We start from the raw sequence: 57671 nt of genomic DNA, 5'->3' as shown, positions 1-57671 counted from the left end.
TTTTTAAATATTATTTCTCCTTTTAGAGTATGATGCACTTCTGGATGGAATTGTATTCCGTAAACATCTTTTTTTGCATGTTTAAAGGATTCGACATCGCATAAGTTTGAACTAGCTAAGACTTTAAATTCATCAGGGATTGTTTTTACTTCATCTTTATGTGAAGACCAAACATCCATTTCAGGGGCAAGTCCTTTAAATAAGTTTTCATCATCATTAATATTAATTTTAACTTGAGCATAACTTTCAGTGTCAGACGTTGTGACTTCGCCACCATATGTTTTTGCAATTAATTGGTGGCCTAAACAAATTCCTAAAATCGGAATGTCAAAATGCTTAATGTATTCCTCACTATTTCCAGCATCTTCAAGAGACGGACCTCCACCTAAAATTAATCCAGTTGGATTTTTAGCTTCAATTTCTTCTATTGAAAGAGTGTTTGAAACTATTTCAGACGGGATATTGAGGTATTGCAAACTTCTCTGAATTCTATGATTATATTGGCCTTTATTATTAATCACTAAAATTGTCATGTTATACTCCATCAAAATATAATGATATTATTTTTGGTGTTTGTATTTATATATAGTTCATTAAAACATGGAACGATAACACTAATAAGAAACATGATGCATCACAAAATTAACCTCTATAAAAATATTACATTTTAATATTTTACTTCATCATATTTATAATTATAGTTTTATTTTCATTTTTTGATGGTTTTTGGGTTTGTCTCTTCCAAAAACTTGTGTGATTTGAATTTCCACTAGTTTTTGAATCACGAAATTTTTTCTTTATTTTAAAAACCTTGTAGAAACCATCCTTTAAAATATTTGTAATGCTCTGTAAATGTTGTATAATACTTTTTTGAGTTTTGTTTCCTTATTTTGGAGTGATGTACTTCTACTATAGTTTCCACCGCCAAATCTTCATTTTATTACAAAAATAACACTTTCTACATTCATTCTTCGTGCGTAAACATCGTGCCAGAAGATTGTAGCGCCGTTTAGTCTGTAATGTCCTGTTTTTGCTCGTGTTTTTAATGGTATTTGGTCATGCTCCTAATTCTTCGTTAATGCATTTTTTTATGGGTTCTGTATCGTATGCTCTGTCTGCTAGGGTGTAGTGTGGTTTGTATGATTTTAATTGTCTTATTGATGCTATTGCGAATTGTGTATCGTATTTTGGACCTCGATTTGCTGCGTAATTTAAGATCATTCTTGTGTCGACATCGATTGCAATATGTTTTTTAATGTAACTTTTTCTGCATTTTCCCCTTATTTTTGCGTAATAATGGTCAGCATAGTCACTTGTGTGGCCAGTTCCATCCATTGTAGCCAATTCACAATCTATTGGATGTATAAATAATATTAAATTGTTAATTCTTTCAATTTTGTATTGACATTCGGACAAAGAATTTCTGGATTGTTGTGTAATGTGTAACTTTGTAAAGTTTTAAAAATTTGGTTATTTTATCAGAAACGTCTAAAAACTCAATTATTTGATATGTTGATTTTAAGTAAGTTTTCATTAATAAAATAGTAAATAATTGTGGTTGATTATAATATGATTGCTATAATCACTAGAATACCTGAAATATCCTCTTGCATAGTTAAATGTTAATTCAACAAAATCAAGCAATTTATTTTGGTTTAACCAATTTTAAATAGTTTTTCCCCATTTGTTTTTCCATTAATCTCAAGTCCAAATGTTTGAATGTCTACAATTAATAGTAATATGGAGAATAGTTTATTTTACTATACATATTAATAATTATTCTCCATTCTACTATTTATAACTTTCCATCATGTTTTTTGATTAATAGCAAGTATTATTTCAAGTAAAAAATTAAAGCAATAAAATCGCTTAAACTCTAAATTTAGCATTCTTGAAAAATTTTTGCGAAGAACAAAATCAAGTGTAAACCAAAGAAGAATAAAATATTAAAATCAAAAATAAAGAGAAAATATGAATTATCTGACAAAATAAGCAAATATTAACGATATTCACTCAAATTTTGACATGGTTTCTACAAGGTTAAAAATTAAAAATCAGTACCAAATCGGACACTTCCAATTTATAAATAGAATCCCCCAAAACTTAACTTTCTAGTAATGCTGAAACAAAGGGGAGATTTAAAAATAACAAAATTATGAAAAAATTTTGCTTTTAAATGCATAGATTCGCCATGGACATTTAATCACAAAAAATTAAAATTCAGTTGACTCTTGAATATTGTCCCAATTTTCACAGAACCACTCATGAGTCCTTTCAAGTCCCTCGTCAAATGAAACTTTAGGAGAGTATCCTAAGATATCTTTTGCTTTATCAATTGAAGATAATAACTTAGTTTTTGCATCCCAATCACGACGGGCAACATAATTAATACCTGCTTCGTTTCCAGTTAATGTATTTACCCTGTTAGCCATGTCGATTACTTTGTGATCTTTACCTGAACCTAAATTGATAGCTTCACCTATAGCTTCTTCTTCAATGCCCATAGCAACCAAACCATTACAGATATCATCGACAAAAGTCCAATCCCTTGTTTCTGAGCCATCTCCAGTAATTGGTAAAGCTTGCCCATTTTTAGACCAGTACATAAAGTTTGGAATAACGTTTCTGTATTTACCTGGAACTTCACCAGGACCAAATACATTAAAGAATCTTGCATTTACAATGTCCATATCATATAAGTTATGGAAATAATTAGTATAAAGTTCTCCTAAGAGTTTTGTTACCTGATAAGGAGTGTGAAGTGAAATTGAAATATCGTGTTCTTGGAATGGCATTTTAGAGTCAAGGCCATAAACACCACATCCAGATGAAGAGTAAACAAACCTATCAACACCAGTAAGTTGTGCATATTGAAGTACTTTTAAAATTCCAATACCGTTAACCATTAAATCTTTTTCAGGATTATCAACACTGTTTTGATTTGCAAAGTGGGCCGCTAAATGATATACGTAATCTGGTTTTTGTTTAAATACTCTTTTTAAAACAGCATCATCTAAAATATCCCCTTGGATAAACTCAATATTATCTCTAGAAGGAATATTCCATTCATATGCAGATGAAAGATTATCCAAAATAATTACTTTTTCAGCACCTAAGTCTGAAAATTTACGGGTTAGATTACTTCCAACACAACCTGCCCCACCAGTTACAAGGATTGTTTTATCTTGATATTCCATATATTCTTTCATAATTATCATTTTAAATTTATTTTTTAGCTCTGCCAACTCTGCGAGCAATAACCATTTCTCCAACGGAAATTAACCCTGCAAAGAATTTTTCAAGTCCTCCTGTTGCCCAAATTGCTTCACCAAATGTAGAACTCATAATATTAGCTTCATATTCTTTAGGGGAAACTTTTTGGCCAGTTGTCTTTTTAGATACTAAAGCAGATGCCAACATTAATTCATCCCAAGTTACTCCCTTGAGTTGGTTTTGCATCGCCTTATATAAACTTTCAACTTTAATGTCATATAAATCTGATAGCAACACCACAATATCACAAGAACGAATCATACCTATTACCTGATTATCATCATTCAATACAGGAACTGTAACAAATTTATTGTTTGCAGTTAAAATTACTGCTTTTCTTGCAGGATCATCTTCATGAACTGTAGAAACTTGATCAGAACTATTCATTACTTCTGAAATTTTTTCATTACCTTCCCTTAGACCTTTTGTAATGTCAAATGCTGTAATCCATCCAATTAATTGTTGTTTATCATTTACAACAGGACAAGTAAACCGTCTAACTTCCTCCATAGCTTTTGAAGATTCAACAACACTATCATTAGCGTTTAAGTATACGAAATTTTTATCCATCAATTCTTTTGCTTTCATAAACAGACACCTTTTTATTCAATTTCAACTCTTTTAAGCGCTCCTACCGGACAATGATTAGTACATTCAACACATCTTATACATTTATCATTGTCTAAAACAACTTTACCATCCACTAATTCAATAGCGCCTGTTGGACAATTCTCTTCACATAAATAACAATTTACACAAGATTCATGATTTACCTCAATGAATCTGGAATGTAAGACTGGTCCGATATATCTGTCTAACTCAATTGCAAAGTCATTTAGTGAGATTTCCCGACAAGCACCACATCCTATACACATTTTTTCATTGATATAGGGATATAATTCATCTTCAATTAACTCAATTCCCCAATCAATATCTAAATTCTCAAAGAATTCTTTAAATTCAAGAGTAAATGCATTTGTAGGACATAAGTTTGCACAATCATCCCAATTATTATCATCGACTGAATAATCAATTGAAATACTGTTCATACGAACTACTCTATGGGCACAACTGACATTTATTAAATCATATTCAATTACTTCCCTTTCATCTTCATGATTATAACTAATCTTATTATCAATCAGTTTAATTGCTGAAACAGGACAAGTTTGAACACAAATTTCACATTTAACACATTTTTCAGTTATTTTAGCCATTCTAAAAATATTAGCTGGTTCGATTGCATTAACTGGACATTCTCCAACACAGGTATTACACCTTACACATCTAGGTGAAACAGCAAATATTTCTTCATCTGCACTAAAATCGTCTAGTGCAAACTGAAAATCATCACCATCATCATCTAACTCAACAGATTTTAAAAGAACTTCACGTTCTAAGTTTTTTACCTGTTTTATAAAAGATACATTCATTTTAATACCAACTAAATAATTTATTCTTATAATTGTATATGATTTTCATTATTTAAAAAATTCCTCTAAATCTTTTAAAGTAGGAAATTTTTCCATTCCAAATCCTTCAATAGATTTACTAGCTACCCAATTTCCGATATTGCATGATTTTTCCAAATCATATCCTTTTAAATATGAATATAAGAATCCGCTGTTGAAACTGTCTCCAGCACCAGTGGTATCGACAACATCGCATTTAAATGATTCAACTTCACATTCTCTTGAATTGTTAATTGCAAATGCTCCTTTTGATCCTCTTTTTACAACAACAGTCTCTATTCCCATGTCTAAAAATCCAATAGCCAATTTTTTTAAAGGATCTTTATTATTATTACATAATAATCGCAATTCTGATTCATTTATCAGTAATATATTAGTTCTCTCAAGTATGGGCTTTAATTCGTCAAACCCTTTTTTAACATACAGCATTCCAGGATCAAAACTTAATATGCATTCATCATTGAGTTTTTCTAATAGATCTATTTGAGCTTTAAATGAATCTCCAACAAAGGAAGTATAATGCATTATTTTACATCTCATAATGTTTAACGGATTAATCTCACCAATTTTTATTTCATCATTAACCCCTGGATCAATGTAGAGACCACGATTACCTTCCCCATCGACAAAACCTAAGCATTTTCCAGTTGATCCTGTTTCTGAGTAGATTAAATTATTAGTGTAAACTCCATTTACAGCTAAATGATACTCCATTAAATCCCCATCCGCATCTTCGGCAATTTTACCGATAATTGAAGTTGAACAACCTAAACGGGCAAGACCAACAATAGTGTTAGTTGCTGATCCCCCCGGAGTGTCAGTTTCACTTTTAATAAAACTTTCCCCATCTTTTGAGACTATATTCTCTACTGAATAGAGCTTATCTACATTTAACGCTCCAAATCCGATAATTTCAGCGTTTAAATCATTGTCAAAAATTTCCATCTTTAAAACCTTACTTTAAAATATCTAATAGATTAATATTTTTATCTCCAAGTTTACCATCAAAGTTGCCTGCAGATATTCCCATTACACCATCAAATTCTAAAGCAGCATCAATACCTGCTTTGACAGCTTCATTCATGGATTTTTCATCAATTGCATTTATTACAACTTCAGGAATATACTTGACACCTTCTGGAACTTTAGATTCATCACCTAAACGTTCTTTTAGAGAAGGACAATAAACATGATTTGTAGTCGGACCGATTTCTGGATAATTGGTTTCTGGTTTTGAAGCGGCAGAACATATATCGAATGGTGTTGTTGCTCCTTCCACATTCATGATAGCTTCAATAATGGCATCACCAGCATCCAAGACTGCTTCTTGAGTTTTGCATAAATACCAGAAATTACCTCCCATAGTTCCATCATTTATTTTAAATTTGTCTTCAATCTGAAAATCCGGTACAGCAATTGGCACATTAATCATTTTTCTTCCATATTCTTCAACAACCCATTCATATCCATCGCCACAGTGCCCTACAATCCCCATCATTTCAATATATCCATCACTTGGCTTATCCGAGTAGTCGAAAATGCGTGTGAATGGTTTAACTAGTACATCTTGTCTCAATTTATAAGATAGTTCAAATGCAAATTTGTCTACATCGTTGCCACCTAACCAGTATTGTACAATTGCTCCAAATCTATTATCTGGAGTCTGTGATTCATCTAAAAATCCTTCTACTCCACCTTCCACTCTTCCAATAACTGCACTTGGAGTTGAAGTTGAGTCATATGCCGCTCTTTTTACAATAGCTTCATTAGGGCCTGTAATTAAGGCTCTTACATATTTTCCTTGAAATGCTTCAAAGAATGTGTCTTGCACGTTATCATAATTCATTTTATACACCTAACCTAATCCACCTATATCTTGACCGCGAATATTATTTCTCATCTCTTTACTGGCTTTTAATAACTCCCCATAGTTTTCGTCAGTTATTATCTGAATTATTGGATAGTTTTTAGTAAATGCCGTGAAAAACTTATTTTTAATATCCGCATTGATATTATAGTCATCGAATAGTTTTTTTAAATCTTTTGAAAAATTATAATCCTTAATAAATTGTAAAACTTTATTTTTATCATATTCTGCATAAATATTTGCAATTACTGCGGTTGTTACAGCACTTGGAGATATTATTGCAATTTCAGCTGCTTTTAAAGGATATTCATTACCATTGAATGATATGCTGATGCCATTGTTTTTGCAAGCGAAATCTAGCGGTTCTACATCGGTAATGCTATCACCAATATAAAGTATTTCATTGGCATTAATGTTGTCTTTTTCAATAATCTTATCAATAGCTAATTTTTTTCCTTGACCGCCAACAACTTCTATATCTTTGATTTTCTCATAAATTCCCATTTTTAGAATTTGATTAAATAAAATATCATCGAATAACTCATAATCTTCCGGATTAGTTAAAATTAAATCTTTAAATTCGATGATTTTTTGAACTTCCTCTTTATTTAATTCCAATCCATCCACATCAACATTTGTATAATATGTATTTTCAAAAGGAACTTCCATATAATCAGAAACTGCTTTAATATATTGACCGTAACTTGTGCTTACAATATATGTATTCATAGCTTCTTTCAAATAATTTAATAGGAATCTTGAGTCGGGAACAGCGCAAATATTATTCTGTGAAAAATCAATGAAATCATCATTAGTAAGATTTTCAACTACAAAGAACGGTAAAATTAACTTCAAAGTGTTGCCCGCTTTATAATTTTCCTTTTTAACTATCTCTACTAAATAATCGTCATATGAACTAAGGATTTTAAATAATTCCCCACCATCCTGAATGAAATTAACTGCCAGTTCATAAGCGTTGTCATTTAAGGTCAGTGGACCTTCACAATCGGTAATAAATGATTTTTCGAACATGATTCACCTAAAGTTAACTATCCTAATTGCATCTAGCGGACAAATTGCTTCGCAAGTTCTACAATAAATACATTTTTCACTGTCAAAATCTATTTTATCATCTTCAGTTAATGATAAAGCCTCGACTGCACAATTTTTAACACAAATTCCACAAGCCTGACATTTATCATCTGCAAGTGAAAAGTCCCCAGTTCTTTGCTTGTATAAATAAGACCTTGCATAGTATAAGTCTTGATCTTTACTGTAAAAGTAATCATCATATGCTCCAATAGCATCAAATTGACATGTTTCAACACATTTTCCACAGTATATGCAATTATTGTTGATTGTAATTGGATTTGGACCATTTAATTCAATTGCATTAACCGGACAAACATTGTAACATTCCCCGCAAGCTATGCATTTTTTATCATAAACCTCAATATTCCTATCCATTAGATAAGATCCAACTAATTTTGTGAATTTATCAATTTCTATACGAGTATCTAAACTAATCTTTAACTCTCGCTCCATCATGTCATTAACTTTACATTCAATGAAATGTTCAAAGCTTTGATCATTGAATTCTAAAGCAGTATCTTTTCCTACTTTTTCTAAAACTTTATTTAAGCTAATTAAATCTAGAGACAATTTTTTAACATCATAGTCTATGATGCTGGATACGATATCATAAGATTTGATTTCACTATACATTCTGTAAGCTTTTTTACGTGAAGAATACTTTATAGCTGTTGAAGGGCAAGAATGCATACATTCCTCACATCTTGCACAATATCCTGGGTTGATATAAGGCAGTTTATTGGTTTTGCCTACATTAATAGCTCCCATTGACGGACATACTCTTGTACAGGTCATACAGCCAATACACTTATTTTGGTCAACAACAATGGCCTTACCTCCTTTAACTGTTTTAGGAAGCAATTCCCCATATTTAATCGCATCAGTGGGACATACTCTAAAACAATATCCGCATCTAACACATGTATCCTTATCAATTTTACTGTGAGGTTCATGTTTTCCGTCGGATACAATATGAATTGAACCATTTTTACATGCCTGAACGCATGCTCCACATGCTTTACAAAGCTTAGTGTTAATGTTTGGAACATTTTCTTTTAAAGGAGGATCCATATTTACATCAAGAGATATTGCATCATAAGGACAAGCATTGCGACACAATACACAACCAAAGCAAGTATTTCTTAATTTAATAAGACCATCGCTTTCATCAAGATAAATTGCATCAATAGGGCATGATTGAAGGCACGGTTTATCAATACATGCCATGCACCTAGTTTGGTCAACAATATAATCCACATCAACATGCCTTAGTGGTCTTGGTGTTTTAGTAAAACTATCAATCATAACACTCACTCCATAAATAGCTCACCATTTAGATTAGATGCCTTTACTGTAACGTGAATATTTTCACCATCATCAAGTGAAAACTTAGCAATGAAGTACTTAATTACTGAAAAGGGACAAGTTTGGTAACAAATACTGCATCTTAAACATCTATCTTTATCTCTCACAATTGTATCATTTTCTCCATCAAATGAAATACATCCAGTCGGACAATCTGGAATGCATAATTGGCATTTTTTACATTTTGATTTATCCCAATCAATAATTCTGACTTTAAGCCTGTTAACAGCATTAGTTATTATTTCTAGAGATATTTCTTCATCAGGAATTATTTTTAATGCCTTATCCAATATAACTGAAAGCGGCACGTCATACTGTAGAAGCCCATCCTTTTCTAAAGAGCGCAAGTCTTCCTCTTTTGAATTAATGTAATCCTCAAGATAATTTACACACAAAAGTATTATATCCTTTTGATCTTGGAGGTTTTCAATAAATACCCCTTTCATTGCACCATTTACAGGACAAACATTAACACACTCCCCGCAAGAGATGCATTTAAGCTGATCAACAACCACTTTTCCATCATCTAGACCAATAGCTTCAACAGGACATTGCTTCATACATTTTTTACATTTAATACATAAATAATCATCAACAATGTATTGCCTTTTTGATGGAATAATATTGAATTCCGGTAAAATTAAATGATTCAAACCACACTCTAATGTTTTTGGATCTGTCGGGCAAACTTCAGCACAAAAACCACAACGAATACATGCTCCTGCCGTGATTACAGGATATGTTAAACCTTCACCATCTTCACTGTCTTCATCACGAACTAATTTAATTGCATTTGGCGAAGGGCAAGATACAGTACATGCTCCACAACCGATACAGTATTCTTTATTTACTTTTGGAAAGTCTCTGAAACGTTCCGGTTTTTCAACAATTTCAGGTTCGGATTTTGCATTGGCAAATGCATCTGCCCAAGCTTTTCTAGCAAAATCGTAAATATACCACATTAATGAGGCCATTTACCTCACCTCATCTAAACGTTTTGTAATCGTTTTTCCAGATTCATTTGTTATGGCTACTCTTTCAGCACATGCAACACAAGGATCACATGACGCATAAGTAGATACGGCATCGGCAACTGTTGGAACATCACGAATCATGTATTTTGCACAAGAATCCATATTTGGAATACTTGGAGTTCTAATAGTTATGTTTTTGATTAAATTACCATTAGTTTCAACCATATAGGTAACTTCACCACGTGGAGCTTCATTTTTACGCATTGCATAACCTGATTTAATTTCAGCAGGAGTACGAACTTCACCATCAGGCATATTTTCAATAGCTTGTCTAATTAAACTAATTGATTCTGGAATTTCATCGAATCTTGTTAATGTTCTTGCATAATTGTCCCCTTCCTTACGTTTTATAACTTTAAAATCAAAATAATCATCATATGTGTAATGTCCTATGCGGTAATCTTCCTTTACATCAGATGCTCTTCCAATAGGTCCCACAGACCTTCCTTTAATAGCCTCTTTTTTAGACATATACCCTATGCCTTTGCACCTTAAACCAAGTGCAGGACCTTCTGCAAATAGTGCTCTGACTATATCAAAACGGTCTTCTATCTTTTTAAGATTTTCAAGAATTGGATTAAAATGGCGCTCATCTGCATCCATCCTAACACCACCAACTACATTCCAACCCATATTAACTCTATTACCCGTTAAAAGTTCAATAGCATCCATTGCATACTCCCTTAATTCTAAAACATGCATGAATAATGTTTCATGATCCATTGATTTGAAAAATGTGGAATTTGCAAGTAAATGACTCTGAATCCTATCAAGTTCATTGGTTATAACTCTTAAAAATTGAGCTCTTGGCGGTACAGAAACATCTGAAATTTGTTCGATAGATTCTGCAAATGTTTGTGTGTGTTCATATGAACAAATACCACATACTCTTTCAGATAGATAAATTCCTTTCTGCCAAGTCTTTCCTTCAATTATTTTTTCAATTCCCCTATGCACATAACCATATTCAAGTTCGGCTTTAACAACTCTTTCACCTTCAGTTTGAAGTTTTAATCTGATAGGTTCTTTTAAAGCCGGGTGAATCGGACCAATTGGTACTATCATTTTTGTTCCCTCCCACGATCAGCAATAGCTTGAGGTCCAACAGCTAAAATAGCTTCTAATATTTCATTAGGTCTTGGTGGACATCCTGGAATTTCTGCTGCAACGGGGATGAAATTAGATGCAGGTGCATTTACGTGACCTCCTTCCTGATTAAATACATCTCCAGATATTGGGCAGTTTCCAACTGCTACGGCAATTTTTGGTTCAGGAGCCTTATCATAAATTCTTTTTAAGTTATCCTTCCATTGTTCGGTTACAGCACCTGTTAACAATAGAACATCAGCTTCGCGAGGATTATTGTGAACATATATACCATACTGCTCTAAATCATATCTTGGAGATAATAATGCAACACACTCTACGTCACACCCATTACATCCACCACAATTTACAATACAGACGTGAATTGAGCTTTTTCTCACAACATCCTTAATAGCGTCTAACATCGTACTCCCTCTTTATTTCAATAATATAATATAAAATAAACATCAATATTTAGCTTCTTTTTTTAATAATTCAAATAATTCTAATTGACCTTCTTTTAAGGCATCTTCATAAGATTTTCCATTTTTAATTTTATTTACCATGCTCATTTTGAGATTTTTAGCATCTTCATGAGTGATTAACTCCAAAGTATCGCTGAACCAGCACAATCTCAAATCAGCATTTAATTTCTGATAAATACAAATATCCTGAGCAGATTCAAATGTTGCATGTAATGCTTGTAAATCCGACATATTTAATGAATTAAATAATATTTCTTCTAATTCTTCAGTAGTGCAGTTAAATTCCTTAGAAAGCGGAACTATAATGTCCCTCTGCCAGGCATAACTTCTTATTATTCTAGTCTGCATTAATTTCAATTTAGCATCGTCGTCCATTTCCATCATCCTATACTACTCATTTTCAATAATGCATATGCAATAATACCTAAAATTAATCCAGCTGCAGTTTCTTTTCTACCATATCCCGGCCTTTCACCCATTACAAATCCTGCAAGGAGAAAACCTACAGCCGATAAAATAATATTGCCTGAATTAAATCCTAAAACCCATCCTACAGTTGAAATTATGGCAAATGGAGTATTGAACCCGGTTACTGCTACAAATGGTTCAGCATGCTTACTATAACTGTAAAGTAAACCAATAATTGATCCTGCTGCAAATGTAAGTAAATAAATCATATAATCAAACATAATATCCCTACATCACCTTATAAAGCAATATAAATGAACAGATTATTGCCATGAATGTTATTGTAAAACATAATTTCTCCATACTTTCTATTTTATGTGAAAAATTGCCTTTTGCTTGGAATAAAAACACAGCCAGAATAATTCCCATAATTACAATAGGAGCAAGGACAGCTGAGTGCAAAAATGTTGCAAGTAAAGCAACGAATATCACGCCAACAGCAACCAATGCGGTCAAATACACAAATACATCTTCACTATTCATACTACCATTCCTGAAAATATCATTACTATAGTTCCAAAGAAGCAAATTGCTCCAATGGTAATTTGAGTCATGACTGAATGATTTGGACTTAATAATGGAGTAGTTGCATTAATAAATCCGGTGACAAATGAAATCACAACCATTCCAATCAAATATCCCACAGCATCCAATGGACCGAAGAATATTGTTAAAAATACCCAAAGCAATACATACCATGCAATTGATTCGGAAAATAACATGAATCCTCTTAAGAATCCAAAGTGCTCAGTTTCAAATCCAGATATTAAAACTTTATCTTTAGTTATTCCAAATGGAGAGTATGGAGATTTTGTAATAATCAACATGAAAAACATTAAGGCCGCAAGTGGAATTGAAAATACTAAAGGGCCATGAACAGATTGGTAAGTAATTATTTCCCCAATATTCATTGAACCTGTCATCAAGTAAACGAATATAATGGCTGCGAATAATGGGAGTTCAGTTGCCGCTGAAAGTACAGCCCTTACACAACTTAATTTACCATATGGCGAACCGGAACTTGACCCGGCGTTATGCTCAACAATTTTGTAAACTGCATAAACGCCAAATAATATTAATAATGAATCATGAGCCACAGGTCCCGCAATAACACCAACAACCCAAATCAAAGCTAATATAAACACAATACCGACATAGAAAACTTTAGATGTAGTTTTTGGAATTGCTGTTTCCTTAAAGAAAAATTTTAATGAATGTATCAATTGCTGGACAATAGGCGGTCCTGGACGTTTCTGTACACGTGCCATTACTTTCCTATGCAAACCTAGAAGCAAACTCCCTGCTAGAAATGCAATAATAACTTGAATTAATATTTCTGCCATTAAATTCATAATACCACTCTAATACCCAGTAAATGGTTCTTTAACCCTTTCATCCGCATCTTCAGGTTTTGGTTTGGCCATAGTTAATAAACCAAGAGATAAAACCCATAATGGAATACCAAATATAGATACAGTATAAACTACCCATGCATCGAAGTTGATTATCAAGCATGAAAGAATAGCTATTGATGATAATGCCAATAATATAATACACACGATTTTTTGATTTATCATACTCTCTACCACAATACCAATAATAATATTTCAACAGCCCTTACAATAATAAACAATGAACTTAAGTGGATAATGACGATGAATGGAGATCCAGCAGTCCTGAACATCTCCGCTTTACTTGCAAAGAACGGTGCCACTCCACTTTCACCCAGAATACCAATCAACATCAATATTGCACCAAATACGACCATCGGACTTGCAGGCATTTGAGATAAAACCGCAAGAGACAATGTTCCAGTTGCAGCAAGAATAATAGCCGCACCACCAAATAACGGTAAACTACACATCATAGCTATTAATCCATAATTAAATGCAGAGTTCAGTACAGTAGTTTGCTTAACCGCCGATACGATACCAATGTTTAAAATACCTACTAACGCCATGAATAATGTGAAGTTAAATAAATCCCCAGTAATCATTGCTCCTGCAGATGCAATACCGCAAATAATTGATAAAAATCTTCTTTGTTTAAATTCTTTAGGACCTACTTTTACCTCAGTATTATTTAAATAATGCATAGTAGCTTCGATTTGAGTTTCGGGTTTACTTAATGCAATTAATAAGGTAAAACCAAGTAAAACTGCAAACAAGAACAAATTAAATGGAGTTAAATATAATACGATATCTCCAAGTGGAATTATTCCAAGTAAATTTCCCCCTAATGTAACGAAATCCATTTTCTCACCTACTCATTATCAATATCTTCCCTCATAAGCAGACCTATTAAACCTACTTTTGAAGCTACTTTTAATAATAATCCGCATGCCGCTAAAAATAAACTTAATATCCAATATTGCGGAGCTACAAAGAATAATAAAAAACCAATTATCCATATACACCATGCAATACCTGAAACTCCAGCAACACCATCCAACACCAAAACAGGAAGACCTCTTGCTTTTTTAGATAATGCATACAATACAATTCCTCCGCCAGCTACTGCTCCTCCAGTAAAACCAGTTAAGAAAATTCCATATCCTATTAAGACCAGTGCTATAAAATTGGGTGCAGTAGTCATAATTTCCATGTCTAAAGAGAATGCCTGTGGAAACATTGAAGAAGATTTAGTTAGATTAGCTCTTGGATCTTGTTCTATCTTACGCATTTCTCTTGTAATCAAAATTTCAGAAATAGCCAAGGTTTCAGCCAACTCCACTACCAAACCTGGCAAGATTAATGCTTCTGCAAGATCGGTTCCAACAGCAGAAACAACAAATATCATAGCAAGACCTACAATGTCAGTTAATATAAGAATGTGCAATTCTTTTCTTTTCATTGCTATAGCCATGGTAGCTATAAAACCAACTATTAAACCAGCATAAATTGCAGGCAAATACATATCAACAAAAACATGAGAAACAAAAAGCATTAATTATCCCTCCTCATTTGTTTTTTTCTTGCTTTATCATCGTTTGCCTTGACTTCATAAGCTACCTGTGCAGAACCATTTACTGCACGAGCAACATCTTTTTTAATCTCTTCAGCATCATTTTTTCTATTCATCGTATAATTAATAGATAACCATGAAGCAATGATAAATGACATCATCAGGATACTAGATTCAAGTATAGTATCGAAACCTCTTGTATAATACAATATTTCATCTATAAGTCCACCTGGAGATGAATATATTGATGTGCCAAAGTAAGGAGATATTGATGATATCCACTCTGCCAGCGGTGACATATACCCAGTAATCATTCCCAAACTAGCTGCATTTTCAGGATATTGAGGATTTATCTCACCTACTTCCTTTAGTGGTTCTCCACCTCTATCATAAGGCGCTAAAGATAATCCATCATCAATTTGCTCTTGTGGAGCAGGCCTAACATATAATTGATCTGGATTTAATGCTAATGGCACAATTAAACCGATTATTAAAATAATTCCAAGGCCAAATGCAAAAAGACGAGGAATATATTTCGGGTCTGCCAATTTATTCCATAAAACTCCAATCCTCATACATCTGCCCCTATTTCTTCTAAACGAATAATAGCTCTAAATAAAATTAAACTAATAATAACAGTAGTTGCAAGTAATGTTAATAAAGCTAAAACATGATTATAACATAATAAAACTAAACAAACACCAATGGATGCCACTTCAGTATTGAATGTCCTAACAATTGGATCATTAACTCCAGGACCCCAAGCAGTTGCAATACTTCCAACAATTGCAAGAAAGATTCCGAAGTAGAAAAATAATGAAACACTAACCATTAACATCACCATTTAAAAGTTTCTTTTCTCTAATCTCCTTAATTTTAACAATAGATAAAATAAATACTACAGTTGATAAAGGGCCTGCCAGTGCTGCAAATAAAGCAACATCCAAATATCTAAATAATACCACAGCCAAAAAAAATCCGGCATCAAGTATTGAAAACATTATGATCTTATCCAATGGTTTTTTCACAAATATTATGCCGAATGCGCCAATAATCATTAAAGCTATTGCAATAATTGATACTACAATCTCCATCTTTTCTCACTCCAATAGTATCTCATCATCTAGTCTTTTTAAAGTATGAGCAATAGCATTAGCACTAATTGTTGAGCAAATAAAGAATGCTGCAGCAACAATAAGGGCAAATGGAGTATTAATTAATAATGCAATAATTGCAGAAACCCCAAAACCTATAACATTTATATATAACAATCTTTCAGCCCTATTTTTTGCTACCAAAGCTCTTAATGCTACAAATATGACTATACCCCCAATAATTTCAACATACATATAATCACTCTCTAGCATGCCTATTGAATTTTTCGGCTATTTTTCCTAAAACTACTGAGATTTTAACTTGACTAATGCCCATTATGGTGAAAATAGAAATAACCATTCCAACAATGAACATTTCCGGAGTTAATCCAATGAAAGATGTTAAAAATATTATTGCAGTAGCAGTTAAACAGCCAGTAGTTCCGGCATAACCCGGATCAGCACATAACCTATTTCCAATAAACACTAAAAATGCCGCCATAATCCCTCCGGGAATTCCTAAAAGCAAATATCCAATAGAAGCCATTAATGTGCCGGCAGATGCATCTGGAGAACATAAAATGTTTCCCTGGAAGAATCCACCAGCAATATCCCCTCCTCTTTTTTCGACATCTTGTCCAACTATTCTAGCTCCTTTAACGCCAGGTTGCTCAGGAAGTCCGAAATATGCATCTACAATTACAAAATTCAACCAACAAAGAATTGCAGCAATTATTATCCCAATTACCTCATTCACCAATATCCTCCCCTGCATCTTCATCTAGAGGTTTTGGAAATACAAAATCAAATAAATATTTCACAAATAAAGCTGATAAAACACCTATAATAATTGCTAAAACTAAACCATTATAGATAAAAGTATAATTTAAAACAAAAAATAATGAAAGAATACCCATAGCAATTATAGGAGTCGGATATATTGCACTTACATCAAAAGAGTACCTATATGGTTTGCTAGGTAGTAATGGTAACTTTAAAATTAAAGCTACAACAATAGAACAAATAATAGCTACAATATATGCTAATATAATGTCCACTGATGACAGGCTTATACTGCTAAACCCATAAACATTACCATATGAAGCAAAATATATGGCATTAAACACAAAATCAAACATATTATTAGACTCCTCTTAATATAATAATATAAATATAAAAATATATAAATATTGTGACTCAAAAATTATATATAATTGCTTTAATGTAACAAAAGTTAATTAAAGGTGGCTTAATGAAAAATAAAAATATTATGATAACAGGTGGACTGGGATTTATTGGCTCACACATCGCAGATGAGCTAATAAAGAATAATAAAGTTTGTATCGTTGATAATCTATCTACTGGAAAAATTAATAATTTAAAATGCAGGGAAAATGAAAATTTAAAAATAGTTAAAAAAAATTTAAATGACGTTAACTTAAATGATTTACTTAATGGAACTGATTATATATTCCATTTAGCTGCCATGGCAAGTGTTCCATTAAGTGTGGACAATCCAATTGAATGTTGTCAAAGCAATGTTAATGCCACCGTTAAACTTTTAGACGCTGCCGCTAAAAATAATGTTAAAAAAGTTATATTTTCCTCATCATCTGCAGTATATGGTCAAAATAGAAATATGCCCCTAAATGAAACAGAAAATCCAATGCCCACCTCCCCATATGCCGCATCTAAAGCAAGTTGTGAATTATTTTTAAAGGCATTTTATGAAAGTTATGGACTTGAATATGTATCTTTAAGATATTTTAATATTTTTGGACCAAGACAAAATAAAAACTCACAATATGCTGCTGTAATCCCCAATTTCATTAGTGCCCTCCTTGAAGGAGGGCAACCTGTAATTTATGGCGATGGAGAACAAACAAGAGATTTTGTTTATGTTAAAAACATTGTTAAGGCAAACATTTCAGCATCAGAATCTGATTTCAATGGAATTGTTAATATTGCTTCTGGTAAAAAGACTACAATAAACCAGTTATATGAAATAATTAAGGAAACACTTAATAGTGACATAGAACCAAAATACCTTCCTGAAAGACAAGGAGATATTAAACACTCATTAGCTGATGTAGGCAATATGGAAAAAATTGGTTTGCAAATTGATACTGATGATTTCGAGTCTCAACTCATAAAAACTATTAATTGGTTTAAAACTATTTTATAAAATGATATTATGGATAGAAGTGTTAGAAATTTTAATGTTCGTTTAAGGACTATTAGAATAAGGGAACTGATTATTGGAATTATAATAACCTTAATCGTAAGTGGAATATTAATATGGATATTCCCAGCAATTTATGAATCTGATGATTTATATTTCATTGTAGTGTTATTGATTGGAGCATTACTATTTGTTTGGGCTTTAAGAGGTTCAACTGGGATTGATAGGAACTTTGAAAATATATTTGAAGATAGCAATAAAAAAGAAATACTTTATGTTTTTGCAATAAATCTTCTCTTTGCATTTTTATTTACATTACTTATATCCTTACTGGACATGTTGATTGGATTCAATAATCCTACATGGACTTCAATTTTAGATATTGAAAGTGCAAAAATGGATTCCAGTGTGATTATTCTTGATGCAATTGCTTCAATAATTTTTGCCCCAGTTATGGAAGAATTAATATTTAGAGGAGTATTATTTAATAGATTAAAAATTAGAACAGGTGTTGTTCCCGCCATGCTGATATCCTCATTCATATTTGGAATTGGACATGATTTTGGAGGGATAACAAGTGCATTTTTATTTGGAATATGCATGTGTATTTTATACTTAAAAACAGATAATATTTTAATTCCAATGAGTGTGCATTTTATCAATAATGTTGTTGCAACATTATTAAATTTAACAAGTTTCGATGTTGTAACCACCCAAATTCCCTGGATTATTCCAACTATAATCGTTTCTCTTATTGGAACATTTTATCTAATAAAATACATTATTAAAGAAACCAGCAAACTGAAAAAGCAATATGCATGAAAAAAAAGAATTAATTAGTGGAATCCGCATCCACTACAACTTTCACATTTTTCTTCTTCTAAAGGATCATATTTTTTATCTTCTTGTAAAGTAGCTGAGATAAAATATTGGTCAGATTCATCTTTATTTTTTAAAACAGGTGAAATTCCTTTAAAATTACATTTTATATCGCCAGTTCCACCAATATCCACTAAAATTGGTTCACCTAATTTAAATCTTTTAAAGTATGCTTCAACCTCATCTTTTAATGCTCCAGGTACTCTGAAATTAAAAGACAACATATTATTTTCCTTCATTTTTAAACCAACATATTTTTGGTCAATTTCATAGTTTAGACCTAACTGTTTTTTAAAAATTACATTAGTACCGATCTCATCAGATGACATTTTATACTCTTTTAAATTATTAATAATAAGAATTATAGTTTGAAGTATATAAAACTTTCCAAAATTATTCAATGTAAAGTACTTTTAAAAAAATTTTGTTTAAGTAATTTTTAATGATTTATCATGATTATTCATAAACTTTATATAATTTTAAAATTAAAAAATAATATATTATAATAATATATATTATAATGAAAAAATCAGTTAGAGAAATAGGTGTTTATAAATGAATGAATACAACAAGGATATTGGAAATCGGATTAGAGAATTAAGAGAATTGTCAGACATTACTATTAAAGAAATTGCTGAAGAATTAAATATCAAAGAAGAAACTTACATCCAATATGAAAACGCTGAAGTAGACATTCCTGCAAGTTTTTTGTATGAACTTGCCCACATTTTCAAAGTTGATTTAGGATTACTATTAACTGGTGAAGAAAGTAGAATGAGTATATTTGACGTTACTCGGGCAAATAAAGGAGTTTCAATAGATAGAAGAAAAGAATATACTCATCAAAACCTATGTTCTAAGTTCATTAACAAAAAAGCCGAAACGTTCCTTGTGGTTGTGGATCCTGAGAAAAATCCGGTGCCTTCACTAAATTCACACCCAGGACAAGAATTCAATTATGTCCTAGAAGGTTCCTTAAAAATCTATATACACAATAATGAAATCGTGCTTAATGAAGGAGATTCAATATTCTTCGATTCCACACATAGACATGCAATGGTTGCACTTAACGACAAACCTGCTAAATTTTTAGCAATTATCATATAACAATTACGGAGTACCTTAAATGACATCATTAATAGGAAATTTTGTAGAAAGAGTTGATTTTAACTCTTACGAGGACTTTTATAAAAATTTTAAACTTACATACAATGAAGATTACAATTTTGGATTTGATGTTGTAGACAAATACGCTGAAATCGATCCAGACAAAATAGCATTAATTTGGACTAATGATAAAGAGGAAACACATACTTTCACATTTAAAGATATGAAAGAATATTCTAACAAAACTGCAAACTTATTTAAGGGTCTAGGCATTGAAAAAGGTGATTGTGTAATGCTTACACTTAAAAATAGGTATGAATTTTGGTTCTGCATGGTTGCATTGCACAAAATTGGAGCAATAGCCATTCCAGGAACACACATGCTGAAACTTCATGATATTGATTTTAGAATAAAAGAAGCTAATGTTAAAATGGTTGTTTCAGTAGAAGAAGATTCGCTACTGCCAGATTATGAAGAAGCAATGAAAGAATTAGAAATTGATTTGCCCAAACTAGTTATAGAAACTGAAAGAGACGGCTGGATTAACTTTAACAAAGCTATTGAAAAAGAAAGTGATGTGTTTGAAAGACCAACTGGTGAAGATAAAACTTATGCAGAAGAAATATTCTTAATTTACTTTACATCCGGAACTAGCGGAATGCCAAAAATGGTTTCACACAAACACACTTACTCATTGGGACATATTCCTACCGCCAAATATTGGCACAATGTTATCGAAGATGGAATCCATCATACCGCAGCAGATACCGGTTGGGGAAAAGCTGTTTGGGGAAATCTTTATGGACAGTGGATTAGCGGAACCGGAATATTCATCTATGATTATGACAGATTTAACGGAATTAAATTACTTGAAAAGATCATTGAAAATAAAGTGGACACATTTTGCGCTCCACCAACAATCTATAGATTTATAATTAAAGAAAACATTAAAGGATACGATTTATCAAACTTAAAATATGTAACAACTGCTGGAGAGCCATTACCTCCGGAAGTATCTGAAAGATTCCATGACCTTTCAGGTTTGAGAATCAAAGAAGGATTCGGTCAAACTGAAACCACTTTATCAATAGGCACATTCATATGGTTAGATGCAAAAGTAGGTTCAATTGGTAAGCCTTCTCCTTTGTTTGACTTGCATTTGCTTGATGAAAATCATGAAAATGTAGACCTTGGAGACGAAGGAGAACTTTGTTTTAAAATAAATGATGGGCCAAATCCTGGTTTATTTAAAGATTATGTTAACGATGAGGAAAAATACAAAAAACAAATCCATGACGGATACTACCACTGCGGAGACACCGCATGGGTGGATGAAGATGGATATGTCCATTTTGTTGGAAGAAATGATGATATTATTAAATCATCAGGTTATCGTATTGGACCTTATGAAGTAGAAAGTGCAGTATTATCTCACAAAGCAGTTTCAAACTGTGCAATTACTGCTTATCCTGATGAAGTCAGAGGTCAAATTGTAAAAGCAACAATAATATTGCAGCCTGGCTTTGAAGCATCAGAAAAACTTACAAAAGACATACAAAATCATGTTAAAAAAGTAACTGCTCCTTATAAATACCCTAGAATGATTGAATATGTTGATGAAATTCCAGAAACAATCAGCGGAAAAATAAGAAGAGTAGACATTAGAGAAAACGATAATAAAAATTAAATTAGATGATATAATGACAGAAGAGATATCATATCCTGTTATCAATAAAGAAATTTGCAAAGGTTGTATGAGGTGTATAGTTGGATGTCCTCAAAATGTAATATTACTTAGTGAAGAGATGAATAATGCAGGATATCAGTTTGCTTACTATAGTGGAAGTGGTTGTACAGGATGTAAAGATTGTTACTTTACATGCCCTGAACCATTAGCATTAGAAGTACATCAAATAAAAAGAATTGTTGATGACAAAATTGGAAAAATGATTAAAGCTAAAGTAGCCAATAAAGGAGGAAAGTAAATGAGTAATCAAATGGTAAAAGGAAACACCGCAGTTATTGTTGGTGCAATGTATGCTGGTTGCGATTGTTTTTTCGGATACCCCATCACTCCTGCAAGTGAAATTTTACATGAGGCATCAAAATACTTCCCAATGGTTGGAAGAAAATTTGTTCAGGCTGAAAGTGAAGAAGCATCAATAAACATGGTTTATGGTGCATCAGGTACTGGACATAGAGTTATGACCGCTTCATCAGGACCGGGCATAAGCTTAATGCAAGAAGGTTTTACTTACCTGGCGGGAGCTGAATTACCTGCTGTTATTGTCGATATTATGAGAGCAGGACCCGGACTTGGAAATATTGGACCTGAACAAGGGGATTACAATCAAATCGTTAAAGGTGGAGGGCACGGAAACTACAAAAATATAGTTTTAGCTCCAAACAGCGTTCAAGAAATGTGTGATTTAACAATGAAGGCATTTGAGTTGGCTGATAAATGGAGAAATCCAGTTGTAGTATTAGCTGATGGTACCCTTGGACAAATGGCAGAACCATTAGTATTCCCAAGTGAAGCCATCAAACCAGAAATTGATGAATCATGGACTGTAAGAGGAAATAAAAACACAATGGAAAACGTAATTACTTCAATTTTCAATGATTTTGACCAACTGGAAGATTTCAACTTTGAGCTTCAAGAAAAATACGCTAAAATCGAAGCTGAAGAAGTTATTATTGACGAATATCAAGTTGATGACGCTGAAATCGTTTTGGTATCTTATGGTATCAGCAGCAGAATTGCAAGATCCGCGGTTGATAAAAGCCGTGAAAAAGGTTTGAAAGTTGGACTTTTAAGACCAATTACATTATCACCTTTCCCTAGTGAAAGAATTAAGGAACTTTCAGACAAGGGAGTTAGTTTCATCTCTGTTGAAATGAGTAATGGGCAATTATTAGCTGATGTTCAATTTGCAGCTTTAAGAAAAGAAGGCACCTGTATCGTCAATAGAATGGGCGGTAACTTACTTGAACTTAAACATGTGCTTGCAAAAATCTATGAAATAGCTGGCGTTGAAGATGAAAGCATAGATACTTCAAAAAGAAGTGATGAAAAGGCCAGTCCAAATATTATTGATTAAGGATGTGGAAGAATGAATGAAAAAGAATTTAATGATAAAGATTACGAATTACAAATACGCAGAAATCCACAATCCCTTTTAGAAGAATATCCTAGAAAAGGAACAAATATTGAATCAACCCATTACTGTGCGGGATGTGGACATGGAATTATCCATAAATTAATTGCTGAGTGTATGGACGAACTTGGAATCCAAGAGAGATGCGTAATGATTTCTCCGGTAGGTTGTTCAGTATATGCATACTTCTACTTTAATTGTGGAAATTTTCAGACAGCTCATGGAAGAGCACCTGCAGTAGCTACTGGCATTTCAAGAGCTGAAGATAATTCAATTGTAATGAGTTACCAAGGGGATGGAGACTTGGCTTCCATTGGTTTAAATGAAACCCTTCAAGCTGCAAATCGAGGGGAAAAGATGGTAGTGTTTTTCGTGAACAACACCGTTTACGGAATGACCGGTGGGCAAATGGCTCCAACAACATTAATAGGTGAAAAAACAGTTACTTGCCAAACTGGAAGAGATCCTAATTATGCAGGACACCCCACTCATATGTGCGAATTAATTAACACTTTAAAGGCACCAGTATTTATTGAAAGAGTTTCTCTTGCTAATCCTTTAAAAATTAGACTTGCCAAATTTGCAATTAAACAAGCATTGACTGTCCAAAAAGAAGGAAAAGGATATTCATTTGTTGAAATTTTATCACCTTGCCCAACTAACTTAAAACAGGATGTAAGCAGTGCGCAGGAATTTATTGAAAAAGAAATGGAAAAAGAATTCCCTGTTAAAAACTTCAGAAATGACCTATACAGAAAAGACCCTATTGAAAGACCTGTAAGTGATTTTAGCACTGAATCATTAGATAAGATATTTAATGTAAATAGAGGTGAGGATTCAGGATATGCAGATGATGACATTAAACCATTAAGCATTAAAGTAAGTGGTTTTGGCGGTCAAGGCGTTTTAAGTGCAGGTTTAACAATATCTCAAGCTGCTTGTGCTGAAGGAAAACATGTTTCATGGTATCCTAGTTACGGACCGGAACAAAGGGGAGGAAAATCCAATTGTTCAGTTGTAATATCTAATGAAACCATTGGAACACCTGTTGTTGATGATATTGATATTCTCATTGCATTAAACAAACCTTCATTAGAACAATTCTCAAAAGATGTTAAAGTAGGGGGAACAATACTTTACGATTCAAAAATCGGAGAGTTTGAAACTGATAAAGACATTAATGTTATTGCAATGCCTTGTGTTGATATAGCTGAAGAACACGGAAATGCAAGAACTGCAAACACAGCACTTTTAGGTGCATTAAGTGAATTAAGCAATGTTTTAAAACGTGAATCTTATGAAAATGCTATTCGTGAAATGTTTGCATCTAAGCCAAAAGTTATTGATGTGAATATTGCTGTGCTCAAAGCAGGTGCAGAATGGATTAAAAATAATTCTTAAGTGTGATTTAATGACATATAAAGAAAATGCAACAGAATATATAGAAAATTACGGTTTAAGTATAGGGGACACCATTAAGGTCAATAAAGAAGATATCACATATACAGGTATTTTACTTGATAGATCCAAAGATGGTGATGACGGATATTTGGTTTTGAAATTATCCAGCGGATACAATATTGGCATAGCTATCAAAGATACTACTGCAGAGCTTGTTGAAAAAGGAGATAAACCTAAGATTGGTTATGATGAAGAGGAAATTCCAAATGATCCATCTAAGCAAAACATTTCAATTATATCAACTGGAGGAACAGTATCATCCATTATTGATTACAGAACTGGAGCAGTACATCCTAAATTTACTGCATCAGATCTTGTAAAAGCAAATCCTGAATTATTAGACTATGCCAATTACAATGTAAAAGCATTATATAATATTTTAAGTGAAAATATGAAACCTGAATACTGGGTTAAAGCTGGAAAAGAAATAGTTAATGATATTTCTAACGGCAGCGATGGCGTTGTAATAGCTCATGGTACTGATACGATGCATTACACTTCAGCTGCATTAAGTTTTATGTTAAAAACCCCAGTTCCCATTATTATCACAGGTGCGCAAAGAAGTTCTGATAGGCCTTCAAGTGATGCCAATATCAACTTAATTGATTCAGTAGTTGCTGCCAAATCAGATATTGCAGAAGTTTGTGTTTGCATGCATGGAAGTTTAAATGATGAGTTCACTTACCTCCACAATGGTACGAAAGTCCGTAAGATGCATACTTCAAGAAGAGACACATTCAGAAGTATTAATGCTCAGCCAATAGCTAAAGTTCAAAATAAACAAGTTAACATTAACCCTGATTATCATTATACAAAACGTGGAGACAATGAACTTGAATTAAATACTGCTATTGAAGAAAAAGTTGGATTTATTAAGAGTTTCCCAGGAATATCTGAAGAATACATTGAATATCACATTGACAGAGGATATAAGGGTTTAGTTATTGAAGGAACCGGTCTTGGACATGTTCCAAATAACTTAGTTAACTCATTTAAAAGAGCGCAAGAGGAAAATATTCCTGTAATTATGACTTCCCAATGTCTTTATGGTCGAGTTAACATGAATGTTTACTCAACAGGACGTGAAATACTTGATGCAGGAGTGATTTCAGCTCTCGATATGACTCCTGAAACCACATACGTCAAATTATGTTGGGCATTAGGTCAAAGTGATGATTACAATAATGTTAAAAAGATAATGCAAACCAATATTGCAGGCGAGTTTTCAGAAAAATCATCAATTAAGGATTTCTTAAATTAAGGTTGTGTTAATATGGATTATGAAAAATTAGGATTGAAAATGGGACTTGAAATTCACCAACAATTAAACAGTCAACATAAATTATTCTGCCATTGTAAAACAGAACTTGTTGATGATGAATTTAGTGAACTTGTTCAGAGAAAATTAAGACCAACACAATCAGAGCTTGGAGAAATCGACAGAGCAGCACTTCAAGAATCTTTAAGAGGGCTTAATTTCAAATATGAAAACTTTGAAAAACATACTTGTCTTGTTGAAAACGATGATGAGCCTCCTCACAGTTTAAATGAAGAAGCATTGGATATTTGTATTGTTATTGCTTGTTTAATGAACATGCATATTGTTGATGAATTTCATACTATGCGTAAACAAGTAATTGACGGAAGTAACACAGGAGGATTTCAAAGAACTGGAATGGTTGCAACTGATGGCTACTTAGATACCCCATATGGCAGAGTAGTTATCGAAAGCCTTGGTTTAGAAGAAGATGCTGCAAGAAGAATTGAAACCAAAGACGGATTTACCGAATTTAGATTAGACCGTTTAGGAATCCCATTAGCAGAAATTACAACAGACCCCTCAATGCATCACCCAGATCAAGTAAGGGAAGTTGCATATATGCTTGGTCAAATCTTAAGAAGCACCAACGTCAAAAGAGGTCTTGGAACAATCAGACAAGATTTGAACATATCTATTGCAGAAGGTGCACGTGTAGAGATTAAAGGTGTGCAAGACTTGGATTTGATGGCCGAAATTGTTAATCGTGAAGTTCAAAGACAATTAGCATTAATTGACATTAAAAAACAATTAATTAAAAGAAATGCGGAAGTTTTAGAAGAGATTTACAATTTAGATGAATTGTTCAAAGATACTGAATCTAAAATCTTAAAATCCGCTGAAACAATTAAAGCAGTTGTTTTAAAAGGATATGGTGGTTTAATTGGTGTTGAAGTCCAACCGGGCAGAAGATTCGGTACTGAAATTGCCAGTTATGCTAAAAAACGTGGAGTTTCAGGTATTTTCCATTCTGATGAACTTCCGGCCTACGGAATTACCCAAGATGAAGTTGACAGAGCAAATGATTTCCTGAATATTGGTAAAGATGATGCATTTATTATTGTAGCTCACGACGAAGATATTGCAATATCTGCATTAGAAGAGGTTAAAAGAAGAGCTGAGTTAGGTTTAGATGGTGTTGTTGAAGAAACACGTAAAGCACTTGATGACGGTAACACCAAATACATGAGACCTCTTCCAACTGCAAACAGAATGTATCTTGAAACTGACATTCCATTATTTAAAATTACAAATGACAGAATCAAACCTATTTTGGATAATTTACCTGAACTACCTGATGTTAAACAAGCTAGAATTACTGAAGAGTATAATTTAAGTGAAGATTTAGCAACACAACTTGTTAAAAGACAAGAAGCTGATATGTTTGAAGACATCCTGGCTGATGTTAAGGTAGATGCAACTCCTGTTGCTTCACTTCTTGCATATGATTTACGTGAAATCAAAAGAGAAGGATATGACATTGGAGTTTTAAGTCTCAATCACTTTAAAGATATTTTTACTCTCTTAGCTGAAGGCAAAATTGCAAAAGACAGTGTTCGTAAATTAACAATCGAAACCATCAACACTCCGGATGTGGAAATTGGGGAAATTGCTGAGAAAAACAATCTAGTCATGATGAGTGATGAAGATGTCGGCAACATTATCGCTGATATTGTTGCTCAAAATGAAGGAATGGTAAAAGAACGTCAAATGGGAGCTATGGGTCCTTTAATGGGGATATGTATGAAAAAACTTAAAGGAAAAGCTGATGGCGGACTTGTTAATAAAATTGTACGTGAAGAAATTCAAAAATTAATTTAATGAAACTCATATGAGTTTCCAATTAATATTTTCTTTATTTCTAAATCTTCAGAATATATGTTGTTTCATCAACAAATAAAAGAATGTATTTTTGAGTTATTTTTGCTTTTGTAATATTTTTTTTAAGATTTCCTCTTTGTTTTCTGGAGATTCCTTAAAAAGAAATCAAGATGTGTCGAAATAAAAATTTTTTTAGAAGTAGAGTGTCCGCCAAAAATGATTTTTGAGTGTGGATTCTAGTAAATGGTCACATCAAGCTTTAATTGGTGTGTAGTGGATATACTTTCACAAAAATCAACAATATCTTCTTTATTATTTTGTTCTCCTTACTTAGATTAATTAGGAGAAAATATATGTCAAATGAAGAAATTCCTAAATACTATGATTTTAAAAAAGAGAAGATATGGGAGGAAAAATGGGCAGATGAAAACATCTACAAATACATTGGAGAGGGTTCACGTCCTAGATATATTATTGATACTCCTCCACCATACCCAACAGGCTCAATTCATTTAGGTCATGTTTTAAACTGGGTTTACATTGATATGAACGCAAGATATAGGAGACAAAAAGGTGCGGATGTTCTATTTACACAAGGATGGGATTGTCACGGTCTTCCGACTGAAGTGAAAGTTGAAGAAACTCATGGCATCAAGAAAAATGATGTTTCAAGAACTAAATTCAGAGAGTATTGTGTTGATTTAACTACTGATAATATTTCAAAAATGAAAGCGCAAATGAGGGCAATGGGTTATTCCCAAGATTGGACTCGTGAGTTTGTTACAATGACTCCTGAGTACATGAGAAAAACCCAATATTCATTTTTAAAAATGTATGGAGATGGATTAATTTATCAAGGGATTCACCCTGTAAATTGGTGTCCTCGCTGTGAGACAGCCATTGCATTTGCTGAAGTTGAATATTCGGATAATACTACATTTTTAAACTATGTTAACTTCCCGCCAGCTACTGGGGATGGATATGATGGAATTGTATCCTCACAAGCTTCAGGCAAGCAAGCGAACCCTAAAGATGAGGGCATTTTAATTGCAACTACTCGTCCGGAATTAATGTCCGCCTGTGTGGCAGTTGTAATTCACCCAGAAGATGAAAGATACACTCATCTTTTGGATAAATATGTTGAAGTTCCCCTATCTCATCAAAAAGTAAAAATTATTGCAGATGAGGAAGTGGATCCTGAATTCGGTACAGGTGCAGTAATGATTTGTACTTTTGGGGATAAAACAGATGTAAGCTGGGTTCAAAAATACGATTTAGAAATTATCAATGCTATTGACGAAACAGGCACATTAACTGCAGCTGCTGGAAGATATGAAGGAATGGACTTGCAGGCTTGTAAAAAGCAAACTATTGAAGATTTGGATAGTGAAGGTTACTTAGTTAAACAAGAACAAGTGGATCAAAATGTAGGTCAATGCTGGAGATGCAAAACTCCTATCGAGATTCTTGTTAAGAAACAGTGGTTTGTAGCAGTTCGCGAGCTAATCGAAAAAACCAAGGTTGCGGCAGATGAAATGAACTGGGTGCCTGAACACATGAAATCCCGTATGATGAACTGGGCGGATTCCATGGAATGGGACTGGTGCATTTCAAGACAGAGAATATTTGCAACTCCAATTCCTGTTTGGTATTGTAAAGACTGTGGAGAGGTAATTTTACCAGAAGCAGAAGATTTACCAGTAGATCCAACATCCGATAAACCTAAGCATCCATGCAAATGCGGATGTGAGGAATTTATCCCTGAAGAGGATGTTCTGGATACTTGGATGGACTCATCTATTTCACCATTGTCTATTGCAGGATGGCCTGATGGGGATTATGCAAATCACTTCCCATCAAACATACGTCCACAAGGCCACGACATTATCCGTACATGGGCATTTTACACTACTCTTAGATGCTTAGCTTTAACTGGAGAAAAACCGTTTGATGATATTGTAATCAATGGGATGGTATTTGGTGAAGACGGAAACAAAATGAGTAAATCAAGGCCTGAATTTGTAGTCGGACCTGAAGAGGTCATTGAAAAATACGGCGCAGATTCTTTAAGAACCTGGGCCGCTAACAGTGTTCCGGGGTCTGATGTAATATTTGATTGGAAGGACATCAAGCATGGTTACAGATTCCTTAGAAAATTCTGGAATGCATTTAGGTTTATTAGCATGCAGATATTTGACGAGGAAATTACATATGATGAAGTTAAAGACAGCTTCAACCCATTGGATTTATGGATGTTGTCAAAATTAAACAAATTAAATAAAACTGTTGATAAGGCATTTGCAGAATATAACTTTGCTGAAACTATAACTTCTATTGAAAGATTCTTCTGGCATGATTTCTGTGATGAATATATTGAAGCTGTAAAGTACAGATTATACTCTGATGTTTCAGACGAATCAAGAAGAACTGCAAAATACACTTTAAAAACAGTTGTTGAAACTTCTTTAAAATTATTGGCTCCAATTGCACCGTTCTTTACAGAAGAAGTTTACCAATACTTCTCAGATGAATCAATTCACACTACTTTATGGCCTGAAGTACATGAGGAGTTAATCAACGAAGAAATGGAAAGGAAAGGCGAAACTACTGTTGAGTTAATTGATGAAGTTAGAAGATTTAAATCAGCTTCAAAAATACCATTGAATGCAGAACTTTCTGAAGTAAATGTTTATACTTCAGATGAAGGTTTGGCGGTCATATTCAATGAATTTGAAGATGATCTGAAAGGAACTTTAAAAATCAATAAATTAGCTATTGGCTCTGGAAAACCTGAAGTTCATGAAAAAATCATTGAAGTAGAACCGGACATGTCTCAAATTGGACCTAAATTCAAAGGGGATGCGGGTAAAATCATTGGATATTTAAAATCCACTCCAATCAATAAAATTGGGGATGTTTTAGATGCTAATCATGAACTTGCAATTGGTGAGATTGTAGTTTCCCAAGACATGTTAAATATCAAAAAAGAGATTGTTGGAGCATCTGGTAAAAAAGTAGATATCCTACAATCTGAAAACTTAGATATGATTGTTGAAGTAATAAGATAATTACTTCCATATCTTTTTTTTAATTTGGAGTGTTGGCTGAAATTATTTGGTTTTGAATATTTTTCATTCTGCATTCTGTTTGTTTTTTGTATATCATTTTTAGGTTTGTATATGTAGTGTATTGCAGTTATAACTGTAATTTTACAGATTTGGTAGTTTGAATAAGTCAATTTGATTTTATTTCTCTCCTTTTTCTTGTGGGACGGGATATGCTCCATTAAGAGTTAATTCTTAACTATTGAGGATAAACATTTTTATAATTCATCAAAAACAAAGTAATCAATGGAAATGGATTGTCAGGTTCATTATGATTGTGATGATATTATTTGTCTAAATTTAACGAATGCATTACTTAAAGTAATTAAATTCAAATCCTCTTGTGTTATTTAAAATTAAAAAAGAGTATAAGCTAGTAATTAGCTTATAATAAATAGTGTTCTTTTACTAAGTGTATGATTTGTTTTGCTTCTTCAGCTTGGGATTTTGGAACTTTAAATGATATTGGTACATTCATTGCTCCACCTTCCATTAAAACAATTGGATTGTTACTTACTCCTATTTTGATATCTGCATCAAAATCAAGAGATCCTGCTGTTTCAAAAGAAATGGTTTTAATTGTTTTTTTAGGATAAAATTTAACTTGCACTTTTTTACCGCTTAATCCTTGTACATCAATATCATATATTCCGTAATTGGTTAATATGACTGCATCTCTTATGAAATGAAATGATTGGATAATTTCTTCGCCTGGAGCGAGGTATTCTTCTACGATTGCTGTGTCTCCACCTATTTCTGCATGTCCTACTACTTTATTGAGTAATCCCATATTATCACCTTTTTTTTAGATTTATTTTAATACTTTATTTAATTTAGTTAATATAATTTTCTATTTTTTTCTACTAAATTTGATTGTGCTGTGTTTAGTATTCTTTTAACGGCGTCTTTTTTTCTTTGGGGTCGTTTGATAAGAGATCAGGTATGTCTAGTTTTATTAGTTTGAATAAAACATTGAGATTGGTTTTGTATTCGTGTTTTAAGTTTTTATCTTTGTGTTTTTCTTGTATTTTTTGGTCTGCGTCGAGTTTCATTGCCATTAAGTAATTAAACATGAATATGTTGGAGTAGAAGTCTTGTTGTATTATTTCTTCTGAGGGTCTGCTGAAGTTTTCTATGTGGATTATGTTTTTTAATCTGTCAAAATTGGTTTCTATTTTCCATCTTTTGTTGTATAATTCTTTTAAATCTTGTGTGGTATTCTTTTAAATCTTGTGTGGTGAATTTTTCGAATGGTAAATTGCTTGCAAGTATTTCTGTGTATTTTTTTTCCTTTTTTGGTTTCGAGTTCTATTTCTGTTATTCGTATCTCAGCACTTCGTGATTCTAATGCTTTTTTCTTGGTTTCTTCATCATGGAAGTTTTTTGTGTTAAAACTAATCTTTTAAACATGAGGATGTGACATGACTCAAGATTGTATAATTTTAAATGATTTATAGTTACTAACCAAACTTTTATTATAGATGTCGGATAAATTATAAAATATGTCTGGAAAATCTAAAATTAATGTTTTTAACAAAATGACAAAAATCGCTTTGGATGAAGAAATCAGCAATTGTGTGGCTTACCATAGGTATTATCAAAGGCTAATTGCAGTCAAAATAGTTAGTGAAGGAAATACCATAACTAATGCCGCAAATATATTGGAAAATCCTATCAAACAGTTCACAGATGGATTAAAACATGTGAATCTGATAGGATTAGAAGGTTTAAAACCATCTTTTGGTGGTGGAAGACCATCAAAATTAACTTATGATCAACTAATTGAATTAGATAAACTCATTGAAAAAAACACCCAATATGTCAATGAAAGACGTACATAAACTTGTTAATGAAAAATTCAATGTAAATTATAGTTTAAAGCAAATAGGAAAAATTATAAAGAAATTAGGATACAATTATAGCAAAGCATAATCCTAAATTTTCAAAATCCCCAAAAGATGCTGAAGAACAGTTAAAAAAAAACTTAGAAGAATATAATGTAACAACAAATGATATTATAGTCTTATTTGATGAAGCATCATTCCAAAATGAACCCTATACTCAAAAATCACTATATAAACAAGGAACAAAACACACACAAACTGTAAATCCATACAAATTCAAAATCAACGCCACAGGGTCACTAACAATAAATGGAAATTCAACCATCACAATCACAAATTCATCAACAGCACCAGAAATTGCAATAGCACTTTTAGAATTAAGAGTAGCAAATACTAACAATGAAAAATACAGTAAAAATATTAAACAAAATAATATCCGATTTTAATCTAACTGATGAAGACATAAACAAATTATTAATGGAAAATAACGAAAATAATGAAATTTTTACAGCAAAAATTTTAAAAACATTAGAAAAATATAAAGACAATACCACATCCACAATCGCTAGAATCATTGAAAAACACAGCAATAGAGAATCCCTCAATAATGTGAAAAAAAAGAAGAGAAATAAGAAGAAAAATAACATTAAACCTATTACAAAAAGAAGACATAATAACAAAAATACAAACCGAACAAAGAATATGTTTAATTCTAGATAATTACAATGTCCACAAATCCGTATTTATCAAAAAAAATAGCATTATATCTTAATATTGAACTAATATACCTTCCACCATACTCTCCTCACCTAAATCCAATCGAACAAATATGGAGACAAATGAAAAAAGAAATAAAACATTATTACCTTAAATCAAAAGAATTTCTACAAGAATTAACTATAAAAACATATAATGAATCGATTTCTGGAACAAAAGTTTATGACAAATGGCTCGAAACATTTATACCAAAAGTTTAGTAATTAACTATAAATCAAGATATTGTTCTTTTGAAATATTATAACCCAAAATCACCAAATTATCCGGCAAATTATGATAATTTTCAATATGTTTTTTAATCTCACAAGCAGATGTTTCAATGTCATCTAAACCAAAAGAAATAGCTTTAGAAGAATTTCCCATTATTTTAACATCACAGGATTTACTAGAAGCAGCATAACAATTATCATCATTAAACTTAATAGTTGGATTATATTTTCCTGGATCCATATTAATTCTAATTGATGTTTTACCTGCATTATCTGTAGTTCCACTACCATAACTAACACTACCCACCATTAATGAAACAGTTTTACCATTAAGAGGCGTGTTTTTATTATCATATAAATAAACAATAAAACTACTCCCATCACCATAAACCATGTTCACATTATTAACTACCAATTTTGTACTTCTTTTTGTAACTTTTACTGTTACTGTTTTACTAGATTTTGCATAACCTGATGCACCTGCAAAAACAATAGAAGTAGAATAACTTTTAGAATCAAGTTTCAACGGCAAATACACATATCCTTTGGAATTTGTAGTTTTACTATATGACTTACCATTTATTGTTATCTTAAGCGTTTTACCAGAAACCGCTTTATTAGCACTTGTTAATAAACAAACAGTTAATGAATCACCATAAACAACAGAAGTACTACTAACAACAATTTTAGTTGAAGTTGTAGAAGCACTCAAAATTTTATTATCATTTGACAAAGACAAACTACCATTATCTTCATGATTCCTCAAAACAAGTGGTTATGCATTTTTAAGTTTATTAAAATAAAAAAAGTTCTTTAAAGAATAATTTAGTTCTTTAAAGACAAATTTATATTATCCAAGCGATTCAATACCTTTTGTCGCAAGCAAATTGGTAAATGAACCTTCTGGTTTCATTATAATATTTCCATTGGAATATTCTTGTAATGCAGTTTTTATCATGGTTGCTTTTTTATTAGGATCTGCAGCAGCTTGTGCTAATGCTTTAACCAATACCATTACTGCATCCGCTCTAGACATTGTTCCAGTTACAGCTTCGTTACCTGCATATCCATTATATGCGTCGTTTTCACGAATAATGTCTGTAGCTGTGAGATTTGTTTCAACACCATTTACTTTTAATGGACGTATTGAATCAATAATGTTGTCAACACCTTCATCGTAAACAAGAACTACTGCATCTGCAGTTAAGTTGGTGTTCGATTCAACAATTTCTTTTGCATAATCCATTCCCTTATCAACACCATCATAGAGGCAATCGTGAAGATACATTTTGCCTCCTCCAATAGCACTCGAAGCGGGTTGTGTTGGATGTGTCATTCCTCCAGGATAAATTGGTGTATAGTTCTTAAAACTTCCATTTTCTAAGTGAATCATGAATGCCATGTCCACTCCACCATTAGATTGTTCATATTTATCTGCAGTTAATAATAATATGTCTTTACTTTCTTCGGAAAGGTTAGGACCACTATTTAATGCGCCATAAATAGAAGCTAATAGACCTACAAGAATAACTAATAATATTGCTATAATTAATTTCTTTGTCCTAGTCATTTTATTTTCCCACACTTAAGTTTAAGATAAATATTAAATTTGTAAAGTAAATAAAATTACATTTTATAGTTATAAACATTAACTTATATAAATATTTTTAACAATTTATCAATATAACGTAAAAAAAGCTATTTTAAAAAATAATAATTTTTTTATAAAAAATAATATGAAGAAGAATATTTATTCTTCTTCTGCAATAAATGCATCAATACCTAATGCAGCGCATTCTGGGCAAACCCAGTCATCCGGCATATCTGCAGGGGTTGCTCCAGCAGGAATGTTGTATTCCGGGTCCCCTTTTTCAGAATCGAACCTGTATTCGCAATGTAAACAAACATATATAGTCATTTTATTATCTCCTTTTATTTGCTATTAGCATAGCTAATATAATTTGAGTTTATTTGAACTATTATTTAAAAGTAGTTATTTGATTAGATAAGTTAATTAATAAGTAAATAGTTAAACATATAATATTATTAGATAATTTTTAAGGGGATAATAAAAGTGAAAGCAATTATTTTAAGTGCTGGTGAAGGTTCTAGAATGAGGCCATTAACCCTTACAAAGCCTAAAACTATGTTGCCAGTTGCTGGAAAACCAATTATTCAATATAACATTGAATCTTTAAGGAATAGTGGAATTAAAGATATATTATTAATTGTACGTTATAAGGAGGAAATGGTTCGGGATTATTTTGGTGACGGTAGTGAATTTGGAGTAAACATTTCTTATCAAACTCAAAAGGACTTCTTAGGTACTGCAAATGCTATTGGATATGGAAAAGGATTTATTAATGATAGCTTGCTTGTTTTAAATGGGGATATCATTTTAGATGATGAAATTATTACTGAAATCATTAAAAAATACAACCAATTAAAACCAGATACATTAATGGTTTTAACTGAAGTAGAAGACCCTTCTGCCTTTGGAGTTGTTGAAATTGAAAATGACAATATTAAAAGCATTGTAGAGAAACCTAAAAAAGAGGAAGCTCCAAGTAATCTTGTAAATGCTGGAATTTATGTATTCAATAAGGATATTTTCGATAAAATTGATGAAACTGAAATTTCTGAACGTGGAGAATATGAAATTACAGATTCGGTATCCTTACAAATTGAAGACGGCAAAAAGGTAATTGGACATAAAACCAATAAGGATTGGATTGATGTTGGAAGGCCATGGGAGCTAATTGAAGTTAATGAAGAATTGATCGGCCAATTAAAAAATGAAATCAAAGGAAAAATAGAGGATGGAGCTCATATTCATGGTGATATCTTTTTGGATGAAGGCAGCATTATTCGTGCGGGAGTTTACATTGAAGGAAATGTATATATAGGTAAAAATTGTGATATAGGTCCAAATTCTTATATTAGAGGTAATTCTTACTTTGGTGACAATGTTCATGTTGGAAATGCTGTTGAAATTAAAAATTCAATTGTCATGGAAAATACCAATATTAGTCATTTAAGTTATGTCGGAGACTCGGTCATAGGTTCAAATTGTAATATTGCAGCAGGAACTAACATTGCAAACTTACGTTTTGATAACCAATCCGTAAAAACCAAAATTAAGGACAAAATGATAGATAGTGGAAGACGCAAATTCGGATCGATTATTGGAGACGCTGTTAAAACAGGTATTAATTCTAGTTTTTCACCTGGTGTGAAAGTAGGTTATAATTCCACTATCGGTTCAGGGGTTTTATTATATGATGATGTACCCTCCGATACACGTGTTTTGGTAAAACAAAATCATATTATACAAAATAAGAATAAAATACAGAAATAAAGGCGATATTATGGAAAATAAAAAAGACTCTAGTGTAATATGCCCTGGTGCACAAGTAGTTGGTGATGTTGAATTGGGTGAGGATGTATCAATTTGGCATGGAGCAATCCTTAGGGGAGATGTAGATTCAATTAAAATTGGAAATAAATCTAATGTTCAAGACAATTGTGTTGTTCACTGCACTGAAGGATTTCCTGTTGAGATAGGTGATAATGTCTCTGTAGGTCATGGTGCAATTGTCCACGGATGTAAATTAGATGACAATGTTTTAATTGGAATGAATGCAACAGTCCTAGACGGTGCACATATTTCAAAAAACTCTATTGTTGGGGCAGGTGCAGTTGTAAGTGAAGGAAAAGAGTTTCCAGAAGGAAGTTTGATTTTAGGTGTTCCAGCAAAAGTGGTTAAAAAGGTTAGTCGCGATCAAATTGAAATGATTCAAAATAATGCAGATAATTATGTAAAACTTTCTAAACAATATAGGGAAGATTAAATTATGAAGGCAAGGAAAATTGTGGAAGAAATGGATTCCTATGTCCCTGGAAGGTCTCAGGATGAGATTGCTTCAGATTTTAACCTTAAAAAAGAGGATATCATTAAATTAGGTTCAAATGAAAATCCATGGGGTCCGTCTCCAAAAGCCATGAAAGCTATTGAAGATGAAATTAAATCAATTAATAGATATCCCGAATCTCAATTGCATGAACTTGTAAGTGAAATAGCGGAATATTCGGGTGTTAAAGATTCACAAGTTATAATTGGTGGGGACGGAGCTGATGAAATCATTGATGTACTTGCAAAAACATTTATAGATGATGGCGATGAGTTTATAGTTCCATTGCCTTCTTATATGTATTATGAATACTTGTTAAAACAATACGGTGCAAAACCGGTTTATGCAAAATGGGATTTGGATGAGAATAAATTAGATGTCGAGTCAATTTATAATTCAATCACTTCCAAAACTAGAATGATTTTCTTATGCAGTCCAAATAATCCTACCGGAACATTGATTGATAAGGAAATCTTAATAGATATTGCCCGTAAAAATCCAGACATATTAATCATTATTGATGAAGCTTACTTCGAATACTCAGAAGTCACAAATAAAGATTTAATCAATGAATATGACAACATATTCATCATACGTACCATGTCAAAAGTATTGGGCCTTGCAGGTATGAGAATTGGTTATGGTCTTGCATGTGAGGAGATTATTGAGTATATGCACAGAATAAAACCAGTATTTTCCCTTACAAGATTATCATTCGTAGCTGCTCTTAATACCTTTAGAGACAAAGAATACATAGAGGATTCAATTAAAAAAGGAATTGAGTCAAGACAATATTTACATGATGAATTGTCAAAAATTGATGGATTAAAGGTATTCCCATCTAAATCTAACTTCATGTTAATCGGTATTAAGGATACGGGTTTTACCGCTTCACAGTTGGCATTAGAACTTGTGAAGAGAGGTATTATTGTGAGGGATTGTACTTCATTTAAGGGTTTAGACGAATATTGGATACGAATAAGTATTTGTACTCTTGAAGAGGATAAGAAATTTATTAATGTTTTTAAAGAGGTTTTAAATTAAATGTATATTGGAGGTAGTGTAATATCTTCTGTTGAATTTCATGGAAATATGTCTTTAGTTATTTTCATGTCAAAATGTCCTTTGGCATGCAGATATTGTCATAATGTGGAATTATTGGAAGATAATACTGAAAAATCATTTGAAGAAGTTAAATATGAAATAGATTCATCAGCTGATTTTTTAGATGCTATTGTGATTTCAGGTGGAGAACCATTAGTGCAAACAGATGCAGTAATTGAAATATTGTCTTATGTTCGCAAAATCGGATTAAAAACAAAATTAGATACAAGTGGAATTTATCCGGATAAACTTAAAAAGATATTGGACTTGAATTTACTCGATTACGTATCTCTTGATGTCAAAACAACATTTTCAAAATACAAAAAAATAACCGGAGCCAATGTAGGCTTCGATGTTAAAAAATCAATGGAACTGATAAATGATGCAGGGGTTCATCTTGAAATCAGAACAACTTTTGTTCCTACATTACATACTAAAAAAGATATCATGAATCTTGTTGATGAAATTGAATCTGAAGTGTATACAATTCAACAATTCAGAAATAAAAATGTATTGGATCCTGCTTTGGAAAAAGTTGAAGTTCCTAATCCTCATGATTTAACTAAGTTGGCTAAGATGATTAAACCTTATTTTAATGGAATTGTTAAAGTCAAATCTGGCGAATTTGGAGAACAGGTAATATAGGAGTGCCTTTTGAATGCCGATTTTATCATTTTCAAGTAATGATATTGATGTAATTACGGGTAAGAAAACTCGTACAATACGTAAAGCATGGAAAACACCTCTTAAAGTCGGAGATAGACTATATTGTTATTGGAACTTAGTGTCTAAAGAAAAAATGAAGATTTTTGAGGCTTTCGTAACTGGTGTTGAGAGCATTCCTTTTTCAGAGATTAAAGATAATGATGAATTGGCTCGTGAGGAGGGGTTTAAGGATTCTGAAGATATGTTGCGTGAGTTTAAAAAAATGTATGGGGGGTGCATTGGTCCTTCAGACGAATTTCAAATTATATATTTCGAAAAAATTCACATTGATGATTGGAGAGGAGATAAAATAGATGAAAAAGCTATGATTACAAAAAGGGCTGATATTCTTTTTGATAGTGGTAAATTCGATAAATCAACAATGTGTTATGATGCGGCACTTAAATTGGACCCTCATGATATTTATTTATTGAATAAGCAAGGGGATAATTTATCCCGGCTTGGAAGATTCATGGATGCTATTGAATGTTATGATAAAGCATTAAAATGGGAACCGGATAATATTTATATTTTAAACAATAAAGCCATTGCACTTTTAAACTCAGGCAATATTAATGAGGCTTTAAAAGTTAGCAATATTGCTTATAATTATCGTCCAAGCAGTTCAATTGTTCTTTATTGGAGAGGATTTATCTTAGAAATGCTTGGAAGATATGATGATGCCCTGAAAGTTTATGATAAGCTTATTGTAATTGATGGTGAAAACCCTGAAGTATGGAATTCACGTGGGAATTTGTTATCTGACATGGGAATGTTGGAAGAGGCCATTGAATCTTTTGATAAGGCAGTTGAAGTTTGTTTAGATGACTCCGAAATGGATGCTGCAGCAATTAATCGCATGGGAAATGCTTATATTGATTTAGGTAAATTTGATGAAGCTCTTGAATGTTTTAACAAAGCAATATCTATTGAAAAAAACAATATCGATTTTCTGTTAAATAAGGGTGTTGTATTGATGGAACTTGGCAAGTTTGAAGAAGCGGTAGACAGTTTTAATAGAGTTTTGCTTAGAAGCCCAGATAATGAAGATGCATTTTTCCTTAAAGAAGAATGTTTAGAGTATTTCTAAATTCAATTAAAATAAAAGAAGAAATGAAGGAATTATTATTTTCTGTATTTTTTAATTAAACTAATTCCCCATTCGGTCATTTCATCTGCTTTAGATTGTAAATCAGATTCTGCAAAGCATCTAAATATTGGTTCAGTTCCAGAGGGTCTGATGATTACCCAACCGTCTTCTTTTAAGATTTTAACACCATCGGTTAAGTCAAGTTCAAAATCAGTTGTTTCTTTAATCTCATCGGCAATACTGTTCATCACAAATTCTTTTTCATCATCCGGACATTCAATTTTCATTTTACTTGCATAATAGATAGGTAATTCAGCCACTAACTCAGACATCGGTTTTTTAGATTTTGCAAGAATTTCTAAGATTTTAGCAACAGTCATTACTGCATCTCTTCCATAAACGAAATCCGGGAATATTAAACCGCCGTTTTCTTCTCCACCAAATAAACCGTCTTTTTCTTTGAGTTCACGAGCAACAAGTAAATCTCCAACAGCAGTAGCTATTACTTCACCATTAAATTCATCAGCAATATCATAAATTGCTTGTGATGTTGCAACAGTTGTTACAATGATTCCTCCATTGTTTTCTTTAAGCATTTCACGTTCAACAAGTGTGAAAGTTTTATCGCCTAAAACAAAGTTTCCTTTCTCATCAATACAAATGGTTCTATCTGCATCTCCATCATGTGCAAGACCAATATCTGCATTAAGTTCTTTTACAATGCTAATTAATTCTTGCAAATTTTCTTCAATTGGTTCAGGATTACGTCCGGGGAAGAATCCGTCGGCTTGCGAGTTAAGTGTTGTTACATCACAGCCTAATTTTCTAATTAAATATGGAGCGGTATAACATCCGGCACCTGATCCACAATCAACAACCACTTTTAAATTTGAATCTTTAATAGCTTGCACATCTACTTTAGAAACTGCTTCATCAATATATTCATCAATTATTTTATCATTGTGATAGATTTCACCAATTTCTGAAAATTCTACACGGTCTGGCTCATCATCAAAGTATAATCTTTCAATTTCAAGCTCCATATCATCAGCAATTCCAATACCGTCAGAATCCAAAAATTTAATTCCATTATATTCTGGAGGATTATGTGAAGCTGTAATCATTACTCCACCATCATAATATTTGCGGATAGCATATTGGACTCCGGGGGTAGGCAGGATTCCTAAATTCACCACGTCACAACCGCTTGAAAGTAAACCTGCAGTTACAGCTTGCATTAACATAGGGGAAGTTGTACGTGTATCTCCGCCAATAGCGACGGTTCCTTTTATTTGTGTTCCATAACAAGCAGCAAGTCTTGTTGCGAATTCAGGAGTTAAAACGTCATTTGCAGTTCTTCTAACTCCAAAAGTTCCAAATAATCTTTTTTTATTAGACATATTTAAAATTCCTTTATAATTTAATATATAAACTTATTTTAGTTTTTAATCAATAAAAATATATTGTTAATTAATCATTCTCAAACTGTCCCCATTTGATAAAATCAATTCTAATTCTGAATTATATTGTGTAACTGTTCCAACAACTTGTACTTTGCGATTTTTAAAATCTTCAATGTCAAGGTTTTTTGACTGTATTTCCGCTACTTGATTTTCGAATATTATTAACTGAATCTGTGCATCTCCATCATTTATGGTTAAAAAATAACTTGTCTTTGAGCTTGATTGGGCAATGTCTGTAATTACTCCGTCAATGCGCACTTCTTCATCAATCATTGCATTATTAATGTCTTTAATATCAACTTCTTTAACTTCAATTGTCGGACTAAAAGCAATCAGGCCAATTATTCCAATAAGTGAGGTTATCAGGGCTATTCTTAATAGTTTATCATCTGTGATTTCCATATTTTCATAATGATTTTCAGAATAAATATATTCGATAGGATTTTACTCAGTAAAATTGATGTAGGTTTAAAAAAAACTATACGTGGCAACAAAAAATGAAGATTATGATTTTTTACGGGGTGTTTTTACACAATCATCGATTCAAATGTTATAGTGGGTAAAATCTTTGATTTTTTCTCTTTAATATTAGTGTGCCCGGACAATATTTTCCAGTAATTTACATTGTTGATGATATGCTTGTTGAAGTTCATGGTTATAAAAAAGCATATAACGTAACAATTGCTACTATCTCAGGTATTTTTCAAAGAATTTAAGCTTTTAATGTTGTTTTAGGTTTAACATTGAGATTATCTGGTGAAGGATTAGGTGCAATAATCTTTACAATCGGATTTTTAGCCAAATGCCGCTTGAGGTTTTAGGGATAATGATTATTGCTCAAGCGTTATTCAAAACAATGAAATCATCGTTTATTCAGTATGTGCATGATTGGATGAGCTAAAAACTCAAATTAATGTTTGGCTTTTAGAAATCCTGAATTTCGTGTGTTTTCTTTTGTATCGTCTGATTCATCATATGCATCATATGGCGCATCTGGATCAGGAGCTCTTCTTGAAAATGGTGAGCATTTTTTGTCGCAATGGGCAAATACAAAATCCAAATCCTGACTCCAACCTGTATGGCCAGTAATTACTAACGGATTAATATTCTTACTTCTTATTTTTTCTTCAAGTTTTTTCAATGATTTTAAGGATAGTTTATTGTCTTCAGCTAGTGGGGATAGGAAGCTATATCCTCCGTCAGAACCAAACCATATTGTATCTCCGGTAAACAGGTATTCATCATCAATCAAATAAACCATATGTCCCCAAGTGTGGCCTGGAACTAAAATGCATTCTACTTTAATGCCATCAAAATCCAGGATATTTCCATCCTTTAGGAGTACTTTTTCATTGTTGATTGTAACCATTGGAAGTTTATATAATTTGTAAGCTACTCTACGCCTAACTTCTCCAGTCAGATATCTATTTTCAATTTCACTTAGGTATAGTTTGCAGTGGCTGAATAGTCCGTCACTATCATCTTCTACAGCACCAACATGGTCTGTATCCTGATGGGTTATTAGGATATCACTTACTTCTTCAGGATCAATTTCTAACCATTCCATCTTCTCAGCAACTTTTGGATAATTATATCCGGCGTCAATCATTATTGTTTTACCCTCTTTTCTATAAAAAAAGATATTTGCAACATATTCTCTAATGCAAGCAACATTTTCATCTATCCATCCTGTATTCAATGGTTTGAATATCTCTTTTCCACGATACATCTTTGCCATATATTTAATTTGAAAATCTGAAGCTTTTTTTGTCACAGTTTCACCTTCTCAGTTTCCCGTATGGTACATTGAAAGCAATCTTTCAACAGTATCTGCATCATTCGGACTTTTATCTTTGCGGATATTTTTAACAACTGGGAATCGTAATGAGTAACCGGTTTCATATTCTGGGGATTCTACAATTTCTGAAAAAGCTATTTCTAAAACGATTTTAGGTTCAACTTTTATTTCACGACCCTTGGTTGAAATTTCAAGTTCCTTCATTTTCTCAGTTAAGTATTCTAAGGTAGCATCATCGAGACCTGTTGCGGCATATGCTACACTTTTAAAATCATCATTTTCATCTCTTAAAGCTACAAGATATGATCCAACGAAATCTCCCCTTTTACCAATTCCATAAGTTCCCCCAATAACAACCATATCTAATGTTTCAGGTTCAGCTTTATATTTAAGCATTTTTTTACCTCTAAGGCCTGGAATATATGGCGCACTTGCATCTTTAATCATGATTCCTTCATGACCTTCCTTGATTGAAATTTCAAATAATTCTTGGATTTCATCAATATTGTCTGCAGTTCCAACTTTCATTGTACTTAAATTCATCTCATCGACTGACGTATCAACAATATTTTCTAATGTGCTTCTTCTTGTTTTTAAATCCTCATCAATCATTGGAACTTTATAATACATTACATCAAATAAGAATAGTTTTAGAGGAACATTTTCCATCGCTTCTTCTACATTATATTTTCTTCTAACGCGATGCAAGACATTTTGAAAAGGCAGAGGTTTTCCATTGCGTGTAGCTATCACTTCACCTTCTACAATATAATCCTCATGAGGAAGGTGTTCATTAAAAAGCTCTACAATTTCCGGCAAAGCATGGGTGATGTTTTCTAATCTGCGTGTGAATATTTTAATTTCACTACCTTTGCGATGAATTTGTAGTCTTATGCCGTCATATTTGGTATCACAAATCGCCTCGCCCATTTCCGGTAGAATTTCATCTAGTGGAGGAGCCAATTGGGCAAGCATTGGTTTGACAGGTGTTCCGGGTGTTAAGTTAAGTTTTTCCAAACCCGTACTGCCTTCTTCCTTGGCGGTTCTTGCAACTACTGAAAAATCATTTGTAAGCATTTGCGCACGTTCGACAATAGATTTTTCAATATTAAATGCTTGTGCTATTGCATCACGAACCACTCCATCTCCTACACCAATCCTTAACTCTTCAGTGATGGTTCTTGTTAGATACTTAGCTTCTGTTCCACTTGCCTGTGATAATAATTCTAAAATAATTGCTATTTTACGATTGGTTGATTTTGAACCACTGATTTTAGATAATTTACGTAAGTTATTAAATACAAAATTAATTGTTAAGGGTTGTGAGAAAAAGGTCATTTGGGATTTTTTTGCATATAGTTTAACACATGCAAGGCCAATATCTCCTTCATCACGAATTGCATCTTCAACAATTTCCTGTGTTGTTCCAACAGCTTCAGCTACTGCCCGCTCAACCAATTTTGCCCCAATTCCAATTTCTTCCGAACTCCATGCCGGAAAAACAACTCCTAAAATCAAAAGTCCAACCTTTTCAATGGTATCTGAATCTAATGTTTTTAGGTAATTTGATATTATTTCTGTTTTTTCTAGTCTTTTTGTAGTTGCCTCAAGAGCTGAGTAAACGTCAACTAATTCCTGGTATTTCATTAAAAATCGCCTTTAGCTATTTTTACTGCACAATATTCTCCACACATTGCACACATTTCATCATCGTCAAGTTCACATTTGTTACGGTATTTTCTAGGCTTTGATTTGTCTAGGGCCAAGTCGAATTGAGCTTCCCAATCGAATTCCTTTCTTGCACGGCCCATTGCACGTTCCTTTTCCCATGCTTGAGGAAGTCCTTTTGCAACATCCGCTGCTTCAGCGGCAATTTTTGATGCAACAACTCCTTCTTTAACATCTTCAAGGCTTGGTAGGGACAGGTGTTCTGCTGGAGTAACATAACATAAGAAACTGGCTCCAGAACTTGCAGCTATCGCCCCTCCGATTGCGCCAGTAATATGATCATAACCCGGTGCAATATCAGTTACAAGAGGTCCTAAAACATAGAACGGAGCTCCATGACATATCGTTTTTTGAATTTCCATATTGGCTTTAATCTGGTTTAATGGCATGTGTCCGGGTCCTTCCACCATAACTTGGACATTAGCGTCCTGTGCTCTTTTAACAAGGCCTCCAAGGTTTACGAGTTCTTGAATTTGAGGGATATCACTTGCATCTGCTAAACAACCTGGCCTTAAACCATCTCCCAGAGATAATGTAATGTCGTATTCATAGGATAATTCAAGTAAGTAATCGTAATTTTCATATAATGGATTTTCCATATCGTTGTGATTTATCCAAGATGTCATGAATGTTCCTCCACGGCTTACAATACCCATCATTCTATTGGCAGCTTTTAGTTTTTCAACTAAATCCTTGGTAATTCCACAGTGAATGGTCATAAAGTCCACTCCTTCACGTGCTTGGTTTTCAATAGATTTGAAAATATCATCGGGATTCATATCCATTATTTCTTTGTTTTTATTTAATGTTACGACTCCCGCTTCATAAATGGGCACAGTTCCAATACATAAATCAACAGCATCCATAATTTTTTTTCTAAACAGTTTTAAATCAGAACCTGTTGACAAATCCATTAAAGCATCTGCACCATATTCCTGTGCTAATTTTGCTTTATCTATTTCCAGATTAATATCATCAATTTTTGATGATGAGCCAATATTTGCATTAACTTTGGTTCTTAAACATTCCCCTATACCACAAGGTTTTGAGTGTCCATTAATATTTTTTGGAATTACAACTTTACCTGCATCTATTAATTTAATTAATTTGCCTACATCGATATTTTCTTTTTTAGCAACATATTCCATTTCAGGAGTAATATTGCCTTTTTGCGCTTCACTTTTTTGAGTCAAATTTATCCCTCATGTTGACTAATCAGTAATAGTTATGTAGTTATAACTATATAGAATTAATTAAAATTATACTTGATGGTGGGATATTTATAAAAATTATATTTTTTGATACTGAAACAAGTGGTCTTGATTGTCAAAATTGTAGGATAATAGAACTTGCAATGTTGATTGTTGAAGAGGGCAAAATAATTGAAGAATATGATGAATTCATAGATATTGAAGAGCCTCTTGATTCAAAAATTATAAAATTAACAGGCATTGGCGATGAGTTGTTATCTGATGAGGGGGTTTATGAATATGTTGTTGCTGAGGATTTGAAAGAAAAATTAACTCCGGAAACTTTAATGATAGCTCACAACTGTCAATTTGACCTGTCGTTTGTCTATAATTTACTTAAAAGACATTTTCCCGATGAAGCATATGATATTGTTTCTAAAATGAATTGGTTAGATGCCTTAACAGTTTTAAAAGATCGTAAAGATTATCCTCACAAATTAATAGATGGTGTTAAACATTACAGTATTGAAGAAGTTAATTTTCACAGAGCAATTGATGATACAAAAGCCTTGTATGATTTAACAAAAGCATTAATGAATGAACGTGGCGATTTAAAGGAATATATTAATATTTTTGGATATAATTCTAAATGGGGAGTTAGTGGAGTTGAATTTCCATTTATCAAATATAAAAAACAATTTTATAATAAATTCATGGTTTCTCCAAACAATATTTTGCCTAGAAAATAATTTTATATCATGGGATAAGGTAAATCAGGATTATCTTTTTTAGGTTTTTCCCCACCAATTTTTGCTAAACGCATTTCTAGAAACTTTTTGCCCATTTCAGTTCGTGCATAAATCGGTATTGATTGTCCTACAGTTTTTATGCACTTGGCTTCTGCGATTTCACGGATATTTTTTGAAGCACAGGCTGTTGCAACATCACTTATATCAAATAATTCTCTAGCTTCCTTGGCACTTTTTTGAGTGGTGTGTACAACAAAAACATAAATATTGGTGTCTGGATGTTCTTTTTGAAGTTTTTTAATTTCTTTTGCATCACCTGCAACGGCAATAGTGACAGCTATATTCTTAAATCCTTTTTTAATTGCAAGTTTGATTCCCTTAATTTGGTTTATCTCAGCAGTTTTAGGATTAACAATATTTTCTTCACCTATTTTGGCTATTAGCTCTGGTATGGGACTTGTCTTGAAAAGACCTGAAACCCGTCCTCCGATTCCTTGAACAAGTTCTCCGTCCCAAACTACTAATGTTCCACAACCTTCTAAAACCATTACAGCACAATCAATAATTTTTTCATCAAGCAATGTGCAAATAATCTCTGAAATACCAAAGCTTAAAAAGTCTTTCATTCTTAGTTGCCTTTTGGAAGTGCACATTCCAAAATCATCGATTCTAAATTGCATATTTTCAGCTATTGCCTCTGGTGTGAGTTTTTTTATTCCACGGTGGTGATCAAAAAGGGGACAGTATTCGATTTCAGGTTCACTAACATTTATTACTTTACCATCTTTAATTGTTACTTTGCTCAATCCCATTGCTTCAATAATATGTTCGCTAATGTTTAATAGTTGAGTTTATGGAGTATTAAAAATTTGCTGTATTGCAAATCTAGACATTTTCAAAAACTTGTGTGAGGGTTATTTTTTGATTAATTTATGCACTTAATTTATTTCACGATAAACGGTTCCTTAACGTTAAATTATAAAGATTCCTTCAGATTAGGGAAAATTTTTAAATGAAAAATTTGTTTAAAGTGAAGTCACACAAGTTTGAAAGAGCCTGAAAATTTGGGATATAATTTTATATTGATTAAAAATTAAAATTTAGATTGATTAAAATGAATGTTGGAATTATTGGAGGTAGTGATGGTTTGGGAAAAACCCTCATTTACTATTTTAGAGAAGAATTTGAAGTATACATTACAGGCACAGACCATAAAAAAGGTCGTGGAGTTGCAGATGAATTAAATGTCAACTATATTGAATCTAATATTGAGATAGCAGATATTAGTGATATTTTAGTTATTAGTGTACCTATTCAATATACTTCAGATGTTATTCGTGAGGTTGCTCCATTTATGAAAAGTGGATCTTTAATGGTTGATGTAACCAGCGTTAAAGAAGAACCATTAAAAACAATGCAAGAAGTATTGCCTGATACTGTTGAATATCTTCCAACACACCCAATCTTTGGTCCACGCACTACCCGACTTGACAATCAAGTTATTGTTTTGGCTGCTGATAAAAAGGGGGAATGGTACAGGAAAGCTTATAATTACTTATCCAATAAAAATATGAGAATTATCGAAACTACTGCTAAAAAACATGACTTTATGATGAGTATAGTTCAAGTCTTAACCCACTTCTCATTCATTTCAACCGCTTCTGCAATTGAAAAACTTAAAGTGGATTTGTCTGAAACTGAAGATTATGAAAGTCCAATATACAATCTAATGATTGATATGATTGCCCGTATTGTTGCTCAAAATCCATATTTAACATACAATATTCAGTCTATGAACAATAATGGTTCTAAAATTAGAAATACATTTGCTGAAGCTGTAAATGAACTAAAAGATGTTATTAATGATAAAGATGAAGAGAAATTTGTAAAGATAGCCATTAGGGCAACTAAAAATATGGGAGATATTACAAATGCTTTAGGTAGGAGCGATAAAGCTATTAATGCCCTAAACTATGAATACATTATTTTAAACAATTCCATTGGTCAGGAAGTTGGTCTAAAACATATCTACTCTGGAAAAATCCACACGGGAATTTTAGAAAGTGTCGATGGTAAAACTGCTGTTTTAAGAGAGGGCAGTAAAGTTAAAAAACTTCGTATTGCAAATATTAGGATTTTACATCCTGAAGAATTTTATAAATGGAAAATTGATAATTTAAATACCGTAACCCAATCGATTAGTTGCGTATTTTCTAAGAGGGTTCATGTTGAAACAATTGAAAATGCAGTAATGAAAATTGATAATATTATTGATATTAGGTTAACTGATGTATATGCCGGTCCTCAAATTGACGATGACTTTATTAGCTTAACTTTTGAGGTTACTACATTAACCAGAGAAGATATTCAAAATGTCAAAGATTTATTCACAGGTTTTGGGGGAAGTATCAGATAAATTGTTTTACTAAATACGAACAAACATTAAAGTATCTAAAAGTAATTAAATCTTAAAATTTAAAATACATATTTAATTTTCACCTTTTTTTATTAATATTAATTTTAAGTTAAATATTTGATTAAATTGAATTCAGTATTGTTTAAATAATGAATAACTAATTTTTAAATGGTTTAAAAAAATCATCCTGACCGAAAGCTTTATATATTAAGACACATACAGATTAGTATGTCAATAAAGTTACAAAAAGTAACAAAAAGATTTTGACAAATTACAATTATTAGATTACATACAAACAAGGAGATGAGAAAATGGCAGAAAATGAAATTACATTAAAGGTTGCAGAAGCAATCTCACAAAAAGATGTAGGCCAAGGAGTTGCAAGAATTGATCCTAATGTCATGGAAGATTTAGGAATCCATGAAAGAGACTTAATTGAAATTATTGGTGAGAGAAGAACTGCCACTATCGCTCTTCCTTCACAAACAGATATTGGACTTGGAGTTATAAGAATTGACGGATTAATCCGCAAAAACTCCGGGGCTACCATCGGAGGTGAAGTTTTAGTTAAAAAAGCAAAAGCAACGGAAGCGAAAAAAGTTGTTCTTGCACCAACTGAAGACAATATTCGTGTACAGGGAGACGTAAGGGGATTATTTGCAGGTAAAGTAATGGTACAGGGAGACATTATTGGATCTCAAATCCGTGCACCAAAACCAAGTATGGGAATGGGATTCAATAGTATTTTTGATGAATTAATGGACTTTACTCCAGCAATGAAAGAAATTAAATTTGCAGTAGTCTCTACAAATCCAAATGATATAGTAATTGTCGGGCCAAATACTGAAGTGCAATTACATGAAACTCCAGTAGATGTCAGCAAAATCGAAGGTGTTGGAAACCTCGTTAATGTAAGTTACGAAGACATTGGAGGTCTTAAAGAAGAAGTTAAAAAAGTAAGAGAAATGATTGAAATTCCTCTTAAAAGACCGGAACTCTTTGAGAAACTAGGTATTGCACCTCCAAAAGGAGTCCTCATGCATGGTCCTCCTGGAACTGGTAAGACATTACTAGCTAAAGCGGTAGCAAGTGAAAGTGATGCTCATTTCATTGCAATAAATGGGCCTGAAATTATGAGCAAATATGTAGGCGGGTCTGAAGAAAACTTAAGGGAATACTTTGAAGAAGCAGAAGAAAATTCTCCTTCAATCATATTTATAGATGAATTAGACGCAATTGCTCCAAAAAGAGAAGAAACAAATGGGGAAGTTGAAAGAAGAACCGTTGCACAACTTCTTACATTAATGGATGGTCTTAAATCCCGTGGTCAGGTAGTAGTTATTGGAGCAACCAATAGGCCTGACTCTCTAGACCCTGCTCTTAGAAGACCTGGAAGATTTGATCGTGAAATTGAAATAGGAGTGCCTGATTCAGAAGAAAGAAAAGAAGTTCTTGAAATTCACACAAGAAACATGCCTCTTGCAGATGATGTAAACCTTGATAAAATAGCAAATACTACTCATGGTTGCGTGGGAGCAGATCTCGAATCATTATGTAAGGAAGCGGCAATGAGAGTAGTTAGAAGAATCCTGCCTGAAATACAAAACGATGAAGAAATTCCTAAAGAGGTAATGGAAAAAATTGTCGTAACTGGTGAGGACTTTAAAAATGCTCAAAAAGAAATTCAACCTTCCGCTCTTAGAGAAGTTTTAGTACAAATCCCAGATATTAAATGGGACGATGTAGGTGGACTTGAAGATGTAAAACAAGAGCTAAAAGAAGCTGTTGAATGGCCGTTAAAACATCCAGAAACATTCCAACGCTTAGGAATAAGGCCTCCAAAAGGAACATTACTTTATGGTATTCCTGGAACTGGTAAAACTTTACTTGCAAAAGCAGTAGCAAGTGAAAGTGAAGCCAACTTCATTTCAATTAAAGGTCCTGAACTCTTATCTAAATGGGTAGGGGAATCTGAAAAAGGTGTTCGTGAAGTATTTAGAAAAGCAAAACAAGCTTCCCCAACAGTAATCTTTTTCGATGAAATAGATGCAATAGCCAGCACACGTAGTGGAAATGACACTGATAGCGGTGTGACAAAAAGAGTTGTTAACCAACTTTTAACTGAAATGGATGGTTTAGAGGAACTTGAAGATGTAGCAATTATAGCAGCAACCAACAGACCGGACATTTTAGATGCTGGACTTATGAGGCCTGGAAGATTTGATAGACATATTCAGGTTAAAGAACCTGATGAAGAAGCAAGAATATCAATCTTTAAAGTACATACAAAAGGCATGCCGCTTGGAAGTGATGTTGATATTAAAAAATTAGCTAAAAATACTGAGGGTTATGTTGGAGCAGACATAGAATCCATATGTAGGGAAGCAGCAATGCTTGCACTAAGAGATAACATTGAAGCTAGTGAAATCCCATACAAATACTTTAAAGATGCAATAGATAAAGTAAAACCTGGAAATAAAGCCGGGCATGACGAATTAGTCCAATATATGTAGGGACCAAACGCCCTACATTTTCCCTCTTAATCATTATCTGATATCTAACCATATTTGGGGAAAGGTATGGAATCTTTCCCCGACCTCTAAATTGATGTTCTTTTGTCACTATATTATTTTTCAAAAACTTATGTGCTTGATTATTTTTGGATTAACTTATTTCACAACACGTGATTTATTAGCACTAAATTATAACGCTGTCTCCAGATATCAGGTAAAAGTTTCAAATGAAAATTTGTTTAAATTGGAATCACACAATAGACAATTTTCAGTATGATAAATTTTTAATACTATTACTTATTAATCTAATTAATGTTAGTATGAAAATTATAAACGAAGATGAAAAGGAAGGAATTGTAGAAGTAGTTCCAGAAACATTGGATGATTTATGGCATTTATCCCATGTAATACAGATTGGGGATAATGCTTCCTCTAAAACAACTAGGCGTATACAGGACAACACTGGAGATACAATCAGAAGTGATAGGGGAATTAAAAAAACTTTCTATTTAGGTTTAGATATTGAAAGTATTTCTTTTCATTTATTCACAGGAAAACTGCGATTAACTGGCGTCATTACAAGAGGTCCGGAAGATTTAATACCTCTCGGATCACATCATACTTTGGAAGTCAAATTGAATGTTCCTTTAAAAATCACCAAACCAAGATGGTCTAAGTGGGCTATTAAAAGATTAAATCAAGCAATTGAGGCTTCCCGTAAATTATCTGCAATCATTGTAGTTTTAGAAGATGACACTGCAACATTAGGTTTGATGAGACAATTCGGAATTGAATATTATGGTCCAATTAAAGGCAATGTCTCAGGTAAACGCATCTTAGATAAAAATCGGCAAAAAAATATCACTCAATTTTATGAAAAAGTCATAGAATCAATTGCTAAATTTGATTCAATTCAAAATATTGTAATTGCAGGGCCGGGTTTTGTTAAAAATGATTTTCATGATTATTTAAAAGACAATCATAAAGATTTAGCTAAAATATCCGTTGTTGACTCAACCGGTGCCGGCGGAAGAAATGGAATAAATGAAGTTCTTAAAAAAGGCACTGTTGAAAAATTAACTTCCGAAAATAGAGTTGCCCAAGAAATGGGAGCTGTCAATAATTTATTGGAAAATATTGGCAAAAACTCTTCAAAAATCACTTATGGTATAAAAGAAACTAAAAATGCCATTAATTTAGGTGCGGTATCCCAATTATTAATTCTTGACACGAAAATAGCAAGTGAAGACATGGATGAGGCAATGGATATGGTTGAAAACATGAAAGGTGAAGTAATGGTCATCAGTAGTGAACATGATGGTGGAAAACAATTAGAAAGCTTAGGTGGGATGGCGGCTATTTTAAGGTACAAAATTGCTTAATTTTATATATTAAAAACAATTTAAATCTTATATATATAAAAATTATAATCGTGATTTAATATGATGTATTCATCGATACTTTGTGCACTAATATTTGTTTTTGTTTTATCCGCAATAGGTACGGCTATTATAGATATAATATTTAGATTTTTAGGAAAAAGGGGATATTTAGGTAACTTATATCCGAATGTTCGTGGAGGAATTCCACGTGCTGTAGGTATTGTTCCTTTTGTAATATTGTCTTTTTACATGCTACCAAGATTTAACAATTTAATTTTAATCATAGGTATTTTTGCACTAATCGATGATGTTTTGGGCAGAAAAAAATCTCCATTTGGTATTGAATGGGGTCAATTGTCAAGAGGAATCGGAATAATTGCGGTGATGATTGTTGGGATATATCAAGGTTTAGGCATATCTGCAATATTTGTTGCACTTATGGTTCAGCCATTAAATATTTCAGATATGCAACCGGGATCTGCATGTATTGTAACAATTATAATGTCAGTTCTAACAATTGTTGCAACATTATTAATCGGTTCCCAACCATATGCTGAATTGCCTGCTGTTTATACTCCATTGTTGTTGTTAGCTGTTTGTTTAGGATATTGTCCGCTTGATTTTTCAGGAAAAATCATGTTGGGTGAAGTTGGAAACCATACATTTGGCGTGGCACTTGGTTTAGCATTTTATGTAATGGGAGAATTGGTTGGAGTACTGGTATTCGGATTTATAACAACTGCATTCATTGCTTTTGTAAGACGCAATAACCTAATCATATTCTTTAGACAAAAGCTCCGTATTCTTGACCCAACATTTGGTGACTTTTTCATGGATGTTTTGACTGGGGGAGGATTAGGAGATTTATTTAGAAAATGGATTTTAGAGGATAAGCAATATAATATTAAAAATCCATTATTGATTTCATTAGGTTTTAGGAGATTATTGTACAATCCTCATGCTCCAAATCACAACACATATGTTCCAAACAGTTATGTTTCACGTTTAGATAAAGGAGAATGATTTATGAAGGCATTATTTGTAGTCACTGGTCGGGGACTTGGTGGGGATGCTATGATTGCTTTAAATGTTATGAGTGCATTAGAAAAGCGAGGTATAATTTGTGATGTTGCATTGGATGAGTCTGCTCCAGGTGTTTTATTTGAAAAACATGGATATTCTTGGCATAAAATATCTATCCCTCAAGCTGGAGGTCATTCTGCAACTAAATTATCTGCTCTTAAAGGAGCTCTTAAATTAATACCTGCTGCTTTTAAAACTAGAAAAGCTATCAAAAAATCCGAATCTGATTTTGTCATTGGTGTTTTAGGAGGAGGTGCAATTGTTGGGTCTTTTGGAGGAAAACTTGCTAGGATTCCTACTTTTTCTTTAATTTCAACGCCTCTTGATTCAAAAGTATGTCCAAAATTTAATCATTGTTTTATTTTACCGGAATTGGATAAATTTAGATGGGATAAACTTCCCAATAATATGGAAAAATCTTTTTATCCATTAGCTAATGATATTGGTGAAGGCAAGCCTGAAATTGCTTTAGAAAAATTAAAAGAATTCCCTAATTTCGATGAAAATAAAAAAACTATTGTATTTTCATCTGGTTCATCTATTTTTAAAGGCACAATTGAAGCTATTAATTTGGTTGCCAATAGAACTGATGAGTATAACCTAGTTTTAGTGGGTTTGCCATTACATGATGAGTATTATGATTTAATCAATGAGGATAAAATAATCTATGCAGGTTATATTGACTGGATAAATCATTTATTCAAATTCTCTGATTTGACTGTACTGACAGATGACGGTGTTTCTCTTGAAGAAGCATTCACTTGTGGAAAACCAATTATCGCCCTTACTCGTGTAAAATGGGGCAGATATCAGAATATGGCTGGCGTTTTTAAGGGAGCTATGATTGAATCTGAAGTTAAAGACGTTAATGAAAATATTAAAAAGGCATTTGAAAATTACGAATCACTTCAAGAAAATGCTTTAATTTATGGTGAGAAATGTTTACATGCTGCTGATAATTTAGCAGGCAGTATCCTTAAAAAATTAGATTAGTGGTTATTATAACCACATATTTTTAATAATTTTATAATTTGAATCAGTTGATGGGTGTATTTCTAAAAATTCACCGTAATCATCTAAATCATAATCCATTCTCATCAAATATGAAAGATATGCCACATCACTTGTTGATGATGGGGATATTGAATTTATTCTATTTATTTTATTCTTGTTTTTATCAAACTCAATTTCAGTATATCCGGTATCTTCCATTAGTATGTTCCAAAAGGAATGTGGGCCTGCAATTCCAGGTATTCCAATCACTTCTTTATCATCATCGCTTAAGTGGTTTTTTTCATTTTCAACAAAGCTAACTTCCATGTTCAAACTTAAGGTTTGAGGAATACAATTGTAGCTTACTTTATTTGAATACTTGGCCATATTTCTTGCAGCAGTGATGCCTTCCATTCTTGCTACGGGTGTTAATTGATATCCGCCAGTAACATCTCCTGCAGCATATACATTATCAACATTGGTTTGCATCATTTCATTAACTCTGATAGTTTTATCATCATTTAACTCAACAAATCCATCTACAACCTCACTGTTTGGAGTTCTGCCGGTTGCAAAAAATGGAATGCCTTCTAATTCATCTTCACTATCAGTCAATATTTTATTTTTAAATGCTTGTTTTATATTGGTATTTTCTAAAACGTTAACATCTGGAATTATCTTATCTAAGATATATTTTTTAGTAGCTTCACTTATATCTTTTAAAATTTGGCTTCTTGCAATAAGATTAACTTCACTGCCAAGTGTTGAATAAATATTGGCTATTTCACAAGCAATAATTCCCCCACCAATAATATTTAATTTCTCAGGAATATCATTGAGTTTCAAAATATCCTTATTGGTTAATCCATATTCTTTTCCAGGGATATCAGGAATAAATGGACGAGCACCAGTGGCAATTAGTAAATTATCATATTCAAAAGTTTCATTATTTACTTTAACAGTGCCTTCTTCAACACTGGCTTCTCCATAAACAATATTGTTTCCAACACTTTCATTTTCCATCTGGTTTATTTGTCGTAGTATAACCTGGGTTTCACATATTTTTTCAACAATCTTTTCATAAGATAATTCGAGTTGGGTTTTTAAAAAACCGTAATGATTAAATCTTTTATTTAAATCAATGAATTTGGTGATGTCAGTTAATGCACAAACAACCATACATCCTTCATTTAAGCAGGTTCCTGCAATATGATTTTTTTCAATTAAAGTGACCTCTTTCCCTAATTTTCCAAGTTCAAAAGAACCTAATCTTCCTGCGGGACCTGATCCGATAACAATATTTTTCATTTTTTCACCTGTTCAGATAGTTTTATATAATACTAACTTTTAATAGTATTAATATAAAATTATTTTGGAGATGGAAATCATGTGTATTGCAGCACCTGCTCATGTTATTGAAATTGACAGAGAGGCTAATTTGTTGGTGGCTGATTTTGGCGGAGCCAGGCAACAAGCAAAATTGGAC

The 57671-nt window shown here is 32.6% G+C and carries 65 protein-coding genes (2 of these 65 running past the window's edge); 26 read left to right on the top strand and 39 right to left on the bottom strand.

Going from position 1 to position 57671, the window contains the following annotated elements; translation table 11 throughout:
• The 25 genes from Q9968_RS00960 to Q9968_RS00840 all read right to left on the bottom strand — a co-directional run.
• Nucleotides 1-533, bottom strand: the 5' portion of a protein-coding gene (locus Q9968_RS00960; protein WP_305512563.1) for a GMP synthase subunit A. The gene continues 25 nt to the left of window position 1, outside the view; the window shows 533 of its 558 coding nt (coding positions 1-533); it begins with the start codon at nt 531-533; its stop codon lies off the left edge, out of view.
• Nucleotides 534-1056: 523 nt separating this feature from the next.
• The gene (locus Q9968_RS00955; RefSeq protein ID WP_305512561.1) at nt 1057-1416 is read right to left on the bottom strand and encodes a transposase; all 360 of its coding nucleotides are present in this window, start codon (nt 1414-1416) and stop codon (nt 1057-1059) included.
• Nucleotides 1417-2213: 797 nt separating this feature from the next.
• Nucleotides 2214-3209 (bottom strand): NAD-dependent epimerase/dehydratase family protein, encoded by a 996-nt coding sequence (locus Q9968_RS00950; protein ID WP_305512559.1) that lies wholly within the window; start codon nt 3207-3209, stop codon nt 2214-2216.
• Nucleotides 3210-3225: 16 nt separating this feature from the next.
• Nucleotides 3226-3861, bottom strand: coding sequence for an HPP family protein (locus Q9968_RS00945; RefSeq protein ID WP_305512557.1), 636 nt, complete (start codon nt 3859-3861; stop codon nt 3226-3228).
• Between the two features lie 14 nt (nt 3862-3875).
• Entirely contained in the window at nt 3876-4706 is an 831-nt protein-coding gene (locus Q9968_RS00940) for a 4Fe-4S binding protein (protein ID WP_305512555.1), read from the bottom strand.
• A gap of 48 nt (nt 4707-4754) precedes the next feature.
• Complete coding sequence (locus Q9968_RS00935) at nt 4755-5690, bottom strand: carbohydrate kinase family protein (RefSeq protein WP_305512553.1); 936 nt, start codon at nt 5688-5690, stop codon at nt 4755-4757.
• A gap of 10 nt (nt 5691-5700) precedes the next feature.
• Entirely contained in the window at nt 5701-6591 is an 891-nt protein-coding gene (locus tag Q9968_RS00930) for a formylmethanofuran--tetrahydromethanopterin N-formyltransferase (RefSeq protein ID WP_305512551.1), read from the bottom strand.
• Between the two features lie 9 nt (nt 6592-6600).
• On the bottom strand, nt 6601-7644 hold the full coding sequence (locus Q9968_RS00925) for a hypothetical protein (RefSeq protein WP_305512549.1): 1044 nt from the start codon (nt 7642-7644) through the stop codon (nt 6601-6603).
• Between the two features lie 3 nt (nt 7645-7647).
• The gene (locus Q9968_RS00920; RefSeq protein WP_342765930.1) at nt 7648-9018 is read right to left on the bottom strand and encodes a 4Fe-4S binding protein; all 1371 of its coding nucleotides are present in this window, start codon (nt 9016-9018) and stop codon (nt 7648-7650) included.
• Nucleotides 9015-10043 (bottom strand): 4Fe-4S binding protein, encoded by a 1029-nt coding sequence (locus tag Q9968_RS00915; protein ID WP_305512545.1) that lies wholly within the window; start codon nt 10041-10043, stop codon nt 9015-9017. The genes Q9968_RS00920 and Q9968_RS00915 overlap by 4 nt, the downstream gene beginning before the upstream one ends.
• A complete protein-coding gene (locus Q9968_RS00910; RefSeq protein ID WP_305512543.1) occupies nt 10044-11168 on the bottom strand; it encodes a nickel-dependent hydrogenase large subunit in 1125 nt (374 codons plus the stop codon).
• Nucleotides 11165-11614, bottom strand: coding sequence for an NADH-quinone oxidoreductase subunit B family protein (locus Q9968_RS00905; protein WP_292792156.1), 450 nt, complete (start codon nt 11612-11614; stop codon nt 11165-11167). The genes Q9968_RS00910 and Q9968_RS00905 overlap by 4 nt, the downstream gene beginning before the upstream one ends.
• A gap of 42 nt (nt 11615-11656) precedes the next feature.
• Entirely contained in the window at nt 11657-12049 is a 393-nt protein-coding gene (locus Q9968_RS00900) for a DUF1959 family protein (protein WP_305512537.1), read from the bottom strand.
• Nucleotides 12050-12054: 5 nt separating this feature from the next.
• A complete protein-coding gene (locus tag Q9968_RS00895; protein ID WP_305512535.1) occupies nt 12055-12363 on the bottom strand; it encodes an energy-converting hydrogenase subunit EhaL family protein in 309 nt (102 codons plus the stop codon).
• Between the two features lie 7 nt (nt 12364-12370).
• Entirely contained in the window at nt 12371-12625 is a 255-nt protein-coding gene (locus Q9968_RS00890; protein ID WP_305512533.1) for a hypothetical protein, read from the bottom strand.
• Nucleotides 12622-13494, bottom strand: a complete 873-nt coding sequence (locus tag Q9968_RS00885) for a respiratory chain complex I subunit 1 family protein (protein WP_305512532.1) — start codon at nt 13492-13494, stop codon at nt 12622-12624. The genes Q9968_RS00890 and Q9968_RS00885 overlap by 4 nt, the downstream gene beginning before the upstream one ends.
• Nucleotides 13495-13503: 9 nt before the next feature.
• Complete coding sequence (locus tag Q9968_RS00880; RefSeq protein WP_305512530.1) at nt 13504-13719, bottom strand: DUF788 domain-containing protein; 216 nt, start codon at nt 13717-13719, stop codon at nt 13504-13506.
• 5 nt (nt 13720-13724) lie between these two features.
• Nucleotides 13725-14396, bottom strand: coding sequence for a hypothetical protein (locus Q9968_RS00875; RefSeq protein ID WP_305512528.1), 672 nt, complete (start codon nt 14394-14396; stop codon nt 13725-13727).
• Between the two features lie 8 nt (nt 14397-14404).
• Entirely contained in the window at nt 14405-15088 is a 684-nt protein-coding gene (locus tag Q9968_RS00870) for an EhaG family protein (protein WP_305512526.1), read from the bottom strand.
• Nucleotides 15088-15681, bottom strand: coding sequence for an EhaF family protein (locus tag Q9968_RS00865; RefSeq protein WP_305512524.1), 594 nt, complete (start codon nt 15679-15681; stop codon nt 15088-15090). Before Q9968_RS00865 ends, Q9968_RS00870 begins: the two co-directional genes overlap by 1 nt.
• Nucleotides 15678-15938, bottom strand: a complete 261-nt coding sequence (locus Q9968_RS00860) for a DUF2107 family protein (RefSeq protein WP_305512522.1) — start codon at nt 15936-15938, stop codon at nt 15678-15680. The genes Q9968_RS00865 and Q9968_RS00860 overlap by 4 nt, the downstream gene beginning before the upstream one ends.
• The gene (locus Q9968_RS00855) at nt 15931-16200 is read right to left on the bottom strand and encodes an EhaD family protein (RefSeq protein ID WP_305512520.1); all 270 of its coding nucleotides are present in this window, start codon (nt 16198-16200) and stop codon (nt 15931-15933) included. The genes Q9968_RS00860 and Q9968_RS00855 overlap by 8 nt, the downstream gene beginning before the upstream one ends.
• Nucleotides 16201-16206: 6 nt before the next feature.
• A complete protein-coding gene (locus Q9968_RS00850; RefSeq protein WP_305512515.1) occupies nt 16207-16455 on the bottom strand; it encodes a DUF2109 domain-containing protein in 249 nt (82 codons plus the stop codon).
• 4 nt (nt 16456-16459) lie between these two features.
• Nucleotides 16460-16957 carry a hypothetical protein gene (locus tag Q9968_RS00845; RefSeq protein WP_305512513.1) on the bottom strand — a complete coding sequence of 166 codons (498 nt, stop codon included), beginning with the start codon at nt 16955-16957 and terminating at the stop codon, nt 16460-16462.
• A complete protein-coding gene (locus Q9968_RS00840) occupies nt 16950-17339 on the bottom strand; it encodes an energy-converting hydrogenase A subunit A EhaA (protein WP_305512511.1) in 390 nt (129 codons plus the stop codon). Before Q9968_RS00840 ends, Q9968_RS00845 begins: the two co-directional genes overlap by 8 nt.
• Before the next feature lie 113 nt (nt 17340-17452).
• Here Q9968_RS00840 and Q9968_RS00835 point away from each other — a divergent pair, with 113 nt between their 5' ends.
• Both Q9968_RS00835 and Q9968_RS00830 read left to right on the top strand, forming a co-directional pair.
• On the top strand, nt 17453-18385 hold the full coding sequence (locus Q9968_RS00835; protein ID WP_305512509.1) for an NAD-dependent epimerase/dehydratase family protein: 933 nt from the start codon (nt 17453-17455) through the stop codon (nt 18383-18385).
• A gap of 9 nt (nt 18386-18394) precedes the next feature.
• Nucleotides 18395-19204, top strand: a complete 810-nt coding sequence (locus Q9968_RS00830; protein ID WP_305512508.1) for a CPBP family intramembrane glutamic endopeptidase — start codon at nt 18395-18397, stop codon at nt 19202-19204.
• A 14-nt stretch (nt 19205-19218) separates the two neighbouring features.
• Here Q9968_RS00830 and Q9968_RS00825 read toward each other — a convergent pair whose 3' ends face one another.
• On the bottom strand, nt 19219-19590 hold the full coding sequence (locus Q9968_RS00825) for a hypothetical protein (protein WP_305512506.1): 372 nt from the start codon (nt 19588-19590) through the stop codon (nt 19219-19221).
• 226 nt (nt 19591-19816) lie between these two features.
• Here Q9968_RS00825 and Q9968_RS00820 point away from each other — a divergent pair, with 226 nt between their 5' ends.
• The 8 genes from Q9968_RS00820 to Q9968_RS00785 all read left to right on the top strand — a co-directional run bounded on the left by Q9968_RS00820 (nt 19817) and on the right by Q9968_RS00785 (nt 31194).
• The gene (locus Q9968_RS00820) at nt 19817-20368 is read left to right on the top strand and encodes a helix-turn-helix domain-containing protein (RefSeq protein WP_305512504.1); all 552 of its coding nucleotides are present in this window, start codon (nt 19817-19819) and stop codon (nt 20366-20368) included.
• Between the two features lie 19 nt (nt 20369-20387).
• The gene (locus Q9968_RS00815) at nt 20388-22055 is read left to right on the top strand and encodes an AMP-binding protein (RefSeq protein WP_305512501.1); all 1668 of its coding nucleotides are present in this window, start codon (nt 20388-20390) and stop codon (nt 22053-22055) included.
• A gap of 13 nt (nt 22056-22068) precedes the next feature.
• On the top strand, nt 22069-22353 hold the full coding sequence (locus tag Q9968_RS00810) for a 4Fe-4S dicluster domain-containing protein (protein ID WP_305512499.1): 285 nt from the start codon (nt 22069-22071) through the stop codon (nt 22351-22353).
• Nucleotides 22354-23469, top strand: a complete 1116-nt coding sequence (locus tag Q9968_RS00805; RefSeq protein ID WP_305512497.1) for a 3-methyl-2-oxobutanoate dehydrogenase subunit VorB — start codon at nt 22354-22356, stop codon at nt 23467-23469.
• A gap of 12 nt (nt 23470-23481) precedes the next feature.
• Complete coding sequence (locus Q9968_RS00800) at nt 23482-24927, top strand: 2-oxoacid:acceptor oxidoreductase family protein (RefSeq protein WP_305512495.1); 1446 nt, start codon at nt 23482-23484, stop codon at nt 24925-24927.
• A 10-nt stretch (nt 24928-24937) separates the two neighbouring features.
• Nucleotides 24938-26248 carry a Glu-tRNA(Gln) amidotransferase subunit GatD gene (gatD, locus tag Q9968_RS00795; RefSeq protein WP_305512493.1) on the top strand — a complete coding sequence of 437 codons (1311 nt, stop codon included), beginning with the start codon at nt 24938-24940 and terminating at the stop codon, nt 26246-26248.
• A gap of 12 nt (nt 26249-26260) precedes the next feature.
• Nucleotides 26261-28126, top strand: a complete 1866-nt coding sequence (gene gatE, locus Q9968_RS00790) for a Glu-tRNA(Gln) amidotransferase subunit GatE (RefSeq protein WP_305512491.1) — start codon at nt 26261-26263, stop codon at nt 28124-28126.
• 353 nt (nt 28127-28479) lie between these two features.
• Nucleotides 28480-31194, top strand: a complete 2715-nt coding sequence (locus Q9968_RS00785; RefSeq protein WP_305512488.1) for a valine--tRNA ligase — start codon at nt 28480-28482, stop codon at nt 31192-31194.
• Nucleotides 31195-31615: 421 nt separating this feature from the next.
• Here Q9968_RS00785 and Q9968_RS00780 read toward each other — a convergent pair whose 3' ends face one another.
• Both Q9968_RS00780 and Q9968_RS00775 read right to left on the bottom strand, forming a co-directional pair.
• Nucleotides 31616-32020: a PH domain-containing protein gene (locus Q9968_RS00780; RefSeq protein WP_305512487.1), complete on the bottom strand. Its 405-nt coding sequence runs from the start codon at nt 32018-32020 to the stop codon at nt 31616-31618.
• A 94-nt stretch (nt 32021-32114) separates the two neighbouring features.
• Complete coding sequence (locus Q9968_RS00775) at nt 32115-32282, bottom strand: hypothetical protein (RefSeq protein WP_305512485.1); 168 nt, start codon at nt 32280-32282, stop codon at nt 32115-32117.
• A 450-nt stretch (nt 32283-32732) separates the two neighbouring features.
• Here Q9968_RS00775 and Q9968_RS00770 point away from each other — a divergent pair, with 450 nt between their 5' ends.
• Nucleotides 32733-33071 (top strand): hypothetical protein, encoded by a 339-nt coding sequence (locus Q9968_RS00770; RefSeq protein WP_305512483.1) that lies wholly within the window; start codon nt 32733-32735, stop codon nt 33069-33071.
• A 220-nt stretch (nt 33072-33291) separates the two neighbouring features.
• Here the strand turns inward: Q9968_RS00770 and Q9968_RS00765 are convergent, their stop codons facing one another.
• On the bottom strand, nt 33292-33474 hold the full coding sequence (locus tag Q9968_RS00765) for a hypothetical protein (RefSeq protein WP_305512481.1): 183 nt from the start codon (nt 33472-33474) through the stop codon (nt 33292-33294).
• Here Q9968_RS00765 and Q9968_RS00760 point away from each other — a divergent pair.
• Together Q9968_RS00760 and Q9968_RS00755 are read left to right on the top strand one after the other, a co-directional pair.
• Nucleotides 33474-33794, top strand: coding sequence for a hypothetical protein (locus Q9968_RS00760; RefSeq protein WP_305512479.1), 321 nt, complete (start codon nt 33474-33476; stop codon nt 33792-33794). The two genes, Q9968_RS00765 and Q9968_RS00760, sit on opposite strands and share 1 nt — an antisense overlap.
• Nucleotides 33795-33799: 5 nt before the next feature.
• Nucleotides 33800-34051, top strand: coding sequence for a transposase (locus Q9968_RS00755; protein ID WP_305512477.1), 252 nt, complete (start codon nt 33800-33802; stop codon nt 34049-34051).
• A gap of 7 nt (nt 34052-34058) precedes the next feature.
• Here the strand turns inward: Q9968_RS00755 and Q9968_RS00750 are convergent, their stop codons facing one another.
• From Q9968_RS00750 to Q9968_RS00740, 3 genes are all read right to left on the bottom strand, one after another.
• Nucleotides 34059-34793, bottom strand: coding sequence for a hypothetical protein (locus Q9968_RS00750; RefSeq protein ID WP_305512475.1), 735 nt, complete (start codon nt 34791-34793; stop codon nt 34059-34061).
• A gap of 117 nt (nt 34794-34910) precedes the next feature.
• Entirely contained in the window at nt 34911-35630 is a 720-nt protein-coding gene (locus tag Q9968_RS00745; protein ID WP_305512473.1) for a DUF4012 domain-containing protein, read from the bottom strand.
• 180 nt (nt 35631-35810) lie between these two features.
• Nucleotides 35811-35978, bottom strand: coding sequence for a rubredoxin (locus Q9968_RS00740; protein WP_305512471.1), 168 nt, complete (start codon nt 35976-35978; stop codon nt 35811-35813).
• 150 nt (nt 35979-36128) lie between these two features.
• Here Q9968_RS00740 and glmU point away from each other — a divergent pair, with 150 nt between their 5' ends.
• From glmU to Q9968_RS00715, 5 genes are read left to right on the top strand one after another with little or no spacing between them, the layout of a single operon-like run.
• The gene (gene glmU, locus Q9968_RS00735) at nt 36129-37418 is read left to right on the top strand and encodes a bifunctional sugar-1-phosphate nucleotidylyltransferase/acetyltransferase (RefSeq protein WP_305512594.1); all 1290 of its coding nucleotides are present in this window, start codon (nt 36129-36131) and stop codon (nt 37416-37418) included.
• A gap of 10 nt (nt 37419-37428) precedes the next feature.
• Nucleotides 37429-37911 (top strand): gamma carbonic anhydrase family protein, encoded by a 483-nt coding sequence (locus tag Q9968_RS00730; protein ID WP_305512469.1) that lies wholly within the window; start codon nt 37429-37431, stop codon nt 37909-37911.
• 3 nt (nt 37912-37914) lie between these two features.
• Nucleotides 37915-39015 carry a histidinol-phosphate transaminase gene (gene hisC, locus Q9968_RS00725; protein WP_305512467.1) on the top strand — a complete coding sequence of 367 codons (1101 nt, stop codon included), beginning with the start codon at nt 37915-37917 and terminating at the stop codon, nt 39013-39015.
• Nucleotides 39016-39720: an anaerobic ribonucleoside-triphosphate reductase activating protein gene (locus Q9968_RS00720; RefSeq protein WP_305512466.1), complete on the top strand. Its 705-nt coding sequence runs from the start codon at nt 39016-39018 to the stop codon at nt 39718-39720. It abuts the gene before it with no gap.
• A gap of 13 nt (nt 39721-39733) precedes the next feature.
• A complete protein-coding gene (locus Q9968_RS00715) occupies nt 39734-40870 on the top strand; it encodes a tetratricopeptide repeat protein (RefSeq protein ID WP_305512465.1) in 1137 nt (378 codons plus the stop codon).
• 35 nt (nt 40871-40905) lie between these two features.
• Here the strand turns inward: Q9968_RS00715 and glmM are convergent, their stop codons facing one another.
• Both glmM and Q9968_RS00705 read right to left on the bottom strand, forming a co-directional pair.
• Nucleotides 40906-42270 (bottom strand): phosphoglucosamine mutase, encoded by a 1365-nt coding sequence (glmM, locus tag Q9968_RS00710; protein ID WP_305512463.1) that lies wholly within the window; start codon nt 42268-42270, stop codon nt 40906-40908.
• Nucleotides 42271-42336: 66 nt separating this feature from the next.
• Nucleotides 42337-42735 carry an exodeoxyribonuclease VII large subunit gene (locus Q9968_RS00705; RefSeq protein WP_305512462.1) on the bottom strand — a complete coding sequence of 133 codons (399 nt, stop codon included), beginning with the start codon at nt 42733-42735 and terminating at the stop codon, nt 42337-42339.
• A gap of 191 nt (nt 42736-42926) precedes the next feature.
• Between Q9968_RS00705 and Q9968_RS00700 the strand changes: the two genes are divergently transcribed.
• Nucleotides 42927-43049, top strand: a complete 123-nt coding sequence (locus Q9968_RS00700; RefSeq protein WP_305512460.1) for a hypothetical protein — start codon at nt 42927-42929, stop codon at nt 43047-43049.
• Between the two features lie 194 nt (nt 43050-43243).
• Here Q9968_RS00700 and Q9968_RS00695 read toward each other — a convergent pair whose 3' ends face one another.
• The 3 genes from Q9968_RS00695 to thiC are packed head-to-tail and all read right to left on the bottom strand — an operon-like array spanning nt 43244 to nt 47052.
• On the bottom strand, nt 43244-44107 hold the full coding sequence (locus Q9968_RS00695; protein ID WP_305512459.1) for an MBL fold metallo-hydrolase: 864 nt from the start codon (nt 44105-44107) through the stop codon (nt 43244-43246).
• Nucleotides 44108-44119: 12 nt separating this feature from the next.
• Nucleotides 44120-45778 (bottom strand): ATP-dependent DNA ligase, encoded by a 1659-nt coding sequence (locus Q9968_RS00690; protein ID WP_305512457.1) that lies wholly within the window; start codon nt 45776-45778, stop codon nt 44120-44122.
• Nucleotides 45778-47052, bottom strand: coding sequence for a phosphomethylpyrimidine synthase (gene thiC / locus Q9968_RS00685; protein ID WP_305512455.1), 1275 nt, complete (start codon nt 47050-47052; stop codon nt 45778-45780). The genes Q9968_RS00690 and thiC overlap by 1 nt, the downstream gene beginning before the upstream one ends.
• A 50-nt stretch (nt 47053-47102) precedes the next feature.
• On the opposite strand from thiC, the gene Q9968_RS00680 reads away from it, so the two are divergent.
• Entirely contained in the window at nt 47103-47798 is a 696-nt protein-coding gene (locus tag Q9968_RS00680; RefSeq protein ID WP_342765933.1) for a 3'-5' exonuclease, read from the top strand.
• Nucleotides 47799-47800: 2 nt separating this feature from the next.
• Here Q9968_RS00680 and Q9968_RS00675 read toward each other — a convergent pair whose 3' ends face one another.
• Nucleotides 47801-48634 (bottom strand): methanogenesis marker 8 protein, encoded by an 834-nt coding sequence (locus Q9968_RS00675; protein ID WP_305512590.1) that lies wholly within the window; start codon nt 48632-48634, stop codon nt 47801-47803.
• 269 nt (nt 48635-48903) lie between these two features.
• Between Q9968_RS00675 and Q9968_RS00670 the strand changes: the two genes are divergently transcribed.
• The 5 genes from Q9968_RS00670 (at nt 48904) to Q9968_RS00650 (ending at nt 56185) form a co-directional block, all read left to right on the top strand.
• Nucleotides 48904-50214 carry a prephenate dehydrogenase gene (locus tag Q9968_RS00670; RefSeq protein ID WP_342765929.1) on the top strand — a complete coding sequence of 437 codons (1311 nt, stop codon included), beginning with the start codon at nt 48904-48906 and terminating at the stop codon, nt 50212-50214.
• A 311-nt stretch (nt 50215-50525) separates the two neighbouring features.
• Nucleotides 50526-52727 (top strand): CDC48 family AAA ATPase, encoded by a 2202-nt coding sequence (locus Q9968_RS00665; protein WP_305512451.1) that lies wholly within the window; start codon nt 50526-50528, stop codon nt 52725-52727.
• A gap of 320 nt (nt 52728-53047) precedes the next feature.
• Nucleotides 53048-54109: an mRNA surveillance protein pelota gene (locus tag Q9968_RS00660; RefSeq protein ID WP_305512449.1), complete on the top strand. Its 1062-nt coding sequence runs from the start codon at nt 53048-53050 to the stop codon at nt 54107-54109.
• Between the two features lie 60 nt (nt 54110-54169).
• The gene (locus Q9968_RS00655) at nt 54170-55132 is read left to right on the top strand and encodes a cell wall biosynthesis protein (protein WP_305512447.1); all 963 of its coding nucleotides are present in this window, start codon (nt 54170-54172) and stop codon (nt 55130-55132) included.
• Nucleotides 55133-55135: 3 nt separating this feature from the next.
• Complete coding sequence (locus Q9968_RS00650) at nt 55136-56185, top strand: glycosyltransferase (RefSeq protein WP_305512445.1); 1050 nt, start codon at nt 55136-55138, stop codon at nt 56183-56185.
• 6 nt (nt 56186-56191) lie between these two features.
• Here Q9968_RS00650 and Q9968_RS00645 read toward each other — a convergent pair whose 3' ends face one another.
• On the bottom strand, nt 56192-57493 hold the full coding sequence (locus Q9968_RS00645) for an NAD(P)/FAD-dependent oxidoreductase (protein ID WP_305512443.1): 1302 nt from the start codon (nt 57491-57493) through the stop codon (nt 56192-56194).
• Between the two features lie 79 nt (nt 57494-57572).
• Here Q9968_RS00645 and Q9968_RS00640 point away from each other — a divergent pair, with 79 nt between their 5' ends.
• Nucleotides 57573-57671, top strand: the beginning of a protein-coding gene (locus tag Q9968_RS00640; protein ID WP_305512441.1) for a HypC/HybG/HupF family hydrogenase formation chaperone. 177 nt of this gene lie beyond the right edge of the window; only the first 99 of its 276 coding nucleotides appear in the window; it begins with the start codon at nt 57573-57575; its stop codon lies off the right edge, out of view.

Origin of the sequence: Methanobrevibacter sp. V14 (genome assembly GCF_963082475.1) — an archaeon.
Classification (GTDB): Archaea; Methanobacteriota; Methanobacteria; order Methanobacteriales; family Methanobacteriaceae; genus Methanocatella.
The sequence above is the reverse complement of the archived record's forward strand: the minus strand, read 5'-3'. Positions and strand labels throughout refer to the sequence as shown.

Coding starts and splice junctions, on each gene's coding strand:
- Q9968_RS00805 (WP_305512497.1), top strand. CDS start 22,354: ATGAGTAATCAAATGGTAAAAGGAAACACCGCAGTTATTGTTGGTGCA.
- Q9968_RS00705 (WP_305512462.1), bottom strand. CDS start 42,735: ATGGAAATCACAGATGATAAACTATTAAGAATAGCCCTGATAACCTCA.
- Q9968_RS00890 (WP_305512533.1), bottom strand. CDS start 12,625: ATGAATAGTGAAGATGTATTTGTGTATTTGACCGCATTGGTTGCTGTT.
- Q9968_RS00780 (WP_305512487.1), bottom strand. CDS start 32,020: ATGGGATTACTCAATAAAGTAGTAGGACATGCAGAAATAGGTGGAGAC.
- Q9968_RS00835 (WP_305512509.1), top strand. CDS start 17,453: ATGAAAAATAAAAATATTATGATAACAGGTGGACTGGGATTTATTGGC.
- Q9968_RS00950 (WP_305512559.1), bottom strand. CDS start 3,209: ATGAAAGAATATATGGAATATCAAGATAAAACAATCCTTGTAACTGGT.
- Q9968_RS00815 (WP_305512501.1), top strand. CDS start 20,388: ATGACATCATTAATAGGAAATTTTGTAGAAAGAGTTGATTTTAACTCT.
- Q9968_RS00940 (WP_305512555.1), bottom strand. CDS start 4,706: ATGAATGTATCTTTTATAAAACAGGTAAAAAACTTAGAACGTGAAGTT.
- Q9968_RS00825 (WP_305512506.1), bottom strand. CDS start 19,590: ATGTCATCTGATGAGATCGGTACTAATGTAATTTTTAAAAAACAGTTA.
- Q9968_RS00665 (WP_305512451.1), top strand. CDS start 50,526: ATGGCAGAAAATGAAATTACATTAAAGGTTGCAGAAGCAATCTCACAA.
- Q9968_RS00820 (WP_305512504.1), top strand. CDS start 19,817: ATGAATGAATACAACAAGGATATTGGAAATCGGATTAGAGAATTAAGA.
- Q9968_RS00775 (WP_305512485.1), bottom strand. CDS start 32,282: ATGAAACTCGACGCAGACCAAAAAATACAAGAAAAACACAAAGATAAA.
- Q9968_RS00690 (WP_305512457.1), bottom strand. CDS start 45,778: ATGAAATACCAGGAATTAGTTGACGTTTACTCAGCTCTTGAGGCAACT.
- gatE (WP_305512491.1), top strand. CDS start 26,261: ATGGATTATGAAAAATTAGGATTGAAAATGGGACTTGAAATTCACCAA.
- Q9968_RS00860 (WP_305512522.1), bottom strand. CDS start 15,938: ATGGTTAGTGTTTCATTATTTTTCTACTTCGGAATCTTTCTTGCAATT.
- Q9968_RS00740 (WP_305512471.1), bottom strand. CDS start 35,978: ATGACTATATATGTTTGTTTACATTGCGAATACAGGTTCGATTCTGAA.
- Q9968_RS00905 (WP_292792156.1), bottom strand. CDS start 11,614: ATGTTAGACGCTATTAAGGATGTTGTGAGAAAAAGCTCAATTCACGTC.
- Q9968_RS00645 (WP_305512443.1), bottom strand. CDS start 57,493: ATGAAAAATATTGTTATCGGATCAGGTCCCGCAGGAAGATTAGGTTCT.
- Q9968_RS00885 (WP_305512532.1), bottom strand. CDS start 13,494: ATGAATTTAATGGCAGAAATATTAATTCAAGTTATTATTGCATTTCTA.
- Q9968_RS00855 (WP_305512520.1), bottom strand. CDS start 16,200: ATGGAGATTGTAGTATCAATTATTGCAATAGCTTTAATGATTATTGGC.
- Q9968_RS00785 (WP_305512488.1), top strand. CDS start 28,480: ATGTCAAATGAAGAAATTCCTAAATACTATGATTTTAAAAAAGAGAAG.
- Q9968_RS00865 (WP_305512524.1), bottom strand. CDS start 15,681: ATGAGGATTGGAGTTTTATGGAATAAATTGGCAGACCCGAAATATATT.
- hisC (WP_305512467.1), top strand. CDS start 37,915: ATGAAGGCAAGGAAAATTGTGGAAGAAATGGATTCCTATGTCCCTGGA.
- Q9968_RS00800 (WP_305512495.1), top strand. CDS start 23,482: ATGAATGAAAAAGAATTTAATGATAAAGATTACGAATTACAAATACGC.
- Q9968_RS00900 (WP_305512537.1), bottom strand. CDS start 12,049: ATGGACGACGATGCTAAATTGAAATTAATGCAGACTAGAATAATAAGA.
- Q9968_RS00755 (WP_305512477.1), top strand. CDS start 33,800: ATGTCCACAAATCCGTATTTATCAAAAAAAATAGCATTATATCTTAAT.
- Q9968_RS00875 (WP_305512528.1), bottom strand. CDS start 14,396: ATGGATTTCGTTACATTAGGGGGAAATTTACTTGGAATAATTCCACTT.
- Q9968_RS00910 (WP_305512543.1), bottom strand. CDS start 11,168: ATGATAGTACCAATTGGTCCGATTCACCCGGCTTTAAAAGAACCTATC.
- Q9968_RS00760 (WP_305512479.1), top strand. CDS start 33,474: ATGAAAAATACAGTAAAAATATTAAACAAAATAATATCCGATTTTAAT.
- glmM (WP_305512463.1), bottom strand. CDS start 42,270: ATGTCTAATAAAAAAAGATTATTTGGAACTTTTGGAGTTAGAAGAACT.
- Q9968_RS00810 (WP_305512499.1), top strand. CDS start 22,069: ATGACAGAAGAGATATCATATCCTGTTATCAATAAAGAAATTTGCAAA.
- Q9968_RS00870 (WP_305512526.1), bottom strand. CDS start 15,088: ATGCTTTTTGTTTCTCATGTTTTTGTTGATATGTATTTGCCTGCAATT.
- Q9968_RS00935 (WP_305512553.1), bottom strand. CDS start 5,690: ATGGAAATTTTTGACAATGATTTAAACGCTGAAATTATCGGATTTGGA.
- Q9968_RS00840 (WP_305512511.1), bottom strand. CDS start 17,339: ATGTTTGATTTTGTGTTTAATGCCATATATTTTGCTTCATATGGTAAT.
- Q9968_RS00655 (WP_305512447.1), top strand. CDS start 54,170: ATGATGTATTCATCGATACTTTGTGCACTAATATTTGTTTTTGTTTTA.
- Q9968_RS00915 (WP_305512545.1), bottom strand. CDS start 10,043: ATGGCCTCATTAATGTGGTATATTTACGATTTTGCTAGAAAAGCTTGG.
- Q9968_RS00770 (WP_305512483.1), top strand. CDS start 32,733: ATGTCTGGAAAATCTAAAATTAATGTTTTTAACAAAATGACAAAAATC.
- Q9968_RS00745 (WP_305512473.1), bottom strand. CDS start 35,630: ATGACTAGGACAAAGAAATTAATTATAGCAATATTATTAGTTATTCTT.
- Q9968_RS00730 (WP_305512469.1), top strand. CDS start 37,429: ATGGAAAATAAAAAAGACTCTAGTGTAATATGCCCTGGTGCACAAGTA.
- Q9968_RS00930 (WP_305512551.1), bottom strand. CDS start 6,591: ATGAATTATGATAACGTGCAAGACACATTCTTTGAAGCATTTCAAGGA.
- Q9968_RS00660 (WP_305512449.1), top strand. CDS start 53,048: ATGAAAATTATAAACGAAGATGAAAAGGAAGGAATTGTAGAAGTAGTT.
- Q9968_RS00925 (WP_305512549.1), bottom strand. CDS start 7,644: ATGTTCGAAAAATCATTTATTACCGATTGTGAAGGTCCACTGACCTTA.
- Q9968_RS00895 (WP_305512535.1), bottom strand. CDS start 12,363: ATGTTTGATTATATGATTTATTTACTTACATTTGCAGCAGGATCAATT.
- Q9968_RS00720 (WP_305512466.1), top strand. CDS start 39,016: ATGTATATTGGAGGTAGTGTAATATCTTCTGTTGAATTTCATGGAAAT.
- gatD (WP_305512493.1), top strand. CDS start 24,938: ATGACATATAAAGAAAATGCAACAGAATATATAGAAAATTACGGTTTA.
- Q9968_RS00880 (WP_305512530.1), bottom strand. CDS start 13,719: ATGATAAATCAAAAAATCGTGTGTATTATATTATTGGCATTATCATCA.
- Q9968_RS00650 (WP_305512445.1), top strand. CDS start 55,136: ATGAAGGCATTATTTGTAGTCACTGGTCGGGGACTTGGTGGGGATGCT.
- Q9968_RS00945 (WP_305512557.1), bottom strand. CDS start 3,861: ATGAAAGCAAAAGAATTGATGGATAAAAATTTCGTATACTTAAACGCT.
- Q9968_RS00830 (WP_305512508.1), top strand. CDS start 18,395: ATGGATAGAAGTGTTAGAAATTTTAATGTTCGTTTAAGGACTATTAGA.
- Q9968_RS00850 (WP_305512515.1), bottom strand. CDS start 16,455: ATGTATGTTGAAATTATTGGGGGTATAGTCATATTTGTAGCATTAAGA.
- Q9968_RS00715 (WP_305512465.1), top strand. CDS start 39,734: ATGCCGATTTTATCATTTTCAAGTAATGATATTGATGTAATTACGGGT.